The organism is Rhodococcus sp. NPDC057014, from assembly GCF_042673295.1.
GTDB lineage: Bacteria > Actinomycetota > Actinomycetes > Mycobacteriales > Mycobacteriaceae > Rhodococcus_F.
In genome coordinates this window covers 1-54566 of record NZ_JBHUSF010000022.1, presented here as the reverse complement: position 1 = coordinate 54566, position 54566 = coordinate 1, and the positions used below count along the sequence as shown (strand labels likewise).

At 68.2% G+C, this 54566-nt stretch carries 59 protein-coding genes and 2 pseudogenes (1 of these 61 running past the window's edge); 30 read left to right on the top strand and 31 right to left on the bottom strand.

What is annotated here, in order from left to right:
- The 7 genes from gudD to ACFTZB_RS07460 all read right to left on the bottom strand — a co-directional run.
- On the bottom strand, nucleotides 1–1332 hold the 5' portion of the coding sequence (gudD, locus tag ACFTZB_RS07490; protein ID WP_124395297.1) for a glucarate dehydratase. It extends 6 nt beyond the left edge of the window; 1332 of the gene's 1338 nt are visible here — the first part of the coding sequence; it begins with the start codon at nucleotides 1330–1332; its stop codon lies off the left edge, out of view.
- A 121-nt stretch (nucleotides 1333–1453) separates the two neighbouring features.
- Nucleotides 1454–2170 carry a sulfite exporter TauE/SafE family protein gene (locus tag ACFTZB_RS07485; RefSeq protein ID WP_378430828.1) on the bottom strand — a complete coding sequence of 239 codons (717 nt, stop codon included), beginning with the start codon at nucleotides 2168–2170 and terminating at the stop codon, nucleotides 1454–1456.
- The gene (locus tag ACFTZB_RS07480) at nucleotides 2167–3177 is read right to left on the bottom strand and encodes an ABC transporter ATP-binding protein (RefSeq protein ID WP_378430827.1); all 1011 of its coding nucleotides are present in this window, start codon (nucleotides 3175–3177) and stop codon (nucleotides 2167–2169) included. Before ACFTZB_RS07480 ends, ACFTZB_RS07485 begins: the two co-directional genes overlap by 4 nt.
- Before the next feature lies 1 nt (nucleotide 3178).
- Nucleotides 3179–4195, bottom strand: a complete 1017-nt coding sequence (locus tag ACFTZB_RS07475; protein WP_378430826.1) for an ABC transporter ATP-binding protein — start codon at nucleotides 4193–4195, stop codon at nucleotides 3179–3181.
- Nucleotides 4192–5205, bottom strand: coding sequence for an ABC transporter permease (locus ACFTZB_RS07470; protein WP_378430825.1), 1014 nt, complete (start codon nucleotides 5203–5205; stop codon nucleotides 4192–4194). The genes ACFTZB_RS07475 and ACFTZB_RS07470 overlap by 4 nt, the downstream gene beginning before the upstream one ends.
- Before the next feature lie 12 nt (nucleotides 5206–5217).
- Nucleotides 5218–6144: an ABC transporter permease gene (locus ACFTZB_RS07465; protein WP_072949493.1), complete on the bottom strand. Its 927-nt coding sequence runs from the start codon at nucleotides 6142–6144 to the stop codon at nucleotides 5218–5220.
- Between the two features lie 66 nt (nucleotides 6145–6210).
- A complete protein-coding gene (locus ACFTZB_RS07460; RefSeq protein ID WP_378430824.1) occupies nucleotides 6211–7791 on the bottom strand; it encodes an ABC transporter substrate-binding protein in 1581 nt (526 codons plus the stop codon).
- Between the two features lie 353 nt (nucleotides 7792–8144).
- Here ACFTZB_RS07460 and ACFTZB_RS07455 point away from each other — a divergent pair, with 353 nt between their 5' ends.
- From ACFTZB_RS07455 to ACFTZB_RS07440, 4 genes and pseudogenes are all read left to right on the top strand, one after another.
- Entirely contained in the window at nucleotides 8145–9149 is a 1005-nt protein-coding gene (locus ACFTZB_RS07455) for a 2-hydroxyacid dehydrogenase (RefSeq protein ID WP_378430823.1), read from the top strand.
- Nucleotides 9146–9541 carry a universal stress protein gene (locus tag ACFTZB_RS07450; protein WP_378430822.1) on the top strand — a complete coding sequence of 132 codons (396 nt, stop codon included), beginning with the start codon at nucleotides 9146–9148 and terminating at the stop codon, nucleotides 9539–9541. Before ACFTZB_RS07455 ends, ACFTZB_RS07450 begins: the two co-directional genes overlap by 4 nt.
- Before the next feature lie 85 nt (nucleotides 9542–9626).
- A complete protein-coding gene (locus tag ACFTZB_RS07445) occupies nucleotides 9627–10523 on the top strand; it encodes a hypothetical protein (RefSeq protein WP_378430821.1) in 897 nt (298 codons plus the stop codon).
- A gap of 22 nt (nucleotides 10524–10545) precedes the next feature.
- A pseudogene (locus tag ACFTZB_RS07440) lies at nucleotides 10546–10788 on the top strand (nucleotide pyrophosphatase); the annotation flags it as partial.
- Nucleotides 10789–11031: 243 nt separating this feature from the next.
- On the opposite strand, the pseudogene ACFTZB_RS07435 reads toward ACFTZB_RS07440, so the two are convergent.
- The 3 genes and pseudogenes from ACFTZB_RS07435 to ACFTZB_RS07425 form a co-directional block, all read right to left on the bottom strand.
- Nucleotides 11032–11172 (bottom strand): annotated as a pseudogene (locus ACFTZB_RS07435) (HNH endonuclease); the annotation flags it as partial.
- A 59-nt stretch (nucleotides 11173–11231) separates the two neighbouring features.
- The gene (ltrA, locus tag ACFTZB_RS07430; RefSeq protein WP_378430820.1) at nucleotides 11232–12515 is read right to left on the bottom strand and encodes a group II intron reverse transcriptase/maturase; all 1284 of its coding nucleotides are present in this window, start codon (nucleotides 12513–12515) and stop codon (nucleotides 11232–11234) included.
- A gap of 582 nt (nucleotides 12516–13097) precedes the next feature.
- Nucleotides 13098–14297 (bottom strand): DUF222 domain-containing protein, encoded by a 1200-nt coding sequence (locus ACFTZB_RS07425; RefSeq protein WP_378430818.1) that lies wholly within the window; start codon nucleotides 14295–14297, stop codon nucleotides 13098–13100.
- A 143-nt stretch (nucleotides 14298–14440) separates the two neighbouring features.
- On the opposite strand from ACFTZB_RS07425, the gene ACFTZB_RS07420 reads away from it, so the two are divergent.
- Nucleotides 14441–14896 carry a hypothetical protein gene (locus ACFTZB_RS07420; RefSeq protein ID WP_378430816.1) on the top strand — a complete coding sequence of 152 codons (456 nt, stop codon included), beginning with the start codon at nucleotides 14441–14443 and terminating at the stop codon, nucleotides 14894–14896.
- A gap of 6 nt (nucleotides 14897–14902) precedes the next feature.
- On the opposite strand, the gene ACFTZB_RS07415 is transcribed toward ACFTZB_RS07420, so the two are convergent.
- Nucleotides 14903–16357 (bottom strand): short-chain fatty acid transporter, encoded by a 1455-nt coding sequence (locus tag ACFTZB_RS07415; RefSeq protein WP_378430814.1) that lies wholly within the window; start codon nucleotides 16355–16357, stop codon nucleotides 14903–14905.
- Complete coding sequence (locus tag ACFTZB_RS07410; protein ID WP_378430812.1) at nucleotides 16354–17784, bottom strand: amidase; 1431 nt, start codon at nucleotides 17782–17784, stop codon at nucleotides 16354–16356. Before ACFTZB_RS07410 ends, ACFTZB_RS07415 begins: the two co-directional genes overlap by 4 nt.
- A 111-nt stretch (nucleotides 17785–17895) precedes the next feature.
- Between ACFTZB_RS07410 and ACFTZB_RS07405 the strand changes: the two genes are divergently transcribed.
- Entirely contained in the window at nucleotides 17896–18873 is a 978-nt protein-coding gene (locus ACFTZB_RS07405; RefSeq protein ID WP_378430810.1) for an Lrp/AsnC family transcriptional regulator, read from the top strand.
- 276 nt (nucleotides 18874–19149) lie between these two features.
- A complete protein-coding gene (locus tag ACFTZB_RS07400) occupies nucleotides 19150–19539 on the top strand; it encodes a hypothetical protein (protein WP_378430808.1) in 390 nt (129 codons plus the stop codon).
- 58 nt (nucleotides 19540–19597) lie between these two features.
- Here ACFTZB_RS07400 and ACFTZB_RS07395 read toward each other — a convergent pair whose 3' ends face one another.
- A complete protein-coding gene (locus tag ACFTZB_RS07395) occupies nucleotides 19598–20191 on the bottom strand; it encodes a TetR/AcrR family transcriptional regulator (RefSeq protein ID WP_378430806.1) in 594 nt (197 codons plus the stop codon).
- A 127-nt stretch (nucleotides 20192–20318) separates the two neighbouring features.
- Between ACFTZB_RS07395 and ACFTZB_RS07390 the strand changes: the two genes are divergently transcribed.
- The 3 genes from ACFTZB_RS07390 to ACFTZB_RS07380 all read left to right on the top strand — a co-directional run bounded on the left by ACFTZB_RS07390 (nucleotide 20319) and on the right by ACFTZB_RS07380 (nucleotide 23851).
- Nucleotides 20319–21824: an APC family permease gene (locus tag ACFTZB_RS07390; RefSeq protein ID WP_378430804.1), complete on the top strand. Its 1506-nt coding sequence runs from the start codon at nucleotides 20319–20321 to the stop codon at nucleotides 21822–21824.
- 3 nt (nucleotides 21825–21827) lie between these two features.
- Nucleotides 21828–22724 carry a carbon-nitrogen hydrolase family protein gene (locus ACFTZB_RS07385; protein ID WP_378430802.1) on the top strand — a complete coding sequence of 299 codons (897 nt, stop codon included), beginning with the start codon at nucleotides 21828–21830 and terminating at the stop codon, nucleotides 22722–22724.
- 71 nt (nucleotides 22725–22795) lie between these two features.
- Complete coding sequence (locus tag ACFTZB_RS07380; RefSeq protein WP_378430800.1) at nucleotides 22796–23851, top strand: GGDEF domain-containing protein; 1056 nt, start codon at nucleotides 22796–22798, stop codon at nucleotides 23849–23851.
- Here the strand turns inward: ACFTZB_RS07380 and ACFTZB_RS07375 are convergent.
- On the bottom strand, nucleotides 23739–24827 hold the full coding sequence (locus ACFTZB_RS07375) for a DMT family transporter (protein ID WP_378430799.1): 1089 nt from the start codon (nucleotides 24825–24827) through the stop codon (nucleotides 23739–23741). The two genes, ACFTZB_RS07380 and ACFTZB_RS07375, sit on opposite strands and share 113 nt — an antisense overlap.
- Before the next feature lie 74 nt (nucleotides 24828–24901).
- Between ACFTZB_RS07375 and ACFTZB_RS07370 the strand changes: the two genes are divergently transcribed.
- From ACFTZB_RS07370 to ACFTZB_RS07360, 3 genes are all read left to right on the top strand, one after another.
- On the top strand, nucleotides 24902–25804 hold the full coding sequence (locus ACFTZB_RS07370) for a LysR family transcriptional regulator (protein WP_378430797.1): 903 nt from the start codon (nucleotides 24902–24904) through the stop codon (nucleotides 25802–25804).
- Between the two features lie 99 nt (nucleotides 25805–25903).
- Nucleotides 25904–26191, top strand: a complete 288-nt coding sequence (locus ACFTZB_RS07365) for a hypothetical protein (protein ID WP_378430795.1) — start codon at nucleotides 25904–25906, stop codon at nucleotides 26189–26191.
- Nucleotides 26192–26368: 177 nt separating this feature from the next.
- A complete protein-coding gene (locus ACFTZB_RS07360) occupies nucleotides 26369–26911 on the top strand; it encodes a hypothetical protein (RefSeq protein WP_378430793.1) in 543 nt (180 codons plus the stop codon).
- A 10-nt stretch (nucleotides 26912–26921) separates the two neighbouring features.
- On the opposite strand, the gene ACFTZB_RS07355 is transcribed toward ACFTZB_RS07360, so the two are convergent.
- From ACFTZB_RS07355 to ACFTZB_RS07325, 7 genes are all read right to left on the bottom strand, one after another.
- Nucleotides 26922–27857 (bottom strand): dioxygenase, encoded by a 936-nt coding sequence (locus ACFTZB_RS07355; RefSeq protein ID WP_378430791.1) that lies wholly within the window; start codon nucleotides 27855–27857, stop codon nucleotides 26922–26924.
- Nucleotides 27858–27952: 95 nt separating this feature from the next.
- Nucleotides 27953–28153, bottom strand: coding sequence for a hypothetical protein (locus ACFTZB_RS07350; protein WP_276140449.1), 201 nt, complete (start codon nucleotides 28151–28153; stop codon nucleotides 27953–27955).
- A gap of 99 nt (nucleotides 28154–28252) precedes the next feature.
- A complete protein-coding gene (locus tag ACFTZB_RS07345) occupies nucleotides 28253–28837 on the bottom strand; it encodes a hypothetical protein (protein ID WP_378430789.1) in 585 nt (194 codons plus the stop codon).
- A gap of 194 nt (nucleotides 28838–29031) precedes the next feature.
- Complete coding sequence (locus tag ACFTZB_RS07340; RefSeq protein WP_378430787.1) at nucleotides 29032–30102, bottom strand: quercetin 2,3-dioxygenase; 1071 nt, start codon at nucleotides 30100–30102, stop codon at nucleotides 29032–29034.
- Entirely contained in the window at nucleotides 30099–31040 is a 942-nt protein-coding gene (locus ACFTZB_RS07335) for an alpha/beta hydrolase fold domain-containing protein (RefSeq protein ID WP_378430786.1), read from the bottom strand. Before ACFTZB_RS07335 ends, ACFTZB_RS07340 begins: the two co-directional genes overlap by 4 nt.
- Nucleotides 31041–31181: 141 nt before the next feature.
- Nucleotides 31182–31958, bottom strand: a complete 777-nt coding sequence (locus ACFTZB_RS07330) for a pirin family protein (RefSeq protein ID WP_378430785.1) — start codon at nucleotides 31956–31958, stop codon at nucleotides 31182–31184.
- Between the two features lie 36 nt (nucleotides 31959–31994).
- On the bottom strand, nucleotides 31995–32504 hold the full coding sequence (locus tag ACFTZB_RS07325; RefSeq protein WP_378430784.1) for a VOC family protein: 510 nt from the start codon (nucleotides 32502–32504) through the stop codon (nucleotides 31995–31997).
- 101 nt (nucleotides 32505–32605) lie between these two features.
- Here ACFTZB_RS07325 and ACFTZB_RS07320 point away from each other — a divergent pair, with 101 nt between their 5' ends.
- The 5 genes from ACFTZB_RS07320 (at nucleotide 32606) to ACFTZB_RS07300 (ending at nucleotide 34895) form a co-directional block, all read left to right on the top strand.
- Nucleotides 32606–33067: a MarR family winged helix-turn-helix transcriptional regulator gene (locus ACFTZB_RS07320; RefSeq protein WP_378430783.1), complete on the top strand. Its 462-nt coding sequence runs from the start codon at nucleotides 32606–32608 to the stop codon at nucleotides 33065–33067.
- 22 nt (nucleotides 33068–33089) lie between these two features.
- On the top strand, nucleotides 33090–33566 hold the full coding sequence (locus ACFTZB_RS07315; protein ID WP_378430782.1) for a carboxymuconolactone decarboxylase family protein: 477 nt from the start codon (nucleotides 33090–33092) through the stop codon (nucleotides 33564–33566).
- 117 nt (nucleotides 33567–33683) lie between these two features.
- Entirely contained in the window at nucleotides 33684–34238 is a 555-nt protein-coding gene (locus tag ACFTZB_RS07310) for a YceI family protein (protein WP_378430781.1), read from the top strand.
- 194 nt (nucleotides 34239–34432) lie between these two features.
- Nucleotides 34433–34672: a DUF6400 family protein gene (locus ACFTZB_RS07305; protein WP_378430780.1), complete on the top strand. Its 240-nt coding sequence runs from the start codon at nucleotides 34433–34435 to the stop codon at nucleotides 34670–34672.
- On the top strand, nucleotides 34659–34895 hold the full coding sequence (locus ACFTZB_RS07300) for a hypothetical protein (protein ID WP_378430779.1): 237 nt from the start codon (nucleotides 34659–34661) through the stop codon (nucleotides 34893–34895). Before ACFTZB_RS07305 ends, ACFTZB_RS07300 begins: the two co-directional genes overlap by 14 nt.
- Nucleotides 34896–34911: 16 nt before the next feature.
- Here ACFTZB_RS07300 and ACFTZB_RS07295 read toward each other — a convergent pair whose 3' ends face one another.
- Complete coding sequence (locus ACFTZB_RS07295; protein WP_378430777.1) at nucleotides 34912–35694, bottom strand: IclR family transcriptional regulator; 783 nt, start codon at nucleotides 35692–35694, stop codon at nucleotides 34912–34914.
- 198 nt (nucleotides 35695–35892) lie between these two features.
- Here ACFTZB_RS07295 and ACFTZB_RS07290 point away from each other — a divergent pair, with 198 nt between their 5' ends.
- The 3 genes from ACFTZB_RS07290 to ACFTZB_RS07280 are packed head-to-tail and all read left to right on the top strand — an operon-like array spanning nucleotide 35893 to nucleotide 38551.
- Complete coding sequence (locus ACFTZB_RS07290) at nucleotides 35893–36660, top strand: CoA transferase subunit A (protein WP_378430776.1); 768 nt, start codon at nucleotides 35893–35895, stop codon at nucleotides 36658–36660.
- Entirely contained in the window at nucleotides 36657–37319 is a 663-nt protein-coding gene (locus tag ACFTZB_RS07285) for a 3-oxoacid CoA-transferase subunit B (RefSeq protein WP_378430775.1), read from the top strand. The genes ACFTZB_RS07290 and ACFTZB_RS07285 overlap by 4 nt, the downstream gene beginning before the upstream one ends.
- A 32-nt stretch (nucleotides 37320–37351) precedes the next feature.
- Nucleotides 37352–38551 (top strand): acetyl-CoA C-acetyltransferase, encoded by a 1200-nt coding sequence (locus tag ACFTZB_RS07280; protein ID WP_378430774.1) that lies wholly within the window; start codon nucleotides 37352–37354, stop codon nucleotides 38549–38551.
- A gap of 36 nt (nucleotides 38552–38587) precedes the next feature.
- Here the strand turns inward: ACFTZB_RS07280 and ACFTZB_RS07275 are convergent, their stop codons facing one another.
- Nucleotides 38588–39250 (bottom strand): enoyl-CoA hydratase-related protein, encoded by a 663-nt coding sequence (locus ACFTZB_RS07275; RefSeq protein ID WP_378430773.1) that lies wholly within the window; start codon nucleotides 39248–39250, stop codon nucleotides 38588–38590.
- Complete coding sequence (locus tag ACFTZB_RS07270; RefSeq protein ID WP_378430772.1) at nucleotides 39247–39885, bottom strand: TetR family transcriptional regulator; 639 nt, start codon at nucleotides 39883–39885, stop codon at nucleotides 39247–39249. The genes ACFTZB_RS07275 and ACFTZB_RS07270 overlap by 4 nt, the downstream gene beginning before the upstream one ends.
- Before the next feature lie 177 nt (nucleotides 39886–40062).
- On the opposite strand from ACFTZB_RS07270, the gene ACFTZB_RS07265 reads away from it, so the two are divergent.
- Both ACFTZB_RS07265 and ACFTZB_RS07260 read left to right on the top strand, forming a co-directional pair.
- Nucleotides 40063–41481, top strand: coding sequence for a sugar porter family MFS transporter (locus ACFTZB_RS07265; protein ID WP_378430770.1), 1419 nt, complete (start codon nucleotides 40063–40065; stop codon nucleotides 41479–41481).
- A 36-nt stretch (nucleotides 41482–41517) separates the two neighbouring features.
- On the top strand, nucleotides 41518–41877 hold the full coding sequence (locus ACFTZB_RS07260) for a universal stress protein (RefSeq protein WP_124391936.1): 360 nt from the start codon (nucleotides 41518–41520) through the stop codon (nucleotides 41875–41877).
- A 43-nt stretch (nucleotides 41878–41920) separates the two neighbouring features.
- On the opposite strand, the gene ACFTZB_RS07255 is transcribed toward ACFTZB_RS07260, so the two are convergent.
- Nucleotides 41921–42997, bottom strand: a complete 1077-nt coding sequence (locus ACFTZB_RS07255; protein WP_378430768.1) for a LacI family DNA-binding transcriptional regulator — start codon at nucleotides 42995–42997, stop codon at nucleotides 41921–41923.
- 86 nt (nucleotides 42998–43083) lie between these two features.
- On the opposite strand from ACFTZB_RS07255, the gene ACFTZB_RS07250 reads away from it, so the two are divergent.
- Both ACFTZB_RS07250 and ACFTZB_RS07245 read left to right on the top strand, forming a co-directional pair.
- Nucleotides 43084–44268 (top strand): Gfo/Idh/MocA family protein, encoded by a 1185-nt coding sequence (locus ACFTZB_RS07250; RefSeq protein ID WP_378430767.1) that lies wholly within the window; start codon nucleotides 43084–43086, stop codon nucleotides 44266–44268.
- Between the two features lies 1 nt (nucleotide 44269).
- A complete protein-coding gene (locus tag ACFTZB_RS07245) occupies nucleotides 44270–45271 on the top strand; it encodes a Gfo/Idh/MocA family oxidoreductase (RefSeq protein WP_378430766.1) in 1002 nt (333 codons plus the stop codon).
- Nucleotides 45272–45275: 4 nt separating this feature from the next.
- Here ACFTZB_RS07245 and ACFTZB_RS07240 read toward each other — a convergent pair whose 3' ends face one another.
- The 5 genes from ACFTZB_RS07240 to ACFTZB_RS07220 form a co-directional block, all read right to left on the bottom strand.
- The gene (locus ACFTZB_RS07240) at nucleotides 45276–45899 is read right to left on the bottom strand and encodes a nucleoside/nucleotide kinase family protein (RefSeq protein WP_378430765.1); all 624 of its coding nucleotides are present in this window, start codon (nucleotides 45897–45899) and stop codon (nucleotides 45276–45278) included.
- Nucleotides 45900–45904: 5 nt separating this feature from the next.
- Entirely contained in the window at nucleotides 45905–46210 is a 306-nt protein-coding gene (locus ACFTZB_RS07235) for a hypothetical protein (protein ID WP_378430764.1), read from the bottom strand.
- A 180-nt stretch (nucleotides 46211–46390) separates the two neighbouring features.
- On the bottom strand, nucleotides 46391–47977 hold the full coding sequence (locus ACFTZB_RS07230; RefSeq protein ID WP_378430763.1) for a GMC oxidoreductase: 1587 nt from the start codon (nucleotides 47975–47977) through the stop codon (nucleotides 46391–46393).
- A 129-nt stretch (nucleotides 47978–48106) separates the two neighbouring features.
- The gene (locus ACFTZB_RS07225; protein ID WP_378430762.1) at nucleotides 48107–48658 is read right to left on the bottom strand and encodes a TetR/AcrR family transcriptional regulator; all 552 of its coding nucleotides are present in this window, start codon (nucleotides 48656–48658) and stop codon (nucleotides 48107–48109) included.
- Nucleotides 48659–48665: 7 nt separating this feature from the next.
- Nucleotides 48666–50174, bottom strand: coding sequence for an APC family permease (locus ACFTZB_RS07220; protein WP_378430761.1), 1509 nt, complete (start codon nucleotides 50172–50174; stop codon nucleotides 48666–48668).
- 161 nt (nucleotides 50175–50335) lie between these two features.
- Here ACFTZB_RS07220 and ACFTZB_RS07215 point away from each other — a divergent pair, with 161 nt between their 5' ends.
- Nucleotides 50336–50965, top strand: a complete 630-nt coding sequence (locus ACFTZB_RS07215) for a TetR/AcrR family transcriptional regulator (protein WP_378430760.1) — start codon at nucleotides 50336–50338, stop codon at nucleotides 50963–50965.
- 9 nt (nucleotides 50966–50974) lie between these two features.
- Here the strand turns inward: ACFTZB_RS07215 and ACFTZB_RS07210 are convergent, their stop codons facing one another.
- Nucleotides 50975–51301: an amidohydrolase family protein gene (locus ACFTZB_RS07210; protein ID WP_378430759.1), complete on the bottom strand. Its 327-nt coding sequence runs from the start codon at nucleotides 51299–51301 to the stop codon at nucleotides 50975–50977.
- On the opposite strand from ACFTZB_RS07210, the gene ACFTZB_RS07205 reads away from it, so the two are divergent.
- The 4 genes from ACFTZB_RS07205 to ACFTZB_RS07190 are packed head-to-tail and all read left to right on the top strand — an operon-like array spanning nucleotide 51258 to nucleotide 54491.
- The gene (locus ACFTZB_RS07205) at nucleotides 51258–52004 is read left to right on the top strand and encodes a carbon-nitrogen family hydrolase (protein ID WP_378430758.1); all 747 of its coding nucleotides are present in this window, start codon (nucleotides 51258–51260) and stop codon (nucleotides 52002–52004) included. The genes ACFTZB_RS07210 and ACFTZB_RS07205 overlap by 44 nt on opposite strands.
- Entirely contained in the window at nucleotides 52001–52678 is a 678-nt protein-coding gene (locus tag ACFTZB_RS07200) for a DUF2848 domain-containing protein (protein WP_276140481.1), read from the top strand. Before ACFTZB_RS07205 ends, ACFTZB_RS07200 begins: the two co-directional genes overlap by 4 nt.
- A 1-nt stretch (nucleotide 52679) precedes the next feature.
- Nucleotides 52680–54137 carry a pyrrole-2-carboxylate monooxygenase subunit gene (locus ACFTZB_RS07195; protein WP_378430757.1) on the top strand — a complete coding sequence of 486 codons (1458 nt, stop codon included), beginning with the start codon at nucleotides 52680–52682 and terminating at the stop codon, nucleotides 54135–54137.
- 6 nt (nucleotides 54138–54143) lie between these two features.
- Nucleotides 54144–54491, top strand: a complete 348-nt coding sequence (locus ACFTZB_RS07190) for a cupin domain-containing protein (RefSeq protein WP_378430756.1) — start codon at nucleotides 54144–54146, stop codon at nucleotides 54489–54491.
- Nucleotides 54492–54566 lie beyond the last annotated feature (75 nt).

Here is a 54566-nt window from a genome sequence, read left to right as displayed (position 1 = left end):
GCGGACCAGCGCCGGGCGCTTGCTGTCGAACGACCAGCCGGGCACCAGGAACTGCATGCCCACCGAGTCGTCGCGTGCGCCGAGCCCCTTCTGGAGGTAAAGCTCGTGGGCGGCCTCGACCCGGTCCATGTCGAGTTCCACCCCGAGGCCCGGCGTCGACGGCACCGTCAGGTAGCCGCCCTCGATCTCGTACGGGTCTCTGGTGATCCGCTGACCGTCCTGCCAGATCCAGTGGGTGTCGATGGCGGTGATGTCGCCCGGGGCCGCGGCGGCCACGTGGGTGAACATGGCGAGCGACACGTCGAAGTGGTTATTGGAATGCGATCCCCAGGTGAGGCCCCACGCATCGCAGAGCTGGGCGACGCGGACCGATCCGGCCATCGTCCAGAAGTGCGGGTCGGCGAGGGGGATGTCGACGGCGCCGGAGCGGATGGTGTGCCCCATCTCGCGCCAGTCGGTGGCGATCATGTTGGTGGCGGTCGGCAGTCCGGTGGCGCGCTTGAACTCGCTCATCACCTCGCGGCCGGAGAAGCTGCCTTCGGGGCCGACCGGGTCCTCGGCGTACGCGAGCACGTCCTTCAGCCCGCGGCAGGTCTCGATGGCCTCCGACAGCAGCCACCCGCCGTTGGGGTCGAGGGTGACCCGGGCGTCGGGGAACCGCTCGGCCAGCGCCGTGACGGCCGCCGCCTCCTCGCGGGGTGCGAGGACGCCGCCCTTGAGCTTGAAATCGGCGAACCCGTATCGCGCCTGGGCGGCCTCGGCGAGCCGCACGACGGCGTCCGGCGTCAGCGCCTCCTCGTGCCGCAGGCGCAGCCAGTCGTCGGACTCGCCCGCACCCGACTGATAGTCCAGGTCGGTCTTGTTGCGGTCACCGACGAAGAAGAGGTAGCCGAGAGCCTGCACCTTCTCGCGCTGCTGACCGTCGCCGAGCAGGGCCGCGACGGGGACACCGAGGTGCTGCCCGAGAACGTCGAGGAGCGCCGACTCGACGGCGGTGACGGCGTGGATCGCGACGCGGAGGTCGAACGTCTGGTTGCCGCGGCCTGCGGAGTCGCGGTCGGCGAACGTGCGCCGCAGGTCGGCGAGCACGCCGTTGTACTCGCCGATGCTGCGCCCGGTCACGATGGCGCGGGCGTCCTCGAGGGTACGCCGGATCGGCTCACCGCCGGGGACCTCGCCGACACCGGTGTTGCCGTCGGAATCGGTGAGGATCACCAGGTTCCGGGTGAAGTACGGGGCATGCGCGCCGGACAGGTTCAGGAGCATGCTGTCGTGTCCCGCGATCGGGACCACTCGCATGTCGGTGACGACCGGGGTGCTCGTTGTACTCATCTTCCGAAACCTTCCTTCACAGCGCAGCGCCGCCCGTGAGGCGCCTCACAACGAAAACTCTAAGTGGCCCGATCGATACATGTCCAAGACTTGTTGAGCATCGAACGATGCAGATACTGCATCAGAGAAGCTGCTGTCCGATCAGCATCAACGCGCCCACACAGGACACCGCGATGGACGTCCGGCGCAGGCGAGACGCGTCCAGGTGGCGGTTCACGAACCGCGACGCCGCGTATCCGAGCACCGTCACCGGGGCGAGCAACGCGAACATCACCGCCGACTCGCGATGCACCGAACCCGTCGCGGCGAGAACGGCGACCGACAGCGTGGAGCCCACCAGGAAGAACGCGCTCATGTTGCCGCGCAGCTGCGCCCCCTTCGACCCCTGCATCACCAGCGCCATCGGCGGTCCGCCGATCGACGTGGCCGTGCCGAGCAGACCCGACGCGGCCCCGGCGACGGCGAGGTTCCGGCGTCGCGGCGGCGGCGCCCAGCCCAGGGTCGCGAAAACGACCCCGGACAGCACCACGCCCGCGAGCAGCAGCGACAACCCCCGTTCCGGCAGCACCACCAGCAGCAACGCACCCGCGATGGTGCCCGGCACCCGACCGGCCAGAGCCCACCCCGTGCCGGTCAGGTCCAGCGCTTCCCGTTCCCGCCACACCACCATCACCGTCACGACCGTCGCCGTCATGATCAGCGTCCCGGGCAGCAGGCTCGGATCGACGAGCGCCACGACCGGTGCCGCGAGCATGCCCATCCCGAATCCGATCGACGCCTGCATGCACGAGGCGAGAAAGACGGCGAGCGCGATGACCGCGAACCCGGCCCCGCTCACCCGACCGCGACCGGCACGCCGAGCGCGACCGGACGACGAGGATGGTGGCATTCGGCGACGTGGCCGCTTTCGCGCGCGTCGACGGCGGCGGGCGGCACCGTGCTCGCGCAGATGTCTGTCGCGTGGGCGCAGCGGGTGCGGAACCGGCAGCCCGACGGCGGGTTCAGCGGCGACGGAACCTCACCCTCGAGGATGATCCGCTTGCCGCGGGAGTCGGCGTCCAACTTCGGTGCCGCCGACATCAGGGCCTCGGTGTACGGGTGGGCGGGACGGTCGAAGACGGCGTCCGTCGCACCCGTCTCCACGATCCGGCCGAGGTACATCACGGCGACGCGGTCGGCGACGTGCCGGACCACGGACAGGTCGTGCGAGATGAACACGTACGAGATGCCGAGCTGTTTCTGCAGGTCGTTCAGCAGATTGAGCACCTGAGCCTGCACCGACAGGTCCAGGGCCGACACGGGTTCGTCGCAGATGACGACGCTCGGGTTCAGCGCCAGGGCGCGGGCGATCCCGAGACGCTGACGCTGACCGCCGGAGAACTCCTGCGGATAGCGGTGCTCGTCGCTCGGCCGCAGCCCCACGAGGTGCAGCAGTTCGCGCACCCGCGCCGCCCGGTCGCGGCTGGTCTTGTACATCGTCTTGTGGGTGCGCCACGGCTCGGCGATGATGTCCGCCGCCGACATCCGGGAGTTCAGCGACGCGTACGGGTCCTGGAACACCATCTGCACCCGGCGGCGCAGCGCCAGCAGGTCCTTGCCCTTCAGCGAGAACGGGTCGATGCCGTCCCACGTCACCGAACCGGAATCGGGACGCTCGAGCATCATCAGCGTCCGAGCGAGGGTGGACTTGCCGCAGCCCGATTCGCCGACGAGCCCGAGCGTTTCGCCGCGGGCGAGGTCGAGGTCGATGCCGTCGAGCGCACGCAACTGGTTCTTGCCCGCCGCGTTGGCAGGCACCTTGAACGTCTTGGTGAGGCCCCGCACCTTCAGAATCGACTCGGACATGTCAGACCTCCTCGGGGAAATGGCACGCCGAGCGGCGGCCGGCCGCGACGCCGGCGAGCGGCGGGCGGGTGGTGCGGCACAGGTCGCGGGCGAGCGGGCAGCGCGCCTGGTAGACGCAGCCGGACGGAATGGAGTGCAGGTCGGGCGGGGTGCCGCCGATCGACTTCAGGTCCTCGCCGCGGACCGCGTGCACGGGAACCGAATCGAGCAGGCCCTTGGTGTACGGGTGCTGCGGCGAGGAGAAGACCTCGGCGACCGGTCCGGTCTCGACGACGTTGCCGGCGTACATGATCGCGACGCGGTCGGCCTCCTCCGCCACCAGCGCGAGGTCGTGGGTGATGAGGATGACGGCCATGTCGTGCTCGGTGCGCAGGTCCCGCAGCAGCGACATGATCTGCGCCTGCACGGTGACGTCGAGTGCAGTGGTCGGCTCGTCGGCGAGCAGGACCGTCGGGCTCAGCGCGACGGCCATCGCGATCAGCAGGCGCTGCCGCATGCCACCGGAGAACTGGTGCGGGTAGGAGTCGACGCGCGATTCGGGTTCGGGAATCCCGACCCTCTGCATCAGCGAGATCGCTTCGCGTCGCGCCTCTTTCGCGGACAGCCCGCGGTGGATCCGGAACGGTTCGGCCAACTGCTTGCCGACGGTATAGACGGGGTTGAGCGCGGTCAGCGCGTCCTGGAACACGATGGCGAGTTCGGTCGCAGCGAGAGCACGGCGGGTCTTCGCCTTCGCCGTCACCAGGTCGACGTCGCCGAGGCGGACCGAGCCGTCGGTGACGTCGGCGATCGGCTCGAGCAGGCCGACGAGCGCCTGCGCGGTCATCGACTTGCCGCACCCCGACTCACCGAGCAACGCGAGGGTCTCCCCGCGTCGCGCGGTGAACGACACGTGGTCGACGGCCCGGACCGTGCCCGAGGGGGTGCGCAGGTCGACGGTGAGATCCGCGACCTCGAGTGCGACGCGGTCGATGTCTGCGAAGTCGGGTGATTCGACAGCCGGTGCAGGTGCACTCATGAGACGACCTTTCGGGTGGGGAACAGCCGGGAGCGACGCGACCGCGGGACGGTCAGGCGCCAGCGCTGGGCGGGGTCGGTGGCGATCCGGGCCCACGCGGCGAGCACGGTCGCCGACACGGTGGTGATGACGATGGCGAGCCCGGGGAAGAAGGACAGCCACCACGCCGTCTGCAGGTATGTCCGGCCCTGGGACACCATCAGGCCCCAGCTGATGTCGGGCGGCTGGATGCCGATGCCGAGGAAGCTCAGCGACGACTCGGCGAGCATCACGTAGCAGAAGTCCAGGGTGGCGACGGTGAGCAGAGTCGGCAACAGGATGGGGAACACGTGCCTGCGGATGACGGCCCCGCTGCCGGCGCCGAACGTGCGTGCGGCGTCCACGAACAACCGGCTCTGCAGTTCCGCCGACTCCGCGCGGGCGGTGCGGAGATAGATCGGGATGCGGGTGATCGCCAGCACCAGGACGATGTTCGCCGCGCTGGGCGAGAACACGTACAGGACGACGACGGCCATCAGCAGGGACGGGAAGCTCATGATGACGTCGGCGACGCGCATCGCCGTCGTTTCCCGCCAGCCGCGGTGGTAACCGGCCCACATGCCGATGAGCGAACCGACGATGCAGGACAGCGCGACCGCGGGCAGCGCCACCAGGAGGGTGGTGCGGCACGCGACGATCAACCGGGCGAGCATGCTGCGTCCGAGCGGGTCGGTGCCGAGGATGTTCATCCACCCGTTCGCCACGTGGAACGGGGCGAGGTTGGACTGGTCCAGGTTCTGATCGGTCGCGGCGTCGCCGACCAGCCACGGGCCGAAGACGGCGACGAGGAACACGAACACCAGGATCGCGGCCGCGACCGTGGCCATCCGGTCCCGCAGGAGCAGTTTCCACAACGGCGTCTTGTTCCGTGCAGGCTTGGGCGCGGGAGCTGCCGGGGTCGGCGGCGTCTCGTCAAGGCCCTGGTGGACGTCGCCGGCTCCGTCGAGGCGGGGAGCGTTGTCTATGGACATGTCGGCGGCCTCCTAGACCTTGGTCTTCTCGCGGACACGCGCGTCGAGAAGTGCGTAGCCCGCGTCGATCAGGATGTTGAGGACGAAGATGCTGACCGCGGTCAGGAGCACCGCCGCCTGCAGGACCGCAAAGTCGCGCTGCAGGATCGCGTCGATCATCAGTTTGCCGATGCCGGGCCACCCGAAGATCGCCTCGACGACGACGGCGCCGTTGACCAGGCCGACGGTCAGGTCGCCGGCCACCGTCAGCGCCGGGGCAGCGGCGTTGCGGAGCGCGTGGTGGGTGACGACGCGCAGGTCGCCGGCACCCTTGCTGCGGGCAAGACGTACGTATGGTGCGGACAGCGCCGACACCATCGCGCCACGCACCACCTGGGTGAGCACCCCCAGCGGGCGGATCAGCAGGGTCGCGATCGGCAGGATCCACGACAGCGCGCTTCCGGTGCCCGACGTGGGCAGCACCCCCAGCACCACCGCGAAGATCCATACGCCGGTGATGGCGAACCAGAAGTCGGGGATGCTGGCCGCGGTCATCGACAGCAGGCTCGAGATCCGGTCGGCCAGCGAGTTCGGCCGGTACGCCGCCCAGCAGCCGATCACGACGGCGCCGATGATCGCCAGCAGCATCGTGAAGAACGCCAGCTGCAACGTGGCGGGGAACGCCCGCAGCGCCATGGTCGCGGCGGATTCACCGGTGCGCAGCGACTCCCCGAAGTCCAGGTGGGCGACCCCGGACAGGTAGTCGGCCATCTGGCTCAGCACCGGCTTGTCGAGGCCGTTCTCGGCCGCGAACTCGGCGCGCTGATCGGGGGTCGCGGAGACCGGGAGGTAGAGGTTGGTCGGGTCGCCGGTGAGGCGGGCGAGCAGAAACACACCGAAGAGGACGACGAGGAGAGGTACGAGGCTGGTGTAGACGCGTCGGCGCAGGAAGGCGAACATGACTCACCGCCTTCGGATCGGGTTCGGTTGGGACATCACAATTCCTCCGGGGGCTGGGAAGAGGGTTTAGCCGTTTGCGGATGTGTCCGCGTGGGTCATCTCGCTCAGGCGCATCTCGTCGCCGGTCGCGGAGTTGGGCGTGTACTGCACGGTCGGGGACTTGGCGAGCACCCCGTTCATGTGGGCGATGTACGCGAACTGCCGGATCTCTTTCGGCTCGTTGGCGAGCACCGCGGCGAACGCGTCCTGGCGGGCGTCGCCGACGAGCTTCTCGGCGGCGTCGATCTGCGCGTCGTAAACTGTTGTGCCGAAGTAACTCTGGTAACCGTCGCTGCGCATGTACTGATCGACGGTGAACTGGGCGTCACCCGCCTGGTTGCCGTGCTGGATCACCAGCATCACCGGCCCGCTCTGCGGGTACGGCCGGACCTGGTACTCCAGCTGAGCCGCCGTGTCCATCATCTCGATCTTCACGTTCAGGCCGGCCTTGCTCAGCGAGTTCTGGATCACCTCGACGGTCTCGTTGATCTTGGGGAACTGGCCCGTGCGCCCGATCAGCCGGATCTGCTTGTCGACGGGAACGCCGTCGGCCTTGGCCTCCGCCACCAGTTGCGCGGCGCGGTCGGGGTCGTAGGGGGTGGGCTGAAGGTCGGGGTCGAACCCGACGATGCTGCTGCCGACGAGTTGCCCGGCCGGCTCGCCGAGGCCCTGGAACAGCGCCTTGACGATCCCGGCGCGGTTGACGGAGAGGTCGATGGCCTCGCGGACGCGGTAGTCGCCGAGCGGCGCCTGGCTGCCGTCGATACGCAGCGCGGTGGTCTCGTTGTTGGGGTAGGCGGCACCGAGATCGCCGGCGCCGTCCTCCGGGCCGAGCGACGTGGCGAGTTCGGCCTCGTCGTTCACCACCATCGCCGCGCGCACACTGCCCTCGGCGCGCCACTGGTAGATGGCCCGCGCGTACTCGGGGGCCGTGCCCCAGTACGTGTCGTTGCGGACCAGGGACAGCCGCTGGCCGTGATCCCAGTAGTCGATCTTGTAGGGGCCGGTGCCGATGGGAGCGCGCACCTTGTCCTTGGTGTCGGTGGTGGACGGCACCATCTCCACGAACGAGATCCGCAGCGGCAGGATCGGGTCTGCGGTGGGCGTCCGGACCGTCACGGTCGACGAGTCGACCGCGTTCACGACGAGTGCGTCGTCGCCGAAGACGTACCCGTCGACGTCGCAGCCGATCGTCGAGTTGACGGTGCGGTCGATCGAGAACGCGGCGTCCTCGGCGTCGAACGCGCTGCCGTCGCTGAACGTGACACCGGGACGGATCCGGAACGTCCAGACGGTGTCCGACGTCTGCTCCCACGAGTCGGCGAGCTTCGGCTCGAGGTCGCCGGTGTCGGCGTTGCGTTCCACCAGGGGCTCGGTGATGTTGGAGCGGACGACGACTCCGGTCGAGGTGAGTGAGGCGTCGCAGGGCTCGAGCGTGGGCGGCTCCTGCGGGAGCACGATCCGCAACGTGTCGGGGCTGGCAGCGTCGCTGTGGCTCGAATTGGCCACCGAGCAACCTGCGGCCAGAGCCGGCACCGTCAGCGCGGCGGTGGCCACGGCGACGACGCGGTAACGGGTTCCCTGCTGCAACGAACGTGCAGGGCTCATGGTGTCCTCCGTAGGGATGTGTCGCGTACTCGACGCGAGTGAAGAGGGCCCGCCTGTGACGGTAGACACACGCTATGAGCGGCCCGGAGGAGCCGTCAACAGGGGGTGACGGCACAAAACGGCTCGTGAGGGCCGTCACAGGCGCGATATCGAGGAGACTGCGATCACCCAGCGAGCCCCTGACCGGCGCATACGGGACGATTCGGGATCTGCGCACGTCAGCACGCCGCCGACTGATGCCGTTTCAGTATCGATCCATGTTATTTACGTGTTGGACAGGTATTCCGAGGGACGCTTAACTTACCGATAACCGGCGGCGCGGACAGCCGCGTCGCCACTCGTCAGGAGGCACGATGGTGACCGCAGAGGCGTCCGTGAAAGAAGCTGCCGCACAGACCGTTTCAGGAGGGCGGGTTCTGCAGGTCGGGCCGCTGAAGCCGTCGCTCACCGCAACCCTCTCCGAGAAGTACGACGCCCTCGCCCTCCCCGTCGGTGAAGACCGGGACAGCTTTCTCGCCGAGCACGGCGAAACCGTCACCGCCGTCGTGACGTCCGGACGCACCGGAGTCGACGCCGCCCTGATGACGGAACTGCCGAACCTCGGCGCCATCGTGCACTTCGGAGTCGGTTACGACACAACGGATGTCGAGCGCGCCGAAGAACTCGGAATCGGCGTCAGCAACACCCCCGACGTCCTCACCGACTGCGTCGCCGACACCGCCGTCGGACTGCTCATCGACACGCTCCGCGGATTCTCCGCCTCGGACCGCTTCGTGCGGGCAGGCCGCTGGCCCGCCGAGGGCAACTTCCCCCTCACCCGGAAGGTCAGCGGCACGCGGGTCGGCATCGTCGGCCTCGGCCGCATCGGCTCCGCCATCGCCGCCCGCCTCACCGGCTTCGGCTGCACGATCTCGTACCACAATCGGCGGGAGGTCCCCGGTTCGCCGTTCGCGTACGTCGACTCGGCCGCCGCACTCGCCGCCGGGGTCGACGTGCTGATCGTCGCCGCGGCCGGCGGCAAGGGAACCCAGAAGCTGGTGGACCGAGAGGTTCTCGAAGCACTCGGACCCGACGGGTATCTGATCAACGTGGCACGCGGAAGCGTCGTCGACGAGGACGCGCTCGTCGAACTGCTCACCGAACGCAAACTCGCCGGCGCCGGGCTGGACGTGTTCACCCGGGAACCCCACGTTCCCGAGGCACTCCTCGCGCTCGACACCGTCGTCCTCCTCCCCCACGTCGGGAGCGGCACCACCGAGACCCGCGCCGCGATGGAGGCTCTGACCCTGCAGAACCTCGACGAGTACCTCGCCCAGGGCACCCTGACCACCCCCGTTCTCGAGCCGAGGTCACGATGACCGTCATTCTCAGTTACGTTCCGACCGTCGAAGGTCGTGGCGCCCTGACCTTCGGGTTCACCGAAGCCCGCATGCGCGCAACGGATCTCGTGGTGATCGCCGACGGCGACAACGCCTCGGCACCCGGATTCGAGGCCGAACTGCACTCCGCCAGGGAGGAAGCGGACGCAGCCGGCGTCGGCTACCGCATCGCACGGAACGAACCCGGCCGCTCCCACGCCGACAACCTCATCGACGCGTCCTACGACGCCGCCGCCGAACTCCTCGTCCTCGGCATGCGGCGCCGCTCCCCCGTCGGCAAACTCCTCATGGGCAGCGTCGCCCAGCGCGTGCTCCTCGAGGCGCAGTGCCCGGTCGTCGGGGTCAAGCCGCCGGTCGCCGCGGAGGTCTGAGCCGCCCCGGCGAAGTGTCGGAATCGCGGTGGATCGTGCTGCGGCGGCGGTATTCTTCCGGGCACGGGCCACGAGAGGACTGCCGATGCGTCGATCACCGTTCACCCGACTCGGCCGTCGGGCGGCCGTCGCCACTGGGGCGCTGATCCTCGCCACCGCGGTGGCCGCCGCACCCGCCATTTCGGCGATGCCGGCCGCGAACACGCTCTACGTGACCGAGAACGGCACCGGTTCCGTGCTGTCCCTGCCCGCCACCGGCGGCACCCCGGGCACCGTGGCCACCGGGATCGCCGGACCGGGCGGGATAGCGGTGTCCGGTGACACGCTGTTCGTCACCGCCGGCGCCTCGGTCGTGTCGGTGCCCGCCGCGGGCGGTAGCCCCACCACCCTCGCAACCGGCCTCGGTAACGCGTTCGACGTGGCGGTGTCCGGCGGGACGCTCTACGTCACCGAGTTCGATTCCGGCAACGTCGTCGCGCTGCCCGCGGGCGGTGGCACCCCCAGCCCGGTCGTCACCGGTCTCCAGCAACCGGTCGGGGTCGCCGTCTCCGGGAGCACCCTCTACGTCACCGTCGCCGGCGCGGGGACGCCCGGCACCGGTTCCGTCGTCGCCGTGCCCGTCACCGGCGGCACCCCCACCGTGCTGGCTGCCGGCCTGAATCTCCCGGCGGGAATCGACGTCTCCGGCGGCACCCTCCACGTCGCGGTCGCCGGTGACGGATCCGTAGTCTCCCTGCCCGCCACCGGCGGCACCCCCACCGTCCTGACGACCGGGCTCGTCCGCCCGTTCGGTCTCACCGTCTCGGCGGGCACGGTGTACGTCGCGGCCGCGGGCGACGCAGGCTCGAATAACGGCTCCGTGATCTCCCTGCCCGCCACCGGGGGAACCCCCACCGTTCTGGCCGCCGGACTCGACCAGCCGTTCTCCGTCGCCGCCACCACAGCGTGCACGGGTTCTCTGTGCATTCCGTTCGGTAGTTAGCCGAGATCGCCGCCCGGGTGCGTTGCCCGGACGCGCCGACGTCGACGCCATCGAGGCCGCACACCCCGGACTGTTCACCGTGCTGCGCGAGGATCCCGGGATCGCTTTTCTGCTCGTCGCCGCCCCCGGCGGGTCCGTGGCGCTCGACCCGCTGCACGGTGCCGAAGCCGTGCACCACGTGCTCGTCGGCTGGCGAGATCTGTCGCCGGAATCAGGCGCAGCGGCGACGAGGCAGGACAACACCACCCATGCGGACAATCGGTGACGCGCGTGGACCGGTGGTAGGGCTGTCCACGCGGGTGTCGGCGGTCGATCCACCCGCGGGGCAGGTGGTGGTCGGGACCTCGTCAGCGTCCGTCCCGAGGCAGGCGAAGACGGCACAATCGAGTCGGAAGCGATGCCTGTCTGCGGTCTTTCGGAATCTGATGAGTGACCAGACGATGGCATGCCGGCGCGGCGACAGGGACTGTCCTGTCGCCGAGTCGGCATGGTGTGTTGTGTTCTGTGGTCAGGATGCCCGGGGCCCGGCCCGGTTGTGAGCGGGGATCGGCTTCCGCTCCCAGTCGACCTGCCGCGGCGGGATGAACGTGGGGTGCCGATCGGCCCCCATCACGATCTCCCAGTCACTGTGGTGGAGCAGACGGTGGTGAGTCGCCGGGGGGAGTTTCACCCCCCGGCGCTCGTAGAACCGTGCGTGACAGTCTCCCGTCACACGGCTCCCGCCGTTGAACCGGCGGGCAAGGCACCATGTCGCCAGTGGACGAACATACCCGGGTAGGCAGTGGCGATGTCCGCCAGCCTACGTCGGGCTTTCGCCTTGTAGCGGTGCAGGTGTTTGTATTTCCGGCATGCCCAACTCACCAGATGGCGGTTGAGTGCTTCGGCCAGGAAGCCGATCAACTCGGACTTGTAGAAGCGCCCGTAGTAGTTGATCCAGCCCGCCACGATCCGGTTGATCATCGTGGCGATCTGCTTGAAAGAGAGGTCGGTACGGCGTCCGAGCCGCCAGCCACGGATGGTGGCGGACATCGCCCTGCGCGCCTGCTTGCTGACCGCCGGAAGAAAACCCGTCTTCCAGGAGCCGTCCCGCAGGCGTGCATACCGCGGCCGGAACGTGTAGCCAAGGAAGGTGAACTCGACCCCGACATCGGGAATACGAGGCCGCCCGTCCTGGGCGCAGTACACGATCCGCGTCTTGTCCGGGTGCAGCCGCAGCCCGAACCGCCACAATCGGCCAGCAATCAGATTGCGAATGAACTTCGCCTGCTTCTCGCTGCCGCAGTGAACGATCGCATCGTCGCAATACCGTTCGAACCTGACCCCCTCCTGGGTCTCATGCAACCACCGATCAAACGCATAGTGCATGAACAGGTTCGCCAACAATGGAGAGATCGCGGACCCCTGAGGGGTCCCGCGATCGCGGGACACCAGGGTGCCGTCCGACTGTTGAATCGGCGCCGTGAGCCACCGACGCACATACAGCAGCACCCACGGCAGGTCGGTGTGATGCGCGACCGCCTTGACAATCGGCTCGTGCGGCACGTTGTCGAAGAATCCTTCGATGTCGAGATCGATCATCCAGGACTGCTCGAAACACCGTTGCCGGCACGCCGCGACCGCGTCCAGGGCCGAGCGCCCGGGCCGGTAACCATACGAATCGGGGTGGAACACCGGTTCCACCTCCGGTTCGAGGACCATGGTCACTACCGTCTGCGCGATCCTGTCCGCGACCGTGGGCACGCCGAGCACCCGCACACCCTTCCCGCCAGCCTTCGGGATCTCCACCGCCTTGACGGGCGGCGGAAAGTACGATCCCGACGACATCCGATTCCAGATCCTGTACAGGTTGTTCTTCTCGTCCTGTGCAAAATCCGCCAACGACTGCCCGTCGATCCCGGCAGCGCCTTTGTTGGCCTTCACTTTCTGGTACGCAGCCCAGACCAGGTGTTTGGAAATGTCAAACGCCTTGCCCTCCGGCCTTGTGGCGACCAAAGATTCCTCCCAAACGATGTCGGTTGATCTGTGAATCGACACTCAACGACCCGACCCCTTTGCTCCGCCCCCGTTACAGGAACATCACCGCTACTACGGGCCGGTCCGCCCTCCTGCCCCGCAGATCGGTATCACCGACCGCCTCAACGCTCTTCACGTCTTGGCGGTGTCCCTCTCGCCGAGCGCAATGCGTTCGCCGGTTCGGGGCGAGGAGTTCTCCTGTTCCGTATCGAAGCCGTCTGGTCGAGCTCGCGCCACCTATATGCCGGACACCACCGAGGCAGGAGGCAGATGGCCCCTCGGCTCATCCCGGGAAATTCACCAGTCCCCGGTTTTGATGTCATCTCATGCGTTACGACACGTCGTCAGTGGTTCACTCGCGTTCGCCTTCTCGACCCCCACCTGCCGCCGTCATTGCGGCGACTTTTCCATGACGCTCACCACCACGGCTCATTCACCGCAGCAGCTCATGGCGGTTTGGAACCACCCTCTGCCGGGCGATCCCGAAGGACCTACCTTCATCTTCGATACAGCACTACAACAGCAAGATTCAGCTTCTACATCAGAACCTCACTCTCGTATTCAGGACACACGATGGAAACCGCAGAGCAGCAAGAGGTTACCCATGTCGGACGGCCCACCTTCGGACCAATGGACGATGTGGTGACCCTCGCACCATGACGGCGGCGCACCGCATCCGGGGAAGGCGCATCCACGATCCCTCGCCACCAACGCTTTCCGTTGCCGCTTGGTGACGGTACGGGTGGAATCTCCGAGGTCGAGTGGTGCTCCGTTGCCGTCGAGCACGATCGGCGTGTAGATCGAATCACAGCTCACGAGGCGGGCCATCTTGATGCTCAGCGGTCCCATCCACTCCGTCCACGCCACTCCGTCGACTGCGAACAGAGACTCCTCCGTCGCCGAGGCCCCCTGCGCTCCTCGCGCACCGCAGTCGGTGCGGTCGGCATGGTCGGCCAGGTCCTTGACGTTGACATGCAGCGAGACGTGCGGCCGCTCGCCGCCCTCTTCACCGGCAATTCCAGAGTCGAGGTAGCGGCGCAGCAGTTCGGTGAACCCGTCGGCCCGCCGCTGCCCGGGGGTGCGGGTGTCTTTGGTTCCGTCCTGCGCCGGCCGCGGCTTGGACAGACCGGACAATGCCGAGAGCAGCATTTCGCCGGTGACTGCGTCGAGGTCACCTTTAACTGCCATGCGTCCGTTGAGCGTCTTGCAGGCGTGGAACTCGTTGAGTTCGGTGTCTTCACTGGGCGGCGGATCGTCGGATTCGAAGATACGTTCCAGCCTGGCGATGACGGCGCGCAACGCGTCCGTGTTAGCCGTGGGACCGGATGCCGCGAAAAGCAACGCATTTCGGCAATCATCGAGCGCCTCGCGCGGCATACCTTTCGGCGGCCTCTCGCAAAACTTCATGATGAGCGCCGCGTGCTCCGCCGAGATGTTGGTGCCATAGAACTCGTCCGCGATCTCCGGCTGGCGTCGCAAACCTCTGCCCAGCATCACGATTCGCCCCGCCGCACCCACCTCGAGCAGCGTCTTGGACGCCAGCCACATCTTGACGTTGGGAAATCCCAGCACATCGACCGTGCAGCGATGGTCGACGGCACCGACGAGTTTGACGCGCAGCGCCTCGAGTTTCTGAATCTCGTCCGAAATACGAACAACCGAGTCGAGCAATTCGACCTCGGCCATACGCCACGCATCACCGACCGCAGTTGTCAGGATTTCGTCCGACAACGCCCCCTGGATATCTTCCCCGATCCCCATGCACCGATCTTAGTTCGAACAACTGTTCGAGTCAATGTCGAATTCCGCGCCGGACATTGGTGAAATCAGTGGTCGAGCCACGGGCCGTCCGCCCCGCCCCATCCGCAACCGGGACGGCGCCGAATACCTGCCGTGGGACAGCCATGATCGACGGGCCCGATCGCGCGGACGGCGCACAACTGGGCGGTCGCCTCCTGACCTTGGTCGGCGACCGCGACTTCCACGCGCTCGCCCGGGAGATCTCGCGGATCACCTGCGGCACCGGGGGCGACGGCGCGGCGTTCACCGCGGTCGTGACGTGGATGGTCGCCACCATCGCCGACCTCGTCGCGGACCCGACCGCCAGTGTCACCGACGCCGTCGACAGCTTCATCAGCGTCGTCCCCGTCGTGCACGACGCACCCGAGCTGAACGACGAGCTGCCCGCGCCCGCCGAATGGCTGTTCAGCGCCGTCGTGAGTCACCTGCAGGGCAGGCACGGGGCGGGATCCGATCCCCCGCCGCCCGTGCCCGCCGACACCGAACTCGCACGGGTGCAGGCCCTCGTCGAAGCATTGCTGTGGCTCGACGCCCTCCTCGAACGCGACCACAACCTGTAGCGCCGGTCAGGGTTGCACGGGCGGGTGGTAGGTGAGCGTGTTGCCGAGGAACCACAACAGTCCGAGCACGATGGGCAGGTGGAAGACGAGCTGCACCGCGGTGAACCCGACGAGGTGCCGGGCGCGCAGGCCCAGGATGCCGAGGAGCGGCAGCATCCAGAACGGATTGACGAGATTGGGCAGTGCCTCCGCGGCGTTGTAGATCTGGACCGTCCACCCGAGATGCGCCTGAAGGTCGTTGGACGCCTGCATCACGTACGGGGCCTCGATGATCCATTTGCCGCCACCGGACGGAATGAACAATCCGAGCACCGCCGAGTAGATACCGATGACCAATCCGAACGTGCCGTGCGAGGCGATGTTGACGAAGCCCTCGGAAATGTAGTGCGCCACCGTGTTGCCGTCGGCGTCCTGCGCCCGGGTCATGATGGCCGCGATCCCGGCGTAGAACGGGAACTGCACCAGGATGCTCGCGCACGCGGGCACCGCGTTCCTCACCGCGAGCAGGAAGCGCCGCGGACGCCAGTGCAGCAGCATGCCCAACGTCAGGAACAGCAGGTTGTACGTGCTCAGGTTGGAGATCACGAGAATCGGATCGTTCGACGCGAATTCCCGGAGCAGCCAGCCGAATACGAGCGCACCGACGATCAGCGGAAGCACCGGGCTGTACTCGAGCCAGTCGCCGGGACGCTCCCGCTTCGGCAGCGGCGGCGACACGTCGTGGACGTCCACCCCCAGATCCTCAGCGGTCACCGAGTTCGCCTTGTGCGGCGCGGACAGATACGCGATCACGATGCTGACCACGAAGATCACCGCCGCGAGGAACAGCGACTGCCACAGGAAGATCGTGTCCCGGAACGGGATGACACCCGTGATCGCGAGCAGCTCCGGGGTGAGGCTCTTCGGATTCGCCTGCAGCTGCGCCGCCGAGGAGCTCAGCCCGAGCGCCCAGATTCCGCCGATTCCCAGATAGGCGGCCGCGCCCGCTGCCCGGTAGTCGAGGCCGAGTGCGGTGCGGCGCGCCATCGCCCGCGCCAGCAGACCGGCGAAGACCAGTCCGAAACCCCAGTTCACCATCGACGTCACGAGGCTGATTACCGCGATGAACGTGACGCCGCCGCGGGCAGTGCGCGGTATCGCCGCGAGCCGCGTGATGAGACGTTCGGCAGGTGGCGACGACGCCACGATGTAGCCGGTGACCACGACCATCGCCATCTGCATCGTGAACGGGATCAGATCCCAGAAACCGGTCGAGAAGTTCGTCGCCACCGTCGCCGGCGACGCCCCGATGGCCAGCGCGGCCCCGGCCACCAACGCCACCGCGAGCAGCGCGAAGATGAACGCGTCCGGGAACCACCGCTCGATGACCGACGCGAACCGCAGCGCGACCCGGGCCAGGAAACCCTCCCGGGCGTCCTGCTGTTCCTCGTCGCGAATCTCGGATTCGACTGTGCTGCTCATGATGTCGCCACCTTCGGCCGACGTGGCACGATCGGAAGGCTTGCCGCGATGCCCACCGAGGACTCGAACATCTGCGCGTGCGCGAGCAGCCGGGCCTCCTGCCCCGGCGCACCGACCAGCTGCAGTCCCACCGGCAGTCCGGCGTCGGAGAATCCGCACGGGAGCGCAACGACCGGGCATCCGGTGAGACTCACGCAGAACGTGATCGCGATCCAGTCGATGTACGTCCGCGATTCCACGCCGTCGATGCGTTCGGGATACGTCCACTCCACGGGGAAGGGATCGAGCGGTGCCGACGGGATCACCAGCAGATCGTGGGTCTCGAAGTAGTCCGCGATCTCGTGGAACAGTTGTCCGCGAACGCGTTCCGCCGACAGCAGCGTCTCCGTGGACTGGGTGAGTCCACGCTCGATGTTCCAGACGATGTCGGGCTTGATCGCGCCGCGATGCTCGGCGAGAAGCCCGCCGTGCACGGCCGCCACCAGATGGCTGCGCAACGCCTGGAAGGCGTCGTAGGCGCCGGTGAAGTCCGGGCAGTCCGTCACGATGTCGGCACCCAGTGCGTCGAAATGTTTCATCGCGTCACCGCAGACGCGGCGCATCGCCGGCTCCACCGGGAGGCACCCGAGGTCCGGGCTGAATCCGACGCGGGCGGGCGGGTCGAACGTCGTCAGGCGTTCCAGGAACGACCGCGGCTGTTCCGGTGTCGTCAACGGGTCGTGCAGGTCGTGCCCGACCATCGCGTCCAGCATCAGGGCGACGTCACCGACATCGCGTGCCATCGGCCCCTCCACCCACAGCGGGTCGAACGGGATGGCGGGCCTGCGGCGCGGGATCCGCCCGGGAGTCGGGCGCAGACCGACGGTCGCGTTGTATCCGGACGGGGTGCGGAGGCTGCCGCCCAGGTCGTTGCCGGTCGCCAGCCAGGCGCTGCCGGACGCGAGCGCGGCCGCCGAACCACCGGAGGAACCGCCCACCGAACGGTCGAGGTTCCACGGGTTACGGCTGGGCCCGAACAGCGTGTTGTACGTGTGACCGCCGGCGAACTCGGGCACGTTGGACTTGGCGTACGGGATGCCGCCGTTGTTCTCGAGGACGCTCACCATCGCGTCGGACCGGGTGGCGACGTGGTCGGCGAACAGGGGCGAGCCGTGCGTCGTGCGCTGCCCCGCCACGTCGTTGTAGTCCTTCACCGCGACCGGTAGTCCGGCGAGCAGGCCGCGCCCGGCCGGATCGGGAACTTCGGCCTCCAACCGCGCCGCGCGTTCGGCGGCGGCATCGAAGAACTGGATCGGGAGGGCGTTGACCTGCCGGTCTGCGTCGGCAACGTGCCTGCGGAGGGCCTCGAGAACGCTCGTCGGCGTCTCGGTTCCTTCGCGTAGCAACCGGACGACCTCGCGTGCGGGCTTCTGGATCAGATCGGACATCGGGGCTCCTCATCGACGAACGTCAGTTTCGGCCCCAAGCGTCACTCCGGCGTCGGATTCAAGCAATGAAATCCAGCAATATGGAGGATTCAGCCGTACGATTGGCCGATCATGCCGGAACACACAGCCGATCCCCTGGACCGCAAGATCATCGCCGCGCTGATCGTCGACGGCCGCGCGACGTGGTCGACGATCGCGGCCGCCCTCGGCGAGGCCGAGCGCACGGTGGCACGCCGGGGTTCGCGACTGCTGGAGACGGGGATGGTGGAGGTTCGCGGGATGGCGGACCCGCACCGCACCGCCGACTCCGATCCGTTCATCGTCCACGGGCGGTGCCGGCCGGACAGCACGTTGACGGCGGCCGTCGCGCTCGCGCACCGACCGGAGAGCGTGACGGTCTACGTCCTGTCGGGACCGCAGCACTGCTATGCCGACATCTGGGCTCCGCGCCGCCGGCAGTCCCGTCTCTTCCTGCAGGAAATGGCGACGCCGTCGGGTTTTCTGCAGATGGACATCTCGCCGGTGCTCGAATACATACGTACGCTTCACGACTGGGAACCGGGAATCCTGACCGAAACACAGACCGCCCAGATCCGCCGGATCCCGAAAACCCGCTGGCCGCAATTCACCGACCCGGTCGTCCTCGACCGAGAGGACAAGGCACTGGTGCGGTTGGTCGTCGAGAACGGCCGGGCGAGTTTCGAGGAACTGTCCCGGCTCGTGGGCATCTCCGAACAGACCGTCAAACGACGCCTCGACAAGATGCGGCAGTCCGGGCTGCTCACGTTTCGCGCGGTGTTCGACCCGGCGCTGATCGGCCTGCCCGTCGCCGCGCTGCTGTGGATCCGGACCAAACCGTCGCGGGTGTCGGCGGTCGCCGAGGCGCTCGCCGGTCAGCCGTTCCTCCGGTACGCGGCGATCATCATGGGCGATCACCAGATCGTCGCGGACTTCCGGCTGCCGTCGAAGGAAGCCCTGCGCGAATTGATGCTCGAAGCGGAGTGGCTCGAGCACGTCGACCGGTTGGAGAGCTCGCTGATCCTGGAAACCCTCAAACAGAGCCGCGTCCTCGCGAGCGATCTCGGGTAGAAGACCACCCGCGGGCGACCCCGTGTCGCACATCCGGGCCTCGCACCGTACGGTTGGTCGAAGTTGAGTACACAGCTACCGAGTTCGCGGGACGTCCGACGTGTCCGTACTCCGTTCTGGCGTAGCGATCGCGCACAGTGCGCGAGGACGCCCCTTCCATCGATTTTCTCGTGATCTGCCGGAAGTCTGTTCGTCCGGCCCATTGATCTGCGGGGTGCCTGCATGACGAAGACCGCGGGCGGCGCGACGGTCACAACAGCCGAAAGGTGCTCGCTCATGCCACTCACCGTGGAGCACACCACCCGTTACGCCGACGCACTGACGACACTGGCCCTGGCCGCACATCGCCCGGCGACCGTGGTCAACACCGGCGCCGGTTACGCCGTCCGGGTCGATTTCGAGCGCGGCATCCATTTGCTCGCCACCAACGCGCCGGGGGATCTCAGTTCCGATCCGGACGCACAGAACCCGTGGGTCGTGCGGTTCTTCCAGCGGAATCCCGACGCCGACGACGTGCAATTGGTAGAGGTGACCGGGGAGTGGCTCGCCGACGCGTTCGACCAGGCCCTCGCCGCGATGCCGATCGCCGGGGTCGCCGACGACCTCGATGCCGGATCCGGCGACCAGCACCCCACCGCACCGGGCATGCTCGACCTCACGCAGTAACCCCGACCGGCGTTCGTCACCGGCCGGCCGCGGACCGTCCCCCAGTCCCCTACTCCACCTAGCCCAGATCGTGGCCCGTCGCCACGCGCGCGTAGGAGTGCAGGCTGGCGATCACTTCGGCGCGGCTGCGCCGCCCGGCCAGCACCTCCATCTGGTAGCCGTCCTCCATCGCGACGAAATTGGCGGCGAGCATGCGCGGCGGGTCGGTGAGCACGAAGTGGCCCTGCGTCTGCCCGATGACGAGAATGCCGTAGTAGACGGCAATTTGGCGCTCGGTCAAGGAACTGTCCAGAGCCGCAGCCTTGGCGTCGCGCAGCGATCGCGGCCAGCACTCGAACAGCAGCCGGACCAGTTCGTCGTCCGGCCCGCTGGCGACGCCGTGGTCGATGCAGGCGCGGAGGCGGTCACGCGCGTCGGAAAACTGTTCGGCGACGCGCTCGCGCTCCTGGCTGAAACGCTCGATGGCCCGCTGGTACGTCTCGTAGATCAGCGCATCGAGGTCGCCGTAGTACAGCACCGCCGCGGGCGTGACCCCGGCCTGCTCCGCGATGTCGCGCAGACGCACCCCCTCCAGTCCGCGCGCGAGCACCGCCCGCTGGACGGCCTCGCCCAGTTCGGCCCGGCGTGCTCCCTGGTCCTTCTTCCGCGCCACTGCCTTCGCCCCACTCTCGCCGAGTTCTTATATAGAAATTTAGACGGTACCTGCCCAGCTGTTGACACGTAGATCGCACTGTTCTTAAATTTCTGTTTAAAGAATCCATTCGAGCTCAGGAGTCACCGTGCCGACCAATCCCACCGACGCAGAGACAAGCCTCGACCCACCGCAGGCACCCACCGGAAAGGGCCTGCAGGGCGGTTCCGTCGGCCTGCTCGCCGCCGTCGCGCTCGGCCTGTCGTCGGTCGCGCCGGCGTACAGCATCGCCGTCACCCTCGGTTTCGTGACGATGGTCGTCGGCAACCTCGCACCCGCCGCCCTGCTTCTCGGCTTCGTGCCGATCCTTCTGACCGCGTTCGCTTTTCGCGAACTGAACCGGGAAATGCCGGACTGCGGCACCACGTTCGTCTGGACCACCCGCGCGTTCGGCCCGCACGCGGGATGGTTGTCGGGCGGCTGGGTGGTACAGATCGCCACGCTCATCGCGATGACGGCACTCGCCCGGGTCGGAGCCGGGTACCTCCTGACCGTGCTCGGCCTGGACTCGCTGGCGACCGACGATGTCGCGGTGATCGTCACCGCGATCCTGATCGTCGCCGCCGTCACCACCATCGCCTACCGCGGTCTGCAACTCGCCGCGTCGGTGCAGTACGTACTGCTGGGACTGCAAGTGGTCGCCCTGTTCGGCTTCGGCGCCGCCGCGTTCGCGCGTGACGGTGCGTCCGCACCGAGCCTGTCCTGGCTCAATCCCCTCGCATTCGGTGGCTTCGGCCCCTTCGCCGAGGCGGTACTGCTGTGCCTGTTCATCTACTGGGGGTGGGACGCGCTGATCACCGTCAACGAGGAAACCCGCGACAGCGACCGCATCCCGGGCCAGGCCGCGGTGATCTCCACCCTCGTCCTCCTGGGCACGTACCTCTTCACCGGATTCGCCGCGATCAGCTTCGCCGGCATCGGCACCGACGGTCTGGGCCTGGGCAATCCGGACAACGCGGGCGACGTCCTCGCCACCCTCGGGCCGCCGGTACTCGGCACCGCCCTGTCGAAGGTGGTCGAACTCGCCATCTGCGTGTCGGCGATCTCGGCGCTGCTCACCTGCATCATCGGGAGCTCACGCGCCACCCTGTCCATGGGCGCGCACGGCGCACTGCCCCGCGCCTTCACCCGCATTCACCCCACCCACCGCACCCCCGCGTTCGGCACCGTGTTCTTCGGAGCCGCCGCCGCGGTCCTGCTCACCGCCCTCACACTCGTCTCGGGCGACTTCCTCGGCGACGCCATCCTGTCGATCGGCCTGCTCATCGCGTTCTACTACGGCGTCACCGGCCTCGCCTGCGTCTGGTATTTCCGGCACCGCCTGACCGACTCCCCGCGCGACTTGTTCCTCCGAGGCATCCTGCCCGCACTGGGCGCGGCGATCATGCTCGCCGCCTTCGCGCGCAGCGCCCACGACATGCTCGCCCCCGACTACGGGGCGACCTCGTTCCACGGCATCGGCGGGGTGTTCCTGCTCGGTGTCGGTTCGATCGCCGTCGGTGCCGTCGCGATGGTGCTCGTCCGCACCCGGTTCCGCCGCTTCTTCCGAGACGGCCGCACCGCCGTCACCCGACTGACCGTCACCGAGGACTGAACCATGCGCACACTGACCATCGCCGCCATCCAGACCGCCCCGATCCCGTTCGACGTGGACGCCACCTGGCAGCGGTTCGCCGACCAGATCCGCGCCGTGCGCGACACCTTCCCGCACGTCGAACTCGTCGTGGTCCCCGAACTCCTGCTGGCCGCCGAGGCGCCCCTCCTCGAGTCCCGCTCCGACTGGATGGACCGGGTGGCCCTGCCGCTCGACGGCCCCCACCTCGACCGGATCTGCGCGCTCGCCGAGGAGACCGGCCTGTGGCTGGTGCCGGGAAGCCTCTACGAACGCGCCGACAACAGGATCTACAACACCGCCGTCGCCGTGTCGCCGCTCGGTGAGGTCGTTGCCCGCTACCGCAAGGTCTTCCCCTGGCAGCCCTACGAGCACACCGCACCCGGCAGCGAATTCGTCGTCTTCGACATCCCCGGCACCGGCCGGATCGGGCTGGCGATCTGCTACGACGGCTCCTTCCCCGAGACCGCACGCCAACTCGCGTGGCTCGGCGCCGAAGTGATTATCCAACCCACCCTCACCACCACCCGCGACCGCGAGATGGAACTCGTCTGTTCGCGCGCCAACGCCTGGACCAACCAGGTCTACGTCGTCAACGTCAACGGCGCCGACCCGGCCGGCGTCGGTGCGAGCGTGGTGGTCGACCCCGAGGGCATCATCCGCCAGCAGGCAGGCTCGGGCGAGGAGATCCTCGTCGACACCCTCGACCTCGACGCCGTGACCCGGGTCCGCACCTACGGCACGTTCGGTCTCAACCGACCCTGGAATCAGATCGCCCGGTACGGCAGCGACATCCGACTCCCGATGTACGAGGGCGCCGGAATCCGGACACCGCCGTGGCACGACGACGCCGCGCCGATTCCGGCGGCCACGACCCGCTGACACGTTTCCCGGGGAGGGGCGGTGACCGAAGGACCCGCCTTTCCCGGGACCGGTCCTGGATAATTGCCAGAGTGAGGCCCCTCGCTGCTTCGTCCGTCGACACGGTCCTTCAGGACTATCGGCCGCGCATCCTGCGCCGCTACCTGTGGATCACGACGGCGCTGCACCTGGCCGGGTTCGTGCTGCCTCCGATGGTCGGGTTGCCGATCCGGCCGGAGACCGTCGCCGCGCGCTCGGCAGGCATCCTCCTCGGAGTGGTCGCACTCGTGGTGCTGCACCGGGGCGGACGCAGACCGGGACGGCGGGCCTACCAGGTCAGCACCGCGGCGGCACTGTTCGCCACACCGATCGTGATGTCGGGTCTCATCCTTGCCGTCGCCCAATTGGTCTGCGCGATCGCGGCGACGTTCCTGGCGATGTATTTCGTCGTGTTCTACCCGAAACTGCAAGCGAGGCTCCTCGTCGGTTGTCTCACCGGGTTGATGGCGGTCGGGGTCGTTCTCGCCCCCACCGCCTTCACGCTGGCGCCCGTCGACGTCGGCACGGCGACCGTGAAGGCCGCAGTTCTCGTCGTGGTGGTCACCTGTGTGGTCGGTGCGGCCGAGATGTTCGGATCCCTGACCCGAACGCTGATCGAATCGGCCAGCACCGACGCACTGACCGCCCTGCTCAACCGCGCCGGGTTCGAACTCGCGTTCCGGGACGCGCTCGAGAGCGCGGGCGCGGAGCAGGCGTCCGTCACGTTGGTGCTCGTCGACGTCGACCAATTCAAGTCGACCAACGACCACTACGGCCACGCCGCGGGCGATGCGGTTCTCGTCGATCTGGCGAACTACCTCGCCGAGCACATGCCCCGCGGCGCTCTGCTCGCCCGGGTCGGCGGCGACGAGTTCGTCAGCTGCATGGTCGGCGAGCACCACGCCGAGCTGCCCGAGGTGATGGCGCGACTCGCGCGGCAGAGCCCCACCTCGTTCAGCTTCGGCGTCGCCTCGTGCACCGGAGAATCCGACCCGCTCACCGCACTCTATCGACGGGCCGACCGTGAGCTGTACACCGCGAAGCAGCGACACCACCCGCCCGAGCCACCGGCCGACGAACCGTCACTGCAGACGGGGTGGAACGCCTGACCACGGGTCGTACCGCGGGTGATTCGGCGAGGCGCGCGGTCACCGAACGACGGCCCGCCGGTCGCACCCGGGTGACCATCCACACCGCCGCAACGACCAGTGCGCAGCCGGCGAACTGCCCGATGCTCGGACTCTCGTGCACGATCACGATGGAGAACAGCATCGCCAGGACCGGCTGGAGCAACAGCAGCGTGGCACCCACCTCGGCGGCGAGCCTCGGCAGGGCGAAACCGATGAGGACCCAGCCGAGCACCTGGCTGCTCAGCGACAGCGCCGCCAACCATCCCAGAGCGGGCCATCCCGGCGTGAGGTCCACCGTTCCCCAGAGCGATCCCACCGCGGTCCCGACGACGCCCGCGGCGATCGTCGACACGAACACCTGCGACGACGCCCGGTGCGCGGATCCCGCCCGGCCGATGACGAAGATGTAGATCCCGTAGGCCACGCCCGCGGCCAGCGACAGCAGGGTTCCGAGGAACAACTGGTCGCCCTCGCCGCTGCCGCCGAGGATTCCGCCGGCGAGGGCCACTCCCGCGAACAGGAACGGCACCGCCACCACGAACCGGAGCGGCACCCGCGCACGGAAGACGATCCACGCCAGCAGTGGCACGACGATGACCTGGACGTTGACGACGACCGTCGAGATCCCGGCCCCGATCATCTGGATCGATCGCGCCCACAACGCGAAGTCGACACCGAGCATCATCCCGCCGAGCACCTGGGCGGCGATCACCCGGAGAGGAATGCCGCCGTGCCGCCGAAACTCCTGCAGGGCGAGGAAACCGAGGATCGGCAACGCCAGCGCACACCGGAAGAACGTCGACGTGGCCGGTTCCACCCCGGACAATTTGATGAGACTGCCGGTCAGCGAAGTTGCCACCGCACCCGCCAGAACGAGCAGTCGCGGATCCACGGACGCGATGCTGAACGAGGGGCTGACGAGGGCACGGGGACGCACACGGAGGGCAGTAGTCACACCGAGAATTCTCCGAGCCCCCAACCATTACAACAAGTGAATAGTTGTGTCATGAAAGCAGTAGCATCACTACCATGTTGAATGTGGAGCGCCTTCGCGCGCTGTGTGCCGTCGCCGAACACGGTTCGATCGGTGCCGCAGCACGTGCCCTGCACGTCACACCGTCCGGGGTATCGCAGCAACTCGGCAAGTTCGAACGCGAGGTCGGCGTCACGCTCCTGATGCCCGCCGGCCGCGGCGTTCAGCTCACCGACGCCGGCCGGCTCCTGGCGCGCAGGGGGAAGGAAGCGATCTCACTGCTGGCGCAGGCCGAATCCGAGGTCGTCTCCCTCGATCGCGACGTGGTGGGAGAACTGCGCATCGGATCGTTCTCCTCCGCAGGCAGGGTCGTCGTGCCGACCGCGGTGGCCACGCTGCGCAGCCGGCACCCGCAACTCACGGTCAGCTACTCCGCCGGCGAGACCGAGGAACTCATACCGGCGGTCGTGCGCCGCGAACTCGACCTCGCCGTCGTCGACAGCTGGGTCACGATGCCCCTGCATCTGCCCGAGGACGCGGTGCACACCCTGGTGCACCGGGACTCCGCCGACGTCGCGCTGTCCCGGAACCATCCCCTCGTCTCCCGCGACCACGTCGACCTCGACGAGATCGCGGACATGCCGTGGACGACGTGGAAGAAGGGGGCGGTGTTCCACACCTGGCTGGTGCAGACGCTGCGCCACCGCGGCATCGAACCGGACATCCGATACGAAGCACCCGAATTCGCGGCGCAACTCGAATTCGTCGCACACGGACTCGCCGCCGCGCTCGTGCCGCGCCTGGCCCGCGTCTGGGTGCCGGACAACGTCGCGATCGTCCCGGTGCGTCCCACACTCGAGCGGGAGATCTACGCGCTCCGCCGCGCCGACAACGACCGGCCCACGGTCCGCGCGGGCATCGAAGCGCTGACCGAGGCCTTCGCCGGCATCGGTTCCTGACGCGCGATCCCGGAATGCCGCGTCGGGGGCGGGCCGGGGTGCCATCATGAGATCGGTCTTCGGCCGAACGGCGAGAGGGGTCGCGTGAAACTTCGGGACGTGGTGAACCAAACGCAGGCGAACGCCGCCGCCGCGCGGATCTACGGCGAGCCCTACGAGACGACCGACGGAACCACCGTCCTCACCGTGACCAGATTTCGCGGCATCCGGGGCCCTGCGCCGGTCGGGATCTTCGTCGTCCACGGCGGCACCGTGTCGTGGGAGCCCGCCGTCGACGGAACCCGGGTAGCACTGCTCGGCGAATTCATCGGGCTGGCGGCCGCCGTCATCGCCACCCTCGCCGTGCTCCGCCGTCCACCGTGGCCTGACCTCGTGCAGAAGGTCTGACTCGACCGGCGGTCCCCCGATGAGGGCCTGGCATCACGACCTGACAGAAGGCCCTACACGCGCAGGCGTTTCGGTTGCACAATGGTGGTGGGCAACCACCGGAGGTGCGCGATGAGCCAAACGTGTGCAGCGCCGATACGCCTGTGGCGTCTGGGTCCATGGAGCCGCAACCCCCTCATGCGGGGATGCGACCGCCTGCGATCCGCGATGGTTCTCATCGGGGTGGTGTTCGTGCTCCTGATGATTCCACTGGCCGCGGCCGTCGGAACCGAGACGTACTCGCGGCTGGATCAACAGACCCAGGCCGAACTCGCCACCCAGCACTCGACCGCCGCGACGCTCATGGAGGATTCCCGCGCCGGGAGCGCCGGCGAGGGCGCCCTGGCCGCGTCACCCCAGTACCAATCCCACGCGAAGGTGCAGTGGTCGGCGAACGGGCAGATGCACACCGCCGACGTTCCCACCGCTGCGGGCGCGAAGACCGGCCAGACCGTCACCGTCTGGCTCGACCAGAACGGCGACCTCGTCGCCGCACCGGAGACCGGTTCGCAGAACGCCGCCACCGCGGTGAGCGTCGCGTGCGGGATCTGGGTGACCGCGACCGGCGGCTACTGCGTCCTGTTCCTGATCGTGCACTGGGTTGCGTCCCGCCGCCAGCAGGCCCGGTTGACCCGCGAATGGAACGAACTCGACAGACCTCCCGGGTGGCACGTCAGCTGACGGGTCGGCGCTACCGTCCGGGCGCCCCTGCAGGCGGCTGTCCGCCGCCGCCACCCGGACCGGCCGGCGCGGACTGCGTGTTCGCCGACTTCTCCGCGACGCCGATCGTGATCGAGATGGTCATGCCGGTGGCGGGTTCACCGGTCACCGTGGCCAGTTCGGCGTCCCAGCCGTCACCGAACACGTTGTCCGAGTCGAGGGAGACCTTCGACAGGTTGGAGACGCTGTTCGCGTAGCCGGTGTCGTACGCGAAGACCGTGGCGCACGCGTCCTGCGGCACCGCGATCTGCGACGTCAGGCGGGCGTCCTCCCCGGCCACCGCCGATTCGAGCGTGTCGAACACCTCGAAGTGGATGTGCGGCCAGCGCCCGGAGTAGCAGGCCGGGAAGATCGACGTGAACGACACCTTGCCTGCGGAGTCCGCCACCTGGACGCCGCGCAGGTAGTTCTGCTCGGTGATGCCCTTGCCGTACAGCGAGTACTCGCCGTCCCGGTCGCAGTGCCACAGGTAGACGGCCATTCCGGCGCCCGCGGCGCAGTCCTTCGTCAGGTCCTGCAGGTCGAGTTCGATGGTCGTCGCGACACCCTCCGCCGTCCCGGAGTACGCGCCGAAGCTGGTGCGGATGTCCTGGCGCACGATCCCCGACTCGACCAGGACGTTCGGGCCGTTGGACCCGTCACCGGGATACGGTCCGGCCGTTTCCTGCGGCGCCGCCGCCACGCACGTGCCGTCGCTCGCCGTGGTCGCTGCCGCGTCGGTCGTCGAGGACGAGGACGACGTCTCCGTGGATCCCGCCGTGGAGCAGGCGGCGAGCGCGGTCGCTCCCGCGGCGCCGAACACGAACAGGGCTCGGCGACGCGACAACATCGACTTCAGGTCGTGGCTGAGACCACGATCGTGCTCGTGCACTTCTTCGGCGTGGTGGTGACGCGGGCGGTTCGGCATGGGGACCTCCAAGGGCTGTTCCGGGGTTGAGTCCCATACAAACGGTCCCCGGTGCGGGCACCCTGGAGGTTCGCTGTGAAGTGGCTGTGAGCGGGTCACAACGCTTCGGCGCCGGCCGAGCCGGAGAGCGTCTCGTTGCCGGTATCGCGGACGAGGGGGATGCCGAGCGCAGCGAGCAGCATCCGGCAGTCGTCGGCGTCGATCGAGTGGTGGGCGACGGTTCGCTGAGCGTTCCGGACGGAATCCTCGTCGAGCTCGCGCTCGCTCTCGAATATGGAAGCATCCCTGTCGGACATGGCTCCACCTTTCCTCGGCATCACCTGAATAGCCCGGAGCGAGTGCACCGAAACAGCCGTGGGGACGGCGCAATCAGGTGGTGACCTTCGAGGGAAGGATCAGCGACTGTAGGTGGCGAACAGCCGGCGGATGCTCTCGTCCCAGTACTGCTGGCGGCGGCGTTCGACGGCGCGGGCGCACATCGCCCACACCATGCCGAGGAGCAGCGCGCCGGCCGCGAGGGTGAGGAGAACGGCCGCGACCGCGCCGCTGACGACGTCGGAGGTGGTGACCCTCGGGCCTGCCCAGTTGCCGTCCGCGTCGACGGCGATGGTCTTCTCGGTGCCCGCAGGCGTCCCCGAGGGGACCTCGATGCTCTGAGTGCGCGACTCGGCGGTCCAGGACCACGTCGCCTCGACCATCGGAGTGGTGCGGACCGAGCCGCGGGGCGACATGGTGATGGGGGCGTCGGTGCTGGTGACGGCCTTGACGAGGGTGGTGGTGGCGCGCTGCTCCGCGGCCCGTGCACTCTCCTGGTGCCATTGCCACGTGCCCATCACGGCGGCGAGCACGATCGCGATACCCGCGAGCGCGGCGATGACGGATCTCAGGGTGGCCGCATAGCGGTCGACCGGTCGTGCGAACGGGTTGGACGGTCGACCCGACACCGAGTACACCACGGTTGCCTTCGAGCGCCCCAACACGATTCACCTCATTGTTTCGTCCACGTAAATTGCCTGCTTCACCAGTGTCGCCACTGATAAGGCAACAAGGAAACCGAAAAGGGCAAACTTGACGAGTCTCACACTCCGAGGTCAGAGGCGTGCACAGCCCGCGCGGGCCGGATTCGGCCCCGAAGTCGCTGTCGAAGTCCCACCGCACGGTGTACGGGCGACACTCACCTGCCGTCGCCTCGAGCGGGCGGCGGCCCGACGACCTCGAGGTCCAGCTCGGCGCGCGCCCGCGCGAACCCCTCGGCCGGGAACTGCATGTCGCCGCCCTCGGTGTGGACGTGCGCGTCCGTCGGGACGTTCATGTATTCGAAGAATTTCTCGAACACTCCGGTGGTCAGCAGGCCGAGCATCTGCGTGTTGTGGCTGTCGAACGCGAAACTGTGGATGGTTCCGGCCGGAGCATGCAGGAAGTCACCCTTGGTCAGCATGATCTCCCGGCCGTTGGCGTGCAGGAGAATGCGTCCCTCGATGCAGACGAAGTTCTCGGTGTGCTCGCGGTGGAAGTGCCGCGGAATGTACGCACTCTTGCCACCCGTCGTGTGCATCGCGAAGTACGTTCCGCCGGTGTTCCGGGGCCGGGCGAGGTAGGTGTTCAACTGGTCGAGGCTCGCCCAGCGGTCGCCTTCGCCGGCCTGCAGCACGTAGGGCGACTCGCCAGCCGGGAGCACCGTGCCCGTCACCGTGGGCAGGTCCTTCTTCTCGAGATCGTGGAACCGGATGCCGAACCGGTCCGCGAGTTCGGATTGCCGCGCGTCCGACATCGGCGCCGCCTCGGCGTCGAAGACGTGCGACGGGGTTGCCTGCCCGGTGGCTTGCGACCACCGGTGCGCGTCGCCGGCGGTGAGCCAGCTCAGGAACCGCGTCCGGTGCGCGAGCATCCGGTACGCGTACGCCGTCCCGGCCGGGACGGTGACCGCGGCGCCGGGCACGAGCAGGTGCGATTCGCCCGGCAACCACACCTGCAGCCGTCCGTCGGTGACGTACAGGAAGCGGTGCTCGCGATCGTGGGAGAGGAACGGGATCTCGGTTCCCTTGCCGCCGTACACATACGCGGCGCCGAATTGCCCTCCGGTGTCTTCCGGGCGGGCGATGACGGTGATCAGTTGCCCGCCGAGTTCGTGGCGTTCGCCTTCACCGGCGGCCATGGCGTACGGCACGCACCGCCCGGGCAGGGTGTCGAGTTGTGGAACGGCGCTGTGAACGTCGTCGAGGGCCGGGATGTCGAAGAGTGTCATGCGTGTGGTCCTGATTTCAGAGTGTGCGAGAAGAACGCCTCGACCGCCGCGAACGAGGCAGTGGGGTACCTCTCGGTGAAGGCGCGCCCGAAGTCGCTCACCGCGCGGGTCGAGGCCGGCGCGTGCGGATCTCGTTCGAGACGGCCTTGGTCGAGGGTCTGGCCGGGGCCGAGTTCGAGGACGTGGCCCGGGTTGAAGAACCCGTGCCCGAAACCCTCGATCAGGTAGAGGACGGCGTCGTTGCCGTGAGCGACGAGCGCGTCGTACAAGGCCACGCTCTGCGTGGACGGCACCAGATTGTCACCGAGTCCGTGCATGATCAGGAACGGCGGCGCTCCGGGCGTTACCTGCAGTGCGGGGCTGGCGGATCGCGCCGCGTCCAGTCGGTCCCGGATCGCCCCGCCGAGCAGCGACGCCTCCGGGGACTGGTCCTCCCCCGGTGTCCGCCGCGCGGAGAGGTCGACGAGACCGGGCAGGTCGGCGGGCCCGTAACCGTCGACGACGGCCTGCACCGCACTGTCGACGGTCGTGGGTCCTTCCCCGGGCAATCGTGTTGCGCCCGAGTGCACTCCGGCCAGCGCGGCAAGATGCCCACCGGCCGACGATCCCCACACACCGATCCGGTCGGGGTCGATGCCGTGGTCTGCGGCGTTGGCGCGCAGCCAGCGCACCGCCCGCCGGACATCGAAGAGCTGGCCGGGATGGCAGGTCCCGGGCGCGAGGCGGTAGTCGATACTGACCATGACATAGCCGCGTCCCGCGAAGTGTCGCAACAGATCTGGGCATGCGGTGCGGTCTTGAAGCCGCCAACCACCTCCGTGCACCCACACGATCGCAGGCAACGGATGCTCTGCCTCGGCGGGACGGACGAGATCGAGTAGCAGATCGGGGGCGTACTCGACGGTGGATCGGCGGACGACGGTCGAAGCCGTGTCCAAGGGATCGAACTCCTTCGGATGCAGGACCCGGGCCTGGGTCGCCGCTCGCGCGGTTGTAAGGCCCTTCCGTAGGTCACTGCCTGCCCGGCACTGTAGCAGCTCCCGCAACCCCAACGGAAGAAGCCGATTCCGCGCCAGGCGTTACCCGGCGATCTGCGCGTGCATTTCCCACACGATGATCTCGGCGCCGGTGTCGGTGGTCATCTGCTGTCCGCCGCCACCGCCGATCCGGACGGCGTCGCCCTCGGCGAGGAGGCCGACCCCTTCCAGCGAGGCTTCGCCGCGTGCGACGAAGACGTGGAGGAACGGGGCGTCGGGCAGGGTGACGGGTGCCTGGCCGGGCTGCAGCCGTGCGACATGCATTGCGGCGTACTTGTTCTTGATGCGGATCGCCGAGTGGTCGGCGTGACCCGGCATGCCGGACGCGACGGGAACCAGTCCGCCGGTGAGCAATTCGTGGTCGATTTCGAGTTGCTCATAACCGGGTGTGATTCCGGCTTCGTCGGGGACGACCCACATCTGGATGAAGTGGACCGGATCGCGGTGCTCGTCGGCGTCTCCCTGCAGTCGCCACGAGTCGTTCTTCTCCGAGTGCAGGATTCCGGTTCCCGCGCTCATGCGCTGGGCGAGTCCGGGGTAGATGACGCCGGAGTGTCCCATCGAATCCTGGTGCACCAGCGAACCCTGGAGCACCCAGGTGACGATCTCCATGTCCTGGTGCGGGTGGGTGTCGAAACCCTGGCCGGGGACGACGATGTCGTCGTTGTTGACCATGAGCACGCCGTGGTGGGTGTTGGCCGGGTCGTAGTGGTTGCTGAACGAGAAGGAATGCTTGGAATCGAGCCAGCCCACGTTGGTCTTGAAGCGGTCGTCGGCGCGGCGGACGTCGAGGCGGGGTGAGGTGATGGCGGCAGTCATGAGTGAATCCTTTCCAGCGTTCTCAGAGCAGGGTTTTCACAGAACGTGTGAGCCGTACATTTCGCCGAGCGGGTCGGCGATGAGTTCGAGGCGGGCACCGTCGGGGTCGCGGAAGTACAGCGACACCTCGCTGTGTTCGACGAGTTCGACGCCGGCGTCGACCAGTTTCGTGCGCAGGTGGTCCCACCGGCCGGGTTCGACGCTGATCGCGATGTGGTGGAGTCCGCCGAGCACTTCCTGGTAGGGCCCGATGTCGAGGCCCGGGAAGTCGAAGAACGCGAGCAGGTTGCCGTTGCCGATGTCGAAGAAGAAGTGCGAGGACCCGGGGTAGTCGCGATTCTCGATCAGTTCGGTCAGCGGGAACTCGAGGAGATCCTGATAGAACCGGACGGTGCGCTCGACGTCACTGCTGATCAGCGCGGTGTGGTGGAGTCCGCGGGCCGAGGATGCGGGTCGCGACGACACGGGCTTCAGATGCTCGGCGCGGATCCGGTCGCGTTGCGCGGCGAACCTCTGGGAGCGCTGCTGCTCTTCTGTGGTGCTCATTGCCGACCCTCTCTTCGCGAAACGCCGATGATTGCGCTTTCAACTATCACCACCGTACACCAAGTAGTTGCGCTGTCAACTACTTGAGATATGCTGGACCCGTGAAACCGACCAGATGGCTCAGCGCCGAGGAACAGAACACGTGGCGCGCCTACCTGGACGCCACCCGGCTGCTCCTCCAGGCGCTCGATCGGCAGCTCACCCGCGACGCCGGCATCTCGTTCACGGACTTCGAACTTCTCGTCGTGCTGTCGGAGGCGCCGCAGCGACAACTGCGGATGCGCGAACTCGCCGACGCGGTCACCACGACGCGCAGTGGCGTCACCCGGGCGATCAACCGGCTGGTCGAGGCGGGCTGGGTGCGCAGGCTGGAATGCAAGGACGACAAGCGGGGAATGCTGGCCGAGCTGACCGATGCCGGCGCCGAGAAGCTCGCCGCCGCCAGCCCCGGACACGTGGCGGAGGTGCGGCGGGACATGTTCGACCTGCTCAGCCCCCGGGACGTCGCCATCCTCGGGCACGACTTCAGCGAAATGCGCGCCCACCTGCTGGAACACCCCTGAGTCACCCACCGAGAGGCCGGTCATGAGCAGCACGTCCACGGAGAACGACTACGTCCACATCGACAAGCAGAGTCCGGCCGTCTATCAGGCGCAGATCGGCGTCGCCAAGGCCGTCCGTCACGCGACCACCGAGGCCGGGATGGAGCGGCGGTTCGTCGAGTTGCTCAACGTGCGCGTCTCCCAGATCAACCGCTGCGCGTACTGCCTGGACGTGCACGTCGCCGCGGCGCTCGCGGCGGGCGAGTCCCAGCAGCGCCTCGCGGTTCTGCCCGCCTGGCGGGAGACGGCGCTGTTCTCCGAACGCGAGGTCGCGGCCCTCACCCTGGCCGAATCCATCACCACCCTCCCGGACGCGCACAGCCAGGACGCCGACTACGCCTTCGCGCGGCGGTTCCTGTCCGAGCAGGAGATCTCCACGGTGAGCTGGATCGCCGTGACGATGAACGCCTTCAACCGGATCTCGATCGTCAGCCGCCATCAGGTCCGGCCGAAGCAGTAACCGCAGCTCACCCGCCCTCCGCAGATTTTAGTTGACATCGAAACGACTTCTCTCTACATTAGTAGTTGCAGATTCAATTACCTCGATTCGAGTGCCCTTCACCGTCAAGGAGTTTTCATGACCACCGCCACCGCCACCCTTCCCAACCTCACCGCCGGAACCTGGACCATCGACACCGTCCACTCCACCGTCGGCTTCTCCGTCCGCCACCTCATGGTCAGCAAGGTCCGCGGCACCTTCAACGACTTCGCCGGCGCGATCACCGTCGCCGAGGACGGCACCACGGCCGTCACCGCCGAGATCCAGGTCGCGTCCATCGACACCAAGAACACCGATCGCGACGCCCACATCAAGTCCGCCGACTTCTTCGACGCCGAGCAGTTCCCCACCGCCACGTTCACCTCCACCGCCGTCCGCGCCAAGGGCGACGACTACGTGGTCGAGGGCGACTTCACCCTCCGCGGCGTCACCCGGCAGGTCGAGCTCGCCCTCGAGTTCAACGGCGTCAACCCCGGCATGGGCAACGGACCGGTCGCCGGCTTCGAGGCCACCACCGTCCTCAACCGCAAGGACTTCGGCATCTCCATCGACATGCCCCTCGAAGGCGGCGGCGCCGTCGTCGGCGACAAGATCACCATCACCCTCGAGATCGAGGCCGGCCTGCAGGCCTGACCCACCCGCATCACCGGCACCAGCCGCGCCCCGTCGTCCACCCGGACGACGGGGCGCGGTCGTCGTTAATACGAGGCAACACTTCCGATCGACGTGATCCAGGTCATTGTGATCTTGGGTCGCCTCGAGTGACCCTGGCCCCTTCGATGTCGGAGCCCGTTCGACGTCGGCGACTGCGAAACGAAGGTGACCACATGGGTAACGACTCCGAACTCTCGTTCGCTCTCGACCTCACGCTGGACGAAGCGCGTCGGCGCAGCGCCGTCCTCGACGCGATCGGCGAAGACTGGGATCCCGTCGCCGTGCTGGCGGAAGAAGAGCGGGCGTACGACATGCTGTATTCCGGGCTGGACTCCGAGCAGCAGCGCATCTACGACGAACTGGTGCAGGCGGGTGTGCTCCCGGATCGGACGGTGGGCCGTGTTGCCGATTGATCCCACCGCGGACTTCTCCCGTCGCGCCTGGCTGCCCTGCCCGGGCTGCGACCACGGCTCGTCCTGCGGCGACTGCGTGTCCGGCCGCAACTGCCACCGGCACTGGCAGTACCTGCTGAGCAATCAGGGAACCACCGTGCACCTGCAGTGCCCCGACTGCACGCAGGTGTGGAGCATCGACACCCGCCACGGGCGGCCACGGCGCCGCCGGAAGGCCGCGTAGGCGCTCCGATCCGTGGTCAGCCGCGGCTCCGCGGCCGGTCGGCGAGCAGCTGGGTGAGCCGGTGCGCCTCGCGGAGGAGGAATTCTCCCAGTTCGCGGCGTCGTTCCTCACGGAACCGGCTCTCCACCCCGGTGATGCTCAAAGCCCAGGCCGGTGATCCCTGGATGTCGAAGACGGCGGCGCCCATCCCCCAACTGCCCTCGACGAGCAGTCCGGGGTTGACGGTGTAGCCGTTGAGACGGGTCTCCGCGATGCGCTCGGCGATCTTCTCCCGGCTGTGCTGCGGCCCCCATTCGCCGGTGACGTCCGCGCGCGCCAGGTAGTCGTCGATCTCGCGGTCCGGCAGGTGCGACAGGATGACCATCCCCGCCGTCGCCACCCCGAGCGGAAACCGGATTCCGATGTGCAGCACGTGCGAGCGCAGCGGGAAGCTGCCCTCCTCGCTCGCAATGCAGACCGTTTCGTCGCCGCGGCGAGCGGACAGGAACGCGCTTTCGCCGGTCTCGCGGGCGAGATCGCGCAGGACGTCGCGGGAGCGGTCCGTGATGTCGTACCGGCTGGCGGCGAGCGACCCGAGCAGGTACAGCTCGGGTCCGAGCGACCATTTGCCCGACTTCAGGTCGCGGTCGACCAGCCCCTCCTCGGCCAGCGAGACGAGGAGTCGATGCGCGGTGGGGCGGGCGAGGCCCGTCTCCCGCGCCAGCGCGGACGTCGAGGCTCCCGACGATTCGAGTGCCGCGACGGCCCGCAGGAGCGACCCCACCCGGTGGATGACCTGGGGCCGCTGCGCCTCGTTCATGACCGGAGTATACGTCCACTCAGTGAACGCTCTCGCCCCCGACGTCCAGACCGTGAGCAACATGCCCGGACTCCTTGAAATGCATGAAAAGACCCCTTTTAGTGGAGCAAAGCCCGCCGCAGGAGTCGTCCACTGGATGGACGAAATGTCGCGGGAAGGCGGTATCGCCGGGTTCGGCGGCCAGAAGAAAGGATGCACATGGGATCGAGAGTGTTCGACACCCCGGAAGAAGCTGTCGCGGACGTGTCCGACGGCGCGACGATCGCCGTCGGCGGATTCGGCCTGTGCGGAATCCCCGACGCGCTCATCCGCGCGCTCGCCGACTCCGGTGTCGGGAATCTCGAGGTCTTCTCCAACAACTGCGGCGTGGACGACCACGGGCTCGGGATCCTGCTGAGCGCCCACCAGATTCGCCGTGTCACCGCGTCGTACGTCGGTGAGAACAAGGAATTCGCCCGCCAGTACCTTTCCGGCGAGCTCGAGGTGGAACTGACCCCGCAGGGCACGCTGGCCGAACGGCTCCGGGCCGGCGGCGCCGGCATCCCCGCGTTCTTCACCCCCGCCGGTGTCGGCAGCCCGGTCGCCGACGGCGGCCTGCCGTGGCGCTACGCCGCCGACGGTTCCGTCGCGCTCGCGTCGCCCGCCAAGGAGACCCGGCAGTTCGGCGACAAGCGTTACGTCCTCGAACTCGGCATCACCGCCGACTTCGCCCTGGTCCACGCGCTGCGCGGCGACACCGCCGGCAACCTGGTCTTCGACAAGACGGCCCTGAACTTCAACCCCCTCGCGGCCATGGCCGGGAAAGTGACCATCGCGCAGGTCGAGGAACTCGTCCCCGCAGGCACCATCGATCCCGCCCAGGTGCACCTGCCCGGAGTCTTCGTTCAGCGCATCGTCGAGACCGGCCCCCAGAACAAGCGGATCGAGAAGCGGACAGTCAGCAGCACGGAAGGAGCCACTCGATGACCGGCACCAACGGATGGACACGTGACCAGATGGCCGCCCGCGCGGCCGCGGAGATGGTCGACGGCGAATACGTCAACCTCGGCATCGGACTGCCGACGCTCATCCCCGGATACCTCGGCACCGACGTCACCGTCACCCTGCATTCGGAGAACGGGATCCTCGGCACCGGCCCCTACCCCACCGAGGACAACGTCGACCCCGACCTCATCAACGCGGGCAAGGAGACGGTCACCGTCAACGCCGGAGCCGCGTTCTTCGATTCGGCACTGTCGTTCGGCATGATCCGCGGCGGCCACATCGACACCGCCGTCCTCGGCGGCATGCAGGTCTCCCGCACCGGCGACCTCGCCAACTGGATGGTCCCCGGCAAGATGGTCAAGGGCATGGGCGGCGCGATGGACCTCGTGCACGGGGCGAGCCGCGTCATCGTCCTCATGGAACACACCGACCGCGACGGCAACCCGAAGATCATCGACTCCTGCACCCTGCCGCTGACCGGCCAGGGCGTCGTCAACCGCATCATCACCAACCTCGCCGTCATCGACGTGGTCGGCGACGGCACTCTCGCCCTGCGTGAGGTCGCCCCCGGCGTCACCGTCGACGACGTCGTCGCCGCCACCGGAACCCCGCTCGAGATCCGCGAATCCGCGCTCGTCTGAACCACATTCGACACGACACCAAGGACATTCCCATGACTGCACGCACCAGGTCCGTCATCGTCGCGGGGGCCCGGACCCCCGTCGGCCGGCTGACGGGTTCGCTCGCCACCCTCTCCGGATCCGATCTCGGCGGCATCGCCATCAAGGGCGCCCTCGACAAGGCCGGGGTGGCACCGGAACTGGTGGAGTACGTGATCATGGGGCAGGTCCTCACTGCCGGGGCCGGTCAGATCCCGGCCCGGCAGGCCGCGGTCGCCGCGGGCATCCCGATGTCGGTGCCCGCCGTGACCGTCAACAAGGTGTGCCTGTCCGGTCTCGACGCCATCGCGCTCGCCGATCAGCTGATCCGCGCCGGCGAGTTCGACGTCGTCGTCGCCGGCGGGCAGGAGTCGATGTCCCAGGCGCCGCACCTGCTCCCGGGTTCACGGGGCGGTTTCAAGTACGGCGACACCACCCTCGTCGACCACCTCGCGTACGACGGCCTCTACGACATCTTCACCGATCAGGCGATGGGCGCACTCACCGAGACCCGGAACGCGAACACCGACAAGATCGGTCGCGAGGAGCAGGACGCCTTCGCCGCCGCGTCGCATCAGCGTGCCGCGGCCGCGTGGAAGAACGGCCTCTTCGACGACGAGGTCGTTCCCGTCACCATCCCGCAGCGCCGGGGTGAGCCGCTCGTCGTCACCGAGGACGAGGGCATCCGCGCCGACACCACCGCCGAGTCGCTGTCGAAGCTGCGGCCCGCGTTCAGCAAGGACGGCACCGTCACCGCCGGGTCCGCGTCGCAGATCTCCGACGGCGCCGCGGCCGTCGTGGTGATGAGCAAGGCCAAGGCCGAGGAACTGGGGCTGGAATGGGTCGCCGAGATCGGCGCCCACGGCGTCGTCGCCGGGCCGGATTCGACGCTCCAGCAGCAGCCCGCCAACGCCATCGACAAGGCCTGCGCCCGAGAGGGACTCGACGCGTCCGCCCTCGATCTCGTCGAAATCAACGAGGCGTTCGCCGCCGTCGGCATCGAGTCGACCCGGCAACTGGGAATCGACCCGTCGAAGGTCAATGTCAACGGCGGCGCCATCGCCATCGGGCATCCGCTGGGCATGTCGGGTGCGCGGGTCGTGCTGCACCTCGCGCTGGAGCTGAAGCGACGCGGCGGCGGAACCGGTGCCGCGGCGCTGTGCGGCGGCGGCGGACAGGGCGACGCCCTGATCCTCCACGTGCCGGGAGAATGACCCCCACTCTCGCCCAGTAGGTTTCGTATCAGCCGGTTATGACCGGCCCGAGGCGAGCGCGGCAACGGCCGGCGCGAACATGGTCGACTTGATCGCGCCGAGCGTGCCGGCGTCCTTCCCGGCGAGCGGCGAGATCAGGTCGACTGCGGCATCCAGGACCGCGCCTTCGGGCGCGGCCCCGTCGACCAGCCCGCTGGTGTGCGCCTCGGTGCCGCCGTACCGGTGGCCGGTGGTCATGGCGGTGATCGCGGTCTGCGGTGTCAGCTTGGCCTGGATCAGCGCCGCCATGCCCGGGGTGAACGGGATGTGGATATCGACCTCGGGGAAGCAGTAGAACCCGCGGTCCGACCGCATCACCCGGTAGTCGTGGGCGATTCCCAGCATGGCGCCCGCGCCGAACGCGTGCCCGTTGACCGCGGCCACCGTCGGCAGCGGCAACGTCAGAATCCGGCTGAACAGGGCGTGCACGCGCCCGACGTACCAGTCCGCGCGGTCGCCGTTGGCCAGCAGCCAGTCCAGGTCGAGGCCGTTGGAGTAGAACTTTCCGGTGGCCGTGGTGACCAGGGCCTGCGCGCCCTGTTCGTGGGCGTCGTCGAGGAGACGGTCGACGGTGTCGAGCCATTCAGGGGAGAAACGGTTTTCGTCGTCGCCGAGGTCGAGGACGGCGATCTTGTCCCGGTAGGTCAGGGTGGCGGTCATCGGGAACCTTTCGTGGTGCTGTTGTGACGTTTCCGCGGGGGCGGGGGGTCGAGTGCCAGGACTGCGCGGACGGCCGCCTCCAGACGCCGGCGCATCGCGTCGTCCGGTTTCCGACGGGCACGGAGCAGCAGTCCGGTGGGGAGTCCGACGACGCACGCTTCGATCACCTCGACCGCGCGACCGTCCCGGCGCCCCCACAATTCCAGCGCCAACCGGACGAACTGTTCGACGAGGACGGCGTCGAGGCGCGCCAACTCGTCCGCGACGTCCTCGGGGACATCCGATCCGAGCAGTTCGTCGCGGCGCACGGTGAGCAGAAGACGCGACGACTGCGGGAACTTCTCGGCGAAGACGGCCGGGGTGTCGGCGGCCGCGACGACGGCGTCCACCGGACCCCGCTCCAGCGCGTGCTCGACCGATTCCTGTTGCAGGTCGAGAAACCGGTGCGCCGCCCGCAACCATGCGCGTCCGACGAGCCCTCCGCGGGAGCCGAATGCGTGATAGATGGCGCCGTTGGACATCTCCGTGGCGGCGGCGACCGCCCGCAGCGTCACCGCGCTCGGTCCGCCCTCGACCGCCAGCCGTTCGGCGGTATCGAGCGCGGCGTCGAGATCGTGGAGCCGTGGCCTGGGCATACGGCGAACGATAACAGATCATGCGTTCTATTACTCGTCGGTAGGTAGTAGCCCATTGCGCGGTGAGAGCCGTTCGATGATCGGCCAGCCGTTGTGCCCCGAGTCACAATGGGTTAGCTTTGTCCGGACATAAACACATTACGTGTTCTGCACATGGAATACGTCGAGGAGATGTTCATGGCCAGCGATCTCACCCGAACTACCGACCCGTCCCAGCAAGTCGACGCCCCGGGGCGGCACTCGCACAGACTCGGCGTCATCGCCGTCGTCGCCACCTTCGGCGGCCTGCTCTTCGGATACGACACCGGAGTCATCAACGGCGCACTCGAACCGCTCAAGGAAGACCTCCAGCTCACCTCGTTCACCGAGGGCCTGGTGGTGAGCATCCTGATCTTCGGCGCCGCGATCGGCGCCCTGATCGGCGGCCGGATGTCCGACCGGTACGGACGCCGGCACAACATCCTGGTGCTCGCCGTCATCTTCATGATCGGCACGATCGGCTGCGTGCTGTCCCCCACGTGGGAGATACTCGCGCTGTTCCGCTTCATTCTCGGCCTCGCCGTCGGCGGCGCATCCGCGACGGTGCCCGTCTACCTCGCCGAGATCTCCCCCGTCGAACGGCGCGGCAGCGTCGTCTCCCGCAACGAGGTCATGATCGTCTGCGGGCAGTTCGCCGCATTCGTCATCAACGCCGTCATCTTCAACGTCTGGGGTGAGCACGACAGCGTCTGGCGCTTCATGCTTCTGGTCGCCGTCACCCCGGCCATCGTCCTGTTCGCCGGAATGCTGAGGATGCCGGAGAGCCCGCGCTGGCTGATGTCGCAGGACCGGCACGACGAAGCGCTCGCCGTACTCCTCCAGGTCCGGTCCCCGGAGCGGGCACACGCCGAGTTGGAGGAAGTCCAGGCGCTCGCAGAGGAAGAGAAGCTCGCGCAGACCGGCGGTCCCGCGGACCTGTCGGTGAAGTGGATCCGCCGTCTCATTTTCATCGGCGTCGGACTGGGCGTGTTCCAGCAGGCCACCGGCATCAACTCGGTGATGTACTACGGCACCCAGCTGCTCGGCGACGCCGGATTCTCGTCCAACGCAGCCATTGTCGCGAACACCCTCAACGGACTGTTCAGCGTGCTCGGCGTCCTCACCGGCATCGCCCTGATCAACCGGATCGACCGTCGCAAGATGCTCATCGGCGGTTTCGTCCTCACCACCACGTTCCACCTCCTCGTCGGCCTGTCGGCGTTCCTGCTGCCCGACGGCACCGCGAAGGCCTACTTCATCCTCGTGTTCGTGGTTCTGTTCGTCTTCTCGATGCAGGGCACGATCGGCCCCCTGGTGTGGCTGATGCTGTCGGAGATCTTCCCCCTGAAGATCCGCAGCTTCGCGATCGGCATCTGCATCTTCATGCTGTGGATCGCGAATGCGATTGTCGCGCTCGTCTTCCCGCCCCTCGTGGCGGCACTGGGAATCGCCGCCACCTTCTTCATCTTCGCGGGCCTCGGCGTGCTAGCTCTCGTCTTCATCACCACCCAGGTCCCGGAAACCCGCGGCCGCTCCCTCGAGGAACTCGAAGAGCAGTTCCGGCGCGAGTATTCGTGACCGGCGACGCACCGAGTCTCCTGAAAGGTTGACCCCATGACAGTGCTCGTAGCAGTGACCGATACCTCCGAAGGATCGCACGCCCTCCTCGCCGGTAAGAAGGAAGCCGCGATGCTGGACACCGATCTGCTGGTGGTGAACCTCTCCCTCACCGAACCCGAAGAGGTGCACACCCTCGCGGACGACGGAGTGACCGTCCTCGACCGGATCGGCCGCGGCGACCGCGATCCCGCGACCGCCGTGCTGGATCTGATCGACGACCGGCCCGACATCGAACGCCTCGTGATCGGCGTCAAGCGCCGCAGCGCGGTCGGCAAGGCCCTTCTCGGCAGCGTGAGCCAGCGGCTCATCCTGCAATCCCCGATCCCGGTTCTCGCGGTCAAAACTCCTCAGTAGTACCCGTTTTCACGTTCCGCCGCGGCGCCCGGCAGCAGGGAGGTCACCCCTTCCCGCCGCCGGGCGCCGCGGTCGAACGGCGAACACTGAGCGTCGGCGCGTGCAGGTGGATGCGCCGCGACTGCGACGGTCGCTCCAGCCGCTGCAGCAGGAATTTCGCGGCCTGCGCACCGACCGCGAAATTACCGTTGTTGACCGACGTCAGCGACAGGTGCCGGATCCGTGCGAGATACGTGTCGTCGTACCCGACGAGCGAGAGGTCGTCGGGAACTCTCAGACCGCGGTCGTCGGCCGCCGACAGCGCGCCGACGCACGTGACGTCGTTGAAAGCCAGGATCGCCGTCGGCCGGGGGTCGGCATCGAGCACCCGGCCGGCCGCGACGTACCCGCTCTCCTCGGTCATGCCGGCGAACTGCACCGACGCGAGGTCACCGCACCCGGCCTCGGTCATCGCCTCGGTGAACCCGTCGCGGCGCAGCGTGCCCACCACTCCCGGCCCCTGCAGGTAGGCGATCCGCCGATGGCCGAGGTCCAGCAGATGCCGGGTGGCCAGCCGGGCACCGGCGATGTCGTCGTCCGCCGCGATGTCGACGTTCGGCAGACTCGGTTCGTGGGTTCCGGCGAGGACGACGGGGACGAGGGCCGCGGCCCGTTCGATCGCGGGGCCGGCGTCGGTGGTGCCCACCACCACCAACCCGTCGATCCGCTGCGACAGCAGGGTCTCGACGGTGTCCCGTCCGACGCGCTGATCGAGGTGGCTGTCGGCCAGCACCGGCGCGATCCCGACGGCGTCGAGCGTCGTCGTCATACCCTCGAGCAGTTCGACGAACCACGGGTTGCGCAGGTCGTTCAACATCACCCCGACTGTGCCGCTGCGTGATTCGGACAATCCGCGGGCGATGGTGTTCGTCCGGTAGTCGAGTTCCTTCATGGCTTGGGTGACCATCTCGCGGCGGGCGGGGCTGACGTTCGCCTCGCCGCGGAGCACCCGGGACACCAGCGATTTCGACACCCCGGCCCGCGCGGCCACGTCGCGGATCGTCGGTGGGCGGAACGACGACGCTCCCGGCGCGGCGTCCGTCGTCTCACCCTCGGCCGTGCCGCGATCTGATTCGTTCACGAGGGACAGCATATGGAGCCGGGGCCGTGTTACGCTCATCACAACTGGGACCGGTCCACGTTTGTCCCTTTCTCGAAGGAGCCGAGTTGAGCGTGCAACGAAGCCTGCGGCTGTCCGCGGGCATGGTCGGCGGCGGGCAGGGTGCCGACATCGGCAAGACCCACCGCTACGCGATGCGCCTGGACGACCGATACGACCTGCAGGCGGGAGTCTTCGGGCGGAATACCGCGTCGTCGGCGCGGATCGCGGACGGCCTCGGCGTGCCGGCCGAGCGCACCTACCGCGACTACCGGGAGATGGCCGAACGGGAATCCGCCCGCGAGGACGGCGTCGACGTGGTGGCCGTGACCACCCCGAACGACAGCCACTTCGACATCGCGCGCACGTTCCTGGAGGCCGGCATCTCGGTGGTGTGTGAGAAGCCCCTCACCGGCGACTCGGAGTCGGCAGCGGAACTCGTCGCGATTGCCGAGTCGTCCGGCGCCATTCTGGCCGTCCCGCACTGCTATTCGGCCTACGCCATGGTCCGGCACGCGGCCCAGATGGTGCGCGACGGCGACCTCGGACGGATCCGGTTCGCGGCGGTGGAACACGCGTCCGGCTGGGCGGCGACACCCCTGGAACTCGGCGAGCACCGGCAGGCCCGGTGGCGCACCGACCCCGACGTCGCGGGATTCCCCAGCGTCGTCGGCGATCTCGGCACCCACGCCTTCCAGCTGTTGCGTTTCGTCACCGGTCTCGAGGCCACCCGGGTGTCGGCCGAACTGGGCACTCTCGTTCCCGGACGGCGGGTGTTCGACAACGCCACCGTGCGCCTCACCCTGTCCAACGGGGCACCCGCGACGCTGTGGGCGAGCATGGCCGCCACCGGAAACGAGCACGGCCTGAGCATCCGGGTCTTCGGCGACACCGCGAGCATCGAATGGCGGCACGAGGATCCGCACCACCTGACGGTCCGCGACCTCGACGGCAGCACCACGATCCTCGCGCAGGGAATGCGCACGCTGTCCGAGGACGCCGCCCGACTCACCCGTCCCGGTCTGGGACACCCCGAGGGATTCCTCGAGGCGTTCGCGAACTTCTACCGCGACCTCGCCGACGAACTCCGCGCCCGCCGCGACGGCGAGCCCACCACCATCCGCGATCTGTCCTTCCCCACCGGACGCGACGGGCTGATCGGCGTCCACTTCGTCGAGGCCACGGCCGCCTCCCACGACGCCGACTCGGCCTGGATCGTTCCCGCTTTCGCACACGAAAAGGTCGGTATCTGACATGCAGCGTTTCGCCCTCATCGGAGCCGGGTTCATCGGCGGCGTTCACGGCGCCAACCTCGCCGCGCACCCCGACGTCGACCTGGCCCTCGTCTTCGACATCGACCTCGCGCGCGCGACGGACCTCGCCAAGCGGCACGGCAGCCGCGCGACCACCGATCTCGCGGAAGTCTTCGATTCCACGGCGATCGACGCCGTCTTCATCGCGTCGTCCACCGACACCCACGCCGAGCATCTCCGCACCGCGGCGACGGCGGGAATCCCGGCCCTGTGCGAGAAGCCCATCGACCTCGACCTCGCGCGCGCCGTCGACATCGTGCGCTTCGCCGACTCCCGGTCGCTGCGGGCGATGGTCGATTTCAACCGCCGCTTCGATCGCGACTACGCCGAACTGCAGCGGGTGGTCGCGGCCGGCGAGATCGGCTCGGTGGAGCTGATCCAGATGACCAGCCGGGGTCCGTCGATGCCGCCGCTCGAGTACATCGCCGTCTCCGGCGGGCAGATGCGCGACCAGACCGTCCATTTCTTCGACCTGGCGCGGTGGATCTCCGGACTCGATCCGGAGTCGGTGTTCGCGACCGGTTCCACACTGGCCGAACCCCGCCTCGCCGAGTACGGCGACGTCGACACGTCGGCGGTCACCCTGCGTCTGCCCGGCGGCGCACTCGTCCAGATCGACTCCACCCGGCGGATCGGCTACGGCTACGACGAACGCATCGAGGTGCTCGGTTCCACCGGCATGGTCGAGGCGCGACGTCAGCGCGCCGGGTCCGTTTCCCGGTACAGCGCGGGCCGCGTCGTCGACGACGGGATGCACGCGGGATGGTTCGAGAGGATCAGGGCCAGTTACCGCACCGCGCTCGACCACTTCGTCGACGCGCTGGAGAGCGGCGCCGCCATCGGACCCACCCTGTCGGAGGCGTTGAAGGCGCAGGCGATCGCCGAGGCCGCGACCCGCTCGCTCACCAGCGGTCGGATGGAGCCGATCGAGTACCCGGCCTGAAAAGTCACACCGGGTCGCCGCGGACGACGACGTCGGCCCGGGCGCGGCCGGGTGCAACCAACGCGGCGTTGCGTTCGTCGCTGCGCCGCACCCACTCTCGCGCCTCGCCGGGTGACTTGCCGAACCGGACGTGCCGCTCGACGAGGCGCGCGACGCGCTCGTCCCCGTCCGGGGCGAGGAACCACGCTTCGTCGAGCAGGGCACGCACCGCCGTCCACGGTCCCTCGTCGAGGAGGAGGTAGTTGCCCTCGGTGATCACCAGCGGAACGTCCGGCGGGACGGCGATCGACCCGGCATAGGACTCCTCGACGTCGCGGTGGAACTGGGGGGCGTACACCGTCTCGCCGTTCGGTTCCCGGATCCGGTGCAGCAGTGCCACGTACCCGGCAGCGTCGAATGTGTCCGGCGCGCCCTTGCGTCCGGCCCGGCCGAGGCGGACCAGTTCCGCACCCGCCAGGTGGAACCCGTCCATGGGCACGACCACCGCGGACGATCCCAGCGCCGTCAGCACCGCCGCGGCCACCGTGCTCTTGCCCGAGCCCGGCGGTCCCGCTATGCCGAGAACGCGGCGCGTGCCCGGTTCGGCCACCGCCCGGGCGCGCGCGACGAGTTTCTCGAGTCGACCCACCTCTTCTACGGTGTCACGTAGAACGTGCCGACGCTCGGTGTGCCGTACACGTCGTAGAGGCCAGGGAGATGAGCGGTCACGCTGACGAGCACCTGGCCGGGGCCGGTCATGACCGCATCACGATCAGGATGCTGGTCGGTGATGACCCCGGAGGCTCCGGTCGACAGGTTGATCCACTGGAACTCGTACCCGTAGCCGTCCGGGGTCGGATAGATCTGCCCGTGTCCGTGGTGGACGACGGGGTTGTAGAACGCGCCGCCGCGGGTCAGCGGCCAGCCGACCACCGTTCCGGGGATTTGGAGGGTGGTCACGCCCTCGAAATGTGGCGGTTCGGCATTCGCCGGCACCGAACACCCGATCCATGCGCTCACCGCGAGCACACCGATCGTCGACTTTCGCACTGTTCGACTCACGTCGATCCCTCCCCTGGTTCGGATTCCGCTGATATGTCCGATTCCGGGGACGATTCGTTACGGATCGAAATCTTCGTGTCAGAAGACCGTTCCGACGTCGTTGGCGACCAGGTGGTCCAGGGCGCGCTCGGCAACGGCGGCGATGGTCATCGACGGGTTGCACGCCGCGGTATTGCCGGGCATCAGGGCGCCGTCGAGCACATACAGCCCGCGCTGGCCGAGCACCCGGCCTTCGAGATCGCAGACCGTGCCCATCGACGCCCCGCCGAGCGGGTGCCAGGTGGAGGGGAACACCGCATTGGTGTCGGTGAGAATACTTGCGGGACCGGCGATCTGCCGCACCATCGGGTCGATGCGGCCATTCTGGATGACGGCGTCGCCCTCCCTCGGCCAGCGCAACACTGCGTCGCCGGCGGCCGGGTCGTACACGAAACTCCCCCGCCCCTCGCTGACGCCGTAGCCGACCAGCATGGTGCTGCGTGCGTCGAACGACAGCGGTGGTATCGACGCCTGGATGACCGTGGCCGCGGCGGCGGGGTCGTCCCAGTTCAGACTGCCGTAGACCACCGGACCGCCCTGTGGGGCACCGAATTCTTGTTCGAGGCTCGTCCAGACGTAGATCCGGTCGGCGTTGGTGCCCCAGCCGGACCCGAGCCCGTCGGGCAGGTCCGGAATCCGGCCCGTCGCCGCAGCGCGCACCAGCAGTTTGGTGGTGTTCAGGCTGCCGGCGGCCATCACCAGGGCATTCGTGGTGAGGATCTTGTTCTCGAGCACGGTGCCGGATGTGTCGATCCGGTCGACGTACACCGTCCAGCGCCCGTCCGCGGCCCGCTCGACGTCGGTGACCTGGTGCAGGGTTTCCACCGTCACGCGGCCGGTCGCCTCCGCGGCGGCGATGTACGTGACGTCGACCGAGTGTTTGCCGCCGTTGTTGACCCCGAGTGCGCCGTCGCCGTTGGTGTACGAGGGCTTCATCCGGCCGCGGAGTTCGTCGAGCGCGAAGTTCCAGTCGATCGGCATCGGGATCTTCGACAACGGGAGCCCAGCGCGCTGTACGTTCTGCGCAAACACCCGTGCTGCCTGGTAATTCGGGCTGTCGATCAACTCGTCGGGGGCGACGGACAGCTGCAACATGCGCGCGACCCGCGGATAGTGCACCCGGTCCATCGTGGCCCAGTCGAGCGCGTCGGGCAGATGCGTGTTGAAGACGGCCTCGGCCGGTTGCAGCGTCATCCCTTGGTAGACAAGGGAACCGCCGCCGACGCCCGCGGCGCACAGTGCGGTCATGTTGTCGCCGGGCACCGCCTCGAGAAGGCCGGTGTACGGCTCGAGCGCCACCGGCCTGCCGAACAGCTGCGGACTGGACCGGTACCAGAGGATCCGCTTGTCCGGGGCGGTGGCGCGGGGAAAGGTCTCCGCGTCCGGTCCTGTCGGCCAGCGCATTCCGCGCTCGAGCACCAGAACCGGCGCGCCCGCCTCCGCGAGTCGAAGCGCCGCGACGCCGCCACCGAATCCCGACCCGACGACGATGACCCGGTGGTCTTCGCGCGTGAGCGGAACGGTGCTGCGGCGGCCGGTCCCGGCCTGCGCGACAGACGGATTCGCCAGCGCGAGACCCGCGGCGGCGGCCCCGGCGAGAAAGGAACGGCGATTGAGTGCAGGCACAGATTTCCCCCAGATCACAGACGGACTCACTCGGCGAGATGTCGATCGATCAGCGTGGAGCACTTCACTTGGCCGTGCTCAAACTAGACACTCCGAGCAGGATGTGTCAAGAATTATCTGCGACTGCCGTTACGAGCTGGACGGCATCGCCGGCAGCAGCCAGCGGGTGAGGAAGCTGCGCAGGTCGTCGTCGGCGTGCACGGCGTCGTCGTCGAACAGAACCACCGACAGCGCCAGCCTCAGTGCGATCTCGACGATGTCGTCCAGGCTCGACTCCACGCCGGGGTCGCGCTCGGCGAGCGGCGCGAGCAGTTCGCGCGCCACGGGTTTCGCGCGCGACATCATGCCGGTGTCGAACACCGGGTTGCCCCGCTCCGCCTGGAGCAGGGCGGCCAGCACCGGATGCGTGCGCACCGCTTCCCGGCCCGCGACGATGAGTTCGACGACGTACTCGCAGGTGGTGTCGGTGGCGTCCAGCCGGGAATGGATCCCGCCCAGCACCTCGACGGCGAGACCGGAGATCGCCTGCGAGACCAGTTCCTCGCGCGACCCGAAGTTGGAGTACACGGTCTGCCGCGTGACGCCCGCACCGCTGGCGGCCGCCGCGATGGTGACCCCTTCGAAGCCGTCGCTCGCGATCAATTCGAGCGTGGCGTCCAAGATCTTCCTCCGCGACCGCATGCGCCCATTATCGAGCACGATCCCGACCTGCCCGGTCGCGACTGCTCGGCGCCTCCGCCGAGACCGTGGGTTCGGCGTCCACGTCGGTGGTGCCCAGCCGGGCGTAGAGGTCGGGGTTGCGTCGCGCGAGCCGCGTGCCGAGTGCCAACCCGATCACCAGGCTGACCGGCGTGACGGCGACGAGGATCGTATTCACGGCGGGTCCGGCGACGGTGAGCAGGTCCATCTTGGCCACGATCAGCCATGTCGCGTACGTCAACAGGGCGAGGGCGGCGGCGGGGGCCACCCGCACCCTCCAGACCGAATGCCCGCGGCGGTCCCGCCAGAAAAACGCGAGAACGGCTGCGGCGGCCATGGCCTGGAGCACGACGATGCCCACGACGCCCGGCGAATTCACCCAGAGCAGGAGCTGGAGGTAGGGATCGGCGCCTGCGAGCGCGAACCCGGCGATCACGATCGCCGCGAGCAGACTCTGCACGGCGCTCGCCACGTACGGCGACTTGTAGACCGGGTGCAGCTTGCCGAGGGCCCGGGGAAGTACGTGCTCGCGCGACAACGCGAAGGCGTAGCGGGTGATCGCGTTGTGGAACGCCAGCAGGCTCGCGAGGATGCTCGTGATGATCAACAGTTCCATGAGCGTGCTCGCCCAGCCGCCGACGTAGTTCTCGATGGCGTCGAAGTACATTGCGGCGGGGTCGGAGGCGGCGAGCGCGAGCGCCTGATCGGGCCCGTACGCCTGGATGATTATCCACACCATGAAGGCGTAGAAGAGTCCGAGGAACGCGACGGCCAGGTACGTCGCCCGGGGGATCGTGCGGGACGGATCCTTCGCCTCCTCCCGGTACAGGGCGGTCGCTTCGAACCCGATGAACGCGGCGAACGCGAGCGTCAGCACCCCGCCCAGGCCGGGGCTGAAGACGTGTGTGGGAGCGAACGACTCGACACCGAGGCCCTCGGCGCCGCCGCGAAGGAGGACTGCGGCGGCGAGCAGAACCAGAATCCCCGTCTCGGCGGTGAGCAGCAGGATCAGGAACCGCGCTCCGACATGGACCGATCGCGAACCGAGGAACCAGATGAGCCCGACGCCGATCAGCGACCACAGCCCCCACGGCAGGTCCAGGCCGACGAGATCCGCCATGGTGGACTGGGTGAAATACCCCAGGGCGCCGAAGATCCCGATCTCGAGCGCGTTGTAGGACACGAGGGCGAGGACCGCGGCCGCGAGACCCCACCGGGGACCGAGCCCGATCGAGATGTACGAGTAGAACGCTCCCGCGTTGTGGATGTACTTGCTCATCGCGGTGAAGCCGATCGCGAACACGCCCAGTGCGAGCCCGGCCAGGATGTACCCGCCGGGCGCCCCGAGGCCCCCGACGTTCAGCGCCAGGGGCGCCACACCCGCCATCACCAGCAACGGCGCGGCGGCCGCGACGACGAAGAACACGATGCCGGCGGTGCCGAGGGCGCCGCCTTCGAGTTGCGCGCCGGAGGCGGGTCCGCGTGCGGTTTTCTTCATGAGGAACTTCTCCAGTCCGGGCAGGGGCGCGACGGCGGGGAAACCAGGGCGCGGATACGCGACGAGAAACAATCGAATGTGTTTCGATTAGATTAGAACGTAGTGACCGGCGCCACAAGGGCATAATCGAATGAATTTCGATTGGAAAGGTGGGTGCAGCGATGGGCAGACCCCGCGTCGCACGCCTGGACCGCGAACGAATCGCGGAAGCGGCGCTCGAACTGGTCGATCGCGACGGCGACTTCCGCATGCCGGATCTGGCCCGCCACCTGAACGTGCAGGTGTCGTCGATCTACCACCACGCCAAGGGCCGCGCGGCCGTCGTCGAACTGGTGCGCCACCGCGTCGTCCGGGAAATCGACGGATCGTCGTTCGAGCGCCTGCCGTGGGACGAGGCCCTGTCCGAGTGGGCCCGGTCGTACCGGGCCGCGTTCAGCAGGCACCCCACGGCCATCCGCCTCCTCGCCACCGAAACGGTGCGCGACCCCGGTTCGCTCTCCGTGTATCACGCGGCGGCCGCCGGTCTGCGCGACGCCGGCTTCCCCGACGACCACATCATGGCCGTCATCACCGCCGCGGAGAATTTTCTCCTCGGGGCCGCCCTGGACGCCGCCGCGCCGGAGGTCATGATCGAAGCGGACGCGACGACGTCGGACGATGCGCTGACCCGGGCGCTCGCCGCCGCACCCCGCGGCCCGGAGCGGGCCGAGCAGGCGTTCGAACTCGGCCTGGCGGCACTGCTCGCGGGCTTTCGCGCCCTGCTGCAGGACCGCGGCGCGGTGCGGCAATAGCACCGGACGTCAGTGAACCCGCTTGCCGCCCAGCCAGGTTCGGGTCACGGCGAGCTGGCCGAGCGCCTGCGTGGACGACAGCTCGTAGGGATCGACCGGCAGCTGGATCATGTCGGCCCGCATTCCCGGCAGCAGCCGGCCCCACAGGTCCTCCTCGAAGCCCTGGTAGGCGACGCCGGCCGAATACGCGGCGAGGGCCCGTTCGAGGCCGACGCGTTCCCGCGGCAGCCATCCCTCCGACGGGATGCCGGACGGCGTCTGCCGGTGGATCGCCGTGGCGATGCCCTTGATCGTGCGCCACCTCCTGACCGGACTCGACGACAGCGTCGACCTCATCGTTCTGCCCGAACTGTGGCGCGTGGGATACAACCACTTCGACGACTACGCCGTGGCCGCCGAAACTCTCGGCGGCGGCACCGTCCAGGTTCTGGCCTCCGTCGCCGTCGAGCGGCGCTGCTACATCCACGCCGGCAGCATCGTCGAACAGGGCGAAGAGGGCAGACTGCGCAACACGGCTGTCCTGATCGGCCCGGACGGCCAGATCCACCACCACTACAGCAAAGTTCACGTGTTCGGATACGCCTCCCTCGAGGCGCAACTCCTGCAACCGGGAACGCAGATCCACACCACCGACACCCCGTTCGGCCCGATCGCGGCCACCACCTGCTACGACCTGCGCTTTCCTGGACTGTGGACCGAATTGGTCGCCGCCGGAGCGAAACTCGTCATCGTTCCCGCGGCCTGGCCGAAGGCCCGCAGGGAGCACTGGCAACTGCTGACGTCGGCCCGCGCCGTCGACAACCAGGTCTTCGTGATCGCCTGCAACGCCACCGGCACCCACAATTCCGTCGAACTCGGCGGCCACAGCCGGATCGTCGACCCGTGGGGAACGGTGATCGCAGAGGCCGATTCGGCCGAGGGCATCACCATCGCCGAGATCGACCCCACCGCGGTCGACCGCACCCGCGCCGAGTTCCCGGTCCTGAGCGACCGGCTCGACGACTACAGCTTCCTCAACCGCAGAAAGGTCCTGTCATGACCGGCGCCACCACGCAGGTGCTCACCTTCGACACCCTCGACTCTTCCGAGACCCTGCGATTCGACGACGTCCGGACCCTGGTCGCCGGGTACACCGGCCGGGACGAAGCGGCGGTGCAACATCACATCGACGAACTCGCGGCCATCGGTGTCGCGCCGCCGGCGCAGGTCCCGATGTTCTACCCCGTCGAGATCGCGACGATCACCACCGCGGCGCAGGCCCCGGTCACCGGCGCGCACACGTCGGGCGAGGTGGAGCCGGTGATCCTGCGGCACCGGGGCCGGTACTACCTCGGCGTCGGGTCCGATCACACCGACCGCCAACTCGAGACCGTCGACATCGGCGACTCCAAGCGGGCATGCCCCAAGCCGGTGGGCCCGGCCGTCGTGGAGATCGAGGACTGGGCGTCGTTCGACTGGGACGCCTGCCGGGCCCGGTCGTGGGTCGACGGGGTGCTGTACCAGGACGGCACGCTCGCCAATCTCCGCACCCCGCACAACCTTCTGCAGATCTTCGCCGACCGGATCGGCGACACCGGCGAGGACCTGCTCTGCTTCGCGGGCACCCTGCCGCTGCTCGACGGAAAGTTCACCCCCGGACACCGGTGGGACCTCGAACTCACCCTGCCCGACGGCCGGACCCTCACCCACACCTACACCACCGAAGGACACTGACATGCGCACCGGAGCCGACTACCTGGCCTCCCTGAACGACGGGCGAGTCGTGCTCGTCGACGGGGAGAAGATCGACGACGTCACCACCCATCCGGCGTTCGCACCCGTGACCCGGACGATGGCCGAGATGTTCGACCTCGCCGCGGACGAGGCCAACGGCATGCAGTACGTCGCGCCCGAGACCGGGAACCCGGCCAATCGGGTGTTCTCGATTCCGCGGTCGCGGGAGGAACTCGCGCAGCGGCGGGAGGCCATCGAGCGGTGGGCGCGGCACACGCACGGCTGGATCGGCCGCAGCCCCGACCACGTGGGGACGTTCCTCGCCGCGTTCGCGGCGCATCCCGAGGTGTTCGCCGCCGACCGCGACCACGATTTCGGGGCGAACGTCTCCGCGTTGTACCGGCGCCTGCTCGACGAGAACCTCTACGTCTCGTACGCGATCATCCCGCCGCAGGTCTCCCGGGCGACGACGGCGTCCGGCTGGGAGGGCGAATACCTGCAGGCCGGCGTCGTCGAGGAGACCCCGGAAGGTCTGGTCATCCGCGGATCGCAGATGCTTGCCACCGGCGGCGCGATCGCCGACGAAATCTTCGTCTCGTGCATCAAACCGCTCGGCCCGGACGACAAGGACTTCGCCGTCGGATTCGTCGTCCCGGCCAACGCCCCCGGCCTCAAGCAGTACGTCCGCCGCCCGTACATCCCGGCCGCGACGAGTTCGTTCGACTACCCCCTGACCTGCCGCTACGACGAGCCCGACTCGCTCCTCGTCTTCGACGACGTCCTCGTCCCGTGGGATCGGGTGTTCGTCGACCGCGACACCACCGGTGTCCGCCGTCAGTTCTTCGAGACGGGCGCACACGTTCTCGGCAACTGGCAGGCGCAGATCCGGTTCGCGACGAAGCTGGAATTCATCGCCGGCGTCGCGCGTCGCGTCACCCAGGTCAACGGCGTCGACAAGATCCCCAGCGTGCAGGAAAAGCTCGGCGAACTCGCCGCGCTCGTCAGCGGGGTCCGGTCCGCGGTGCTGGCCGCCGAATACACCGCCGAGCCCGATTCGGCGGGGATGTGGTTGCCGGGCAGGCAGGCCCTGTACGGGTCGATGGGCCTGCAGTCGGAGATCTACCCGCGGGTGATCGCGATCCTGCGCGACCTCGTCGGCGGCGGCGTGCTGCAACTCCCGTCCAGCGTCAAGGACCTCACCAGCCCGCTGACGTCCCGCGACATCGAACACTACGTCCAGTCGCCGGGAGTGCCGTCCGAGGAGCGCATCAAACTCTTCAAACTGGCCTGGGACATCATCGGCTCCGAGTTCGCCGGACGACACCAGCAGTACGAAATGTTCTACGCCGGCGCTCCCTTCGTGGTGAAGGGCGCGTACACGTACCGCAACTACGACTACGACAGCGCCGTCGCGGCAGTGCAGCAGTTCACCGACGGCTACAAAGCGGAAAGCGAGTAAACCCTCATGGCCAAGCCCGAATTCGAATTCTTCCCGGTCACCGGCGTCGAGTGGACCGTGTGCCCCGGTGACGACCCGAAGATCACCGAGCGCATCCTCTCCAAGGACCCCGAGGGCAACGTCGCCACCCGGATCCTGCGCTACGAAGCCGGCGCCGACTCCACCCCCATGGGCGTGCAGAAGCACGACTTCTGGGAGGAGGTCTACATCCTCGAGGGGTCGTTCACCGACCTCACGCTCGGCGAGACGTTCACCGCCGGAATGTACGCGTGCCGGCCGCCCGGCATGCCCCACGGCCCCTGGAGCACGGACGAAGGCGTCGTCACCTTCGAAGTCCGGTACCACAGTAAGTAGGCCCGCGATGACCCTTCCGGCATTCCACGCCCCCACCCCCACGGACATGCGGCGCAGCATGGGCCGGTTCACCAC

What these genes read in the sequence shown, in the direction of transcription:
- ACFTZB_RS07480 (WP_378430827.1), bottom strand. Translation starts at nt 3,177, where the DNA reads ATGTCCGAGTCGATTCTGAAGGTGCGGGGCCTCACCAAGACGTTCAAG.
- ACFTZB_RS07475 (WP_378430826.1), bottom strand. Translation starts at nt 4,195, where the DNA reads ATGAGTGCACCTGCACCGGCTGTCGAATCACCCGACTTCGCAGACATC.
- ACFTZB_RS07470 (WP_378430825.1), bottom strand. Translation starts at nt 5,205, where the DNA reads ATGTCCATAGACAACGCTCCCCGCCTCGACGGAGCCGGCGACGTCCAC.
- ACFTZB_RS07465 (WP_072949493.1), bottom strand. Translation starts at nt 6,144, where the DNA reads ATGTTCGCCTTCCTGCGCCGACGCGTCTACACCAGCCTCGTACCTCTC.
- ACFTZB_RS07460 (WP_378430824.1), bottom strand. Translation starts at nt 7,791, where the DNA reads ATGAGCCCTGCACGTTCGTTGCAGCAGGGAACCCGTTACCGCGTCGTC.
- ACFTZB_RS07455 (WP_378430823.1), top strand. Translation starts at nt 8,145, where the DNA reads ATGGTGACCGCAGAGGCGTCCGTGAAAGAAGCTGCCGCACAGACCGTT.
- ACFTZB_RS07450 (WP_378430822.1), top strand. Translation starts at nt 9,146, where the DNA reads ATGACCGTCATTCTCAGTTACGTTCCGACCGTCGAAGGTCGTGGCGCC.
- ACFTZB_RS07445 (WP_378430821.1), top strand. Translation starts at nt 9,627, where the DNA reads ATGCGTCGATCACCGTTCACCCGACTCGGCCGTCGGGCGGCCGTCGCC.
- ACFTZB_RS07425 (WP_378430818.1), bottom strand. Translation starts at nt 14,297, where the DNA reads ATGGGGATCGGGGAAGATATCCAGGGGGCGTTGTCGGACGAAATCCTG.
- ACFTZB_RS07420 (WP_378430816.1), top strand. Translation starts at nt 14,441, where the DNA reads ATGATCGACGGGCCCGATCGCGCGGACGGCGCACAACTGGGCGGTCGC.
- ACFTZB_RS07415 (WP_378430814.1), bottom strand. Translation starts at nt 16,357, where the DNA reads ATGAGCAGCACAGTCGAATCCGAGATTCGCGACGAGGAACAGCAGGAC.
- ACFTZB_RS07410 (WP_378430812.1), bottom strand. Translation starts at nt 17,784, where the DNA reads ATGTCCGATCTGATCCAGAAGCCCGCACGCGAGGTCGTCCGGTTGCTA.
- ACFTZB_RS07405 (WP_378430810.1), top strand. Translation starts at nt 17,896, where the DNA reads ATGCCGGAACACACAGCCGATCCCCTGGACCGCAAGATCATCGCCGCG.
- ACFTZB_RS07400 (WP_378430808.1), top strand. Translation starts at nt 19,150, where the DNA reads ATGCCACTCACCGTGGAGCACACCACCCGTTACGCCGACGCACTGACG.
- ACFTZB_RS07385 (WP_378430802.1), top strand. Translation starts at nt 21,828, where the DNA reads ATGCGCACACTGACCATCGCCGCCATCCAGACCGCCCCGATCCCGTTC.
- ACFTZB_RS07370 (WP_378430797.1), top strand. Translation starts at nt 24,902, where the DNA reads ATGTTGAATGTGGAGCGCCTTCGCGCGCTGTGTGCCGTCGCCGAACAC.
- ACFTZB_RS07360 (WP_378430793.1), top strand. Translation starts at nt 26,369, where the DNA reads ATGCGGGGATGCGACCGCCTGCGATCCGCGATGGTTCTCATCGGGGTG.
- ACFTZB_RS07355 (WP_378430791.1), bottom strand. Translation starts at nt 27,857, where the DNA reads ATGCCGAACCGCCCGCGTCACCACCACGCCGAAGAAGTGCACGAGCAC.
- ACFTZB_RS07350 (WP_276140449.1), bottom strand. Translation starts at nt 28,153, where the DNA reads ATGTCCGACAGGGATGCTTCCATATTCGAGAGCGAGCGCGAGCTCGAC.
- ACFTZB_RS07340 (WP_378430787.1), bottom strand. Translation starts at nt 30,102, where the DNA reads ATGACACTCTTCGACATCCCGGCCCTCGACGACGTTCACAGCGCCGTT.
- ACFTZB_RS07330 (WP_378430785.1), bottom strand. Translation starts at nt 31,958, where the DNA reads ATGACTGCCGCCATCACCTCACCCCGCCTCGACGTCCGCCGCGCCGAC.
- ACFTZB_RS07325 (WP_378430784.1), bottom strand. Translation starts at nt 32,504, where the DNA reads ATGAGCACCACAGAAGAGCAGCAGCGCTCCCAGAGGTTCGCCGCGCAA.
- ACFTZB_RS07315 (WP_378430782.1), top strand. Translation starts at nt 33,090, where the DNA reads ATGAGCAGCACGTCCACGGAGAACGACTACGTCCACATCGACAAGCAG.
- ACFTZB_RS07310 (WP_378430781.1), top strand. Translation starts at nt 33,684, where the DNA reads ATGACCACCGCCACCGCCACCCTTCCCAACCTCACCGCCGGAACCTGG.
- ACFTZB_RS07305 (WP_378430780.1), top strand. Translation starts at nt 34,433, where the DNA reads ATGGGTAACGACTCCGAACTCTCGTTCGCTCTCGACCTCACGCTGGAC.
- ACFTZB_RS07295 (WP_378430777.1), bottom strand. Translation starts at nt 35,694, where the DNA reads ATGAACGAGGCGCAGCGGCCCCAGGTCATCCACCGGGTGGGGTCGCTC.
- ACFTZB_RS07290 (WP_378430776.1), top strand. Translation starts at nt 35,893, where the DNA reads ATGGGATCGAGAGTGTTCGACACCCCGGAAGAAGCTGTCGCGGACGTG.
- ACFTZB_RS07285 (WP_378430775.1), top strand. Translation starts at nt 36,657, where the DNA reads ATGACCGGCACCAACGGATGGACACGTGACCAGATGGCCGCCCGCGCG.
- ACFTZB_RS07280 (WP_378430774.1), top strand. Translation starts at nt 37,352, where the DNA reads ATGACTGCACGCACCAGGTCCGTCATCGTCGCGGGGGCCCGGACCCCC.
- ACFTZB_RS07275 (WP_378430773.1), bottom strand. Translation starts at nt 39,250, where the DNA reads ATGACCGCCACCCTGACCTACCGGGACAAGATCGCCGTCCTCGACCTC.
- ACFTZB_RS07270 (WP_378430772.1), bottom strand. Translation starts at nt 39,885, where the DNA reads ATGCCCAGGCCACGGCTCCACGATCTCGACGCCGCGCTCGATACCGCC.
- ACFTZB_RS07265 (WP_378430770.1), top strand. Translation starts at nt 40,063, where the DNA reads ATGGCCAGCGATCTCACCCGAACTACCGACCCGTCCCAGCAAGTCGAC.
- ACFTZB_RS07260 (WP_124391936.1), top strand. Translation starts at nt 41,518, where the DNA reads ATGACAGTGCTCGTAGCAGTGACCGATACCTCCGAAGGATCGCACGCC.
- ACFTZB_RS07245 (WP_378430766.1), top strand. Translation starts at nt 44,270, where the DNA reads ATGCAGCGTTTCGCCCTCATCGGAGCCGGGTTCATCGGCGGCGTTCAC.
- ACFTZB_RS07225 (WP_378430762.1), bottom strand. Translation starts at nt 48,658, where the DNA reads ATGCGGTCGCGGAGGAAGATCTTGGACGCCACGCTCGAATTGATCGCG.
- ACFTZB_RS07220 (WP_378430761.1), bottom strand. Translation starts at nt 50,174, where the DNA reads ATGAAGAAAACCGCACGCGGACCCGCCTCCGGCGCGCAACTCGAAGGC.
- ACFTZB_RS07215 (WP_378430760.1), top strand. Translation starts at nt 50,336, where the DNA reads ATGGGCAGACCCCGCGTCGCACGCCTGGACCGCGAACGAATCGCGGAA.
- ACFTZB_RS07210 (WP_378430759.1), bottom strand. Translation starts at nt 51,301, where the DNA reads ATGAGGTCGACGCTGTCGTCGAGTCCGGTCAGGAGGTGGCGCACGATC.
- ACFTZB_RS07200 (WP_276140481.1), top strand. Translation starts at nt 52,001, where the DNA reads ATGACCGGCGCCACCACGCAGGTGCTCACCTTCGACACCCTCGACTCT.
- ACFTZB_RS07195 (WP_378430757.1), top strand. Translation starts at nt 52,680, where the DNA reads ATGCGCACCGGAGCCGACTACCTGGCCTCCCTGAACGACGGGCGAGTC.
- ACFTZB_RS07190 (WP_378430756.1), top strand. Translation starts at nt 54,144, where the DNA reads ATGGCCAAGCCCGAATTCGAATTCTTCCCGGTCACCGGCGTCGAGTGG.